Here is a 43,080-nt window from a genome sequence, read left to right as displayed (position 1 = left end):
ATGACAACAATAGGGAGTGTTTCACCAGTAATGGCTTTGCCTTCACCCCGTTTGGCGAGCACAAGTTTACCATCAACGGGCATCGTGCTTTTTTACTCTTTTAAATACTTTATTATAATATGTGATTGGTAAAATTAAAATACAGCTCTAAGACTAAGTGTTTTATATTTATCGAAGTGACTTTTGTTATATCTAACTGTTTGGATAACAAGTATGTACCAACAGACATGAAAGAATTAAGAAAAACAGGGGATAGATCAGGAAATAAACACTATTTTTCAGAACAGAAGCCCTATGTTTGTTGAAAGAATTTTAAAATCAAACTTCTAATCTGTGGCAAAATGAGACTGGTGTCACGTTTCTGATACTTTTAGATGGACTCTCCCAAGAGGCGTCATCAGAACGCAAAAAAAATATTAGAAACAGTCCGTAAAGTATGCCCTTTGTAGAGGCATGTGGGAAAATCTTATTCCCGAACCTTTATTTACGCATCTCGTACCTTGGAAGAATAGGATAACTCAATAATTTATTTATACTATAAAGTTGAATGGTGGGCGTGACAGGGATTGAACCTGTGACCCCTACGATGTCAACGTAGTGCTCTCCCGCTGAGCTACACGCCCATTCATTGATTTTGCATACACCATACAGAATGACAAACGTCAATGCCTAATTTTGTTTTTTCTTTACAACAGATGCAAATAACTTAAAAAAATATTTTTTTAAGCAGCGATAAGGATCTTTTCAACCTCATTGACGAGTTCACGTAAGTGAAATGGCTTAGAGAGAACCTTTGCATCGGGAGGGGTATCACTATTTGAATTGAGTGCTACCGCTGCAAAACCTGTAATGAACATTACTCGTAAATCAGGGTCAATCTCAGTAGCACGTCGCGCGAGTTCGATTCCGTCCATCTCTGGCATCACAATATCAGTTAGGAGAAGGGAAAATGGCTCTTCTTGTAAACGTTCATACGCGCTAATACCATTATCGAAATCGGCGACTTCGTAGCCTGCACGTTCTAAGGCTTTTACGAGAAAGCGACGCATATCGTTATCATCTTCTGCGAGCAGGATTCGTTTCATGATTATGTTCCAATGGCTCCATTTGTCAGAGTTTTGCCGCATCAATTATACAATATAGAGTATTTATAAAAAAGATGGTAAAATGCTCATAATTGAAATGAATGGCAAAATGGTTAATTTCTACATTCTTATTCAGAATACAGCATATTCGTTGTGAGTTGGTTAAATTCGAAATCTATGTGATTTTGCAAAAAGAAGGGGAGCTCTAAAATTTTTAAGATGATTCATTGCTATCTTTTTTTTAAATTTGCTGATTATTATCAGAATTCCATTAAAAAACTTATAAAAACGGTTATTGTAGGGACTACCTATATCAAGAAATTAGAAGAATATTATGTTAATTTATTGTTTTAAAAAAGTCCTTCTAAGAAATAGAAATTTTATAGTTATTGTTTTATAGAGATTTGTAATAAATATTATAAATGCGCTTTATTTTCAGTTTTTTCCTTAACTGGATGAAAACTATTATTATTTCTAAATATAATATTAAATTAGCACTTAATAATAGATCAAAAATAGCATTTTGATGTTTTATTTATAAATATGTATCATGCAATATTAAGATAGATATATTATCTTTATTTTTATTAATTATAAAAATATCTTTATTTATATAAATAGTTTTTTATTAAGTTATTTTTTATGATAAAAAATAAATTTTGTTTAATGTAATAATATACTTTGTATATTCGTTTTTTATTAGAATGCGTGGTGAATATTTAGGTCATGGCTTGTCTGTAGAGTCTAGAAAACGAATCATATGAACGGTTGGAAAGTAAAATCTATTATATTAAAAAGTGTTTGTAGATCCAACGCGTGTAGAAAAAATCTTTTTTGATGGGGCGGAGCGGAAATTAAGGTTTAGTGTGATTTTACAGATACATTATCAGGAATAAATGCATCAAATGCTGCCAAAAATTGCTTTTTATAATCTTCGTTAACCATAATTGTATCCAGTTCAGCGCCTGTAATAGTAATACTTTCTGTCAGACGTGTGTGTTGGCATAATTGCCGCACTTCAATGTTGTTTGCAATATTGTTTTGATTGGCAAGAATAAAGAGTGTTGGGATTCGTAAATCTCCGTGAAGTACATTTTTCTTCACAGAATCAATCGCATTAAATACCGATGCCATCCATTGGGATGTTGGGGGCTTAATTGAAGGGAACGGCACTTTATGCATGTGTCCCAATTGTATATTGTTTTGTTTTGTTTTGTTTAATTTTTTCCCATCTTTCGCTGGTATAAAGCCAAGACCTATATCAGAAAGAAATTGTGTTAGTTTATGTTGAAAACCATTCGTTTTATTGCCTAATGGCGCAAAAAGGGGAGAAACACAAAGCAATCTATTAAACTGATGATGAATGAGATCTAATCCGCTAAGTGCTATCAATCCACCTATGCCATAGGCGAGCATAGAGTAAGGAGGCGGACAATTAGGATAAACAATATTTTTAAGAAATTTATATAAGTCATTAATATCATTATTTATATCAAAATAATTATGTCGGCTTTTTTTTCTTATCTTGAAGGATGTTTTTTCTTGATCAAACCAGTCAAATATTGCGGTATGAAAACCGCGTTTAGAAATTTCATTTATTAATAAAAAATATTTTTCTAAAGCATTTGCGTAGCTTTTGAGAATAACAATTGTTCCCTTAGATTTTTCCACCTCAGGATATGTTATCGCAAAACGAATTTCGTGATCTATTGCTATTTTAAGAGTACCATGATGGATATTAGGAAGAGTGGAACCCCAGTCTATGGGATAAAGAGGTGTTTCCAATTGAAATCCTTTACAGTGTATTTGCTGCTTAGTGCTTTAACATTTATGTAATGAAGAAAAATGATTTAAAAAGGGGTATATTATTTTTTAGATAGTTTTTATCAATTTAGGTCCCAAAGAGTTGAAATAAAGAAAAACGATTACCAGATAATATAGTACCGGTTGCCATGATGGGACCGCAGATTCACAAGTAAGTTTGCCATTTGGGAACTTTGTGAATTAATTATAAATTATAGTCGCTCTAGAGGAGGGCAATATTATGCGTCAAGTAGATTTTTCACCATTTTATCGTTCCACAGTAGGTTTTGATCATCTTTTTAACTGGTTTGATTCTAGAACACAACCAGATGAAGTTTCTTCTTATCCCCCTTATAATATCGAGCGTTTATCTGAAGATTCTTATAGAATTTCTATGGCTGTTGCTGGTTTTTCTCAAGATGAAATTGATATTGAAACGCATTGTAACCAGCTGATCGTTAAGGGAGATAGAAAGTCTGAAAATGATGATGAAGAGCGAGAATTCCTTTATCGAGGTATTGCTTCGCGTGCTTTTGAACGGCGTTTTCATTTGGCTGATCATGTTAAGGTTATTGGAGCAGAACTTGGAGATGGGCTTCTTCATATTCAGCTTAAAAGGGAAATGCCAGCTGAATTAAAACCCAAAAAGATAACCGTACAGATATCACCATCCATTACAAAAAATGATAACAGCGACATTATCGTGTAAAGAAAATTTAGAAAATATGAGACCGAATAATTATAAATTTTTCTGAAGAATAAAAAACGCGAGGCAAAAGGTCTCGCGTTTCGTGTGTGTTCTCTTAAGAACGAAGCTTATTTTAATAAAACAGCTTATCTCGAATTTATGATAAAATATTATTGCACATTATTTTACGTTGAAGAAAAAATTTATGTATGTGCAATTGAAATGCATAATAATTCACTTTTTAAGTAAGCTTATTTTTTATTTTATAGTGTTTAAAAAATGGTCGGAGCGGCGGGATTTGAACCCACGACCCCTTGACCCCCAGTCAAGTGCGCTACCAAGCTGCGCTACGCTCCGAGTTCGTGTAGAATGATTAAATGACTGTTTCTTTAAAGGCAAGAGAAAAAATAAACAGAATAAAATCTAAAATGCTCTTGCACTGAGAGCTTTTAAAAGTAAAAATTTTGGACATCAATATTTTGTTGTTAATTCAAGATACGTAACGAATCTGTAAAATTCTTTGTGATCATTAAATTTTTAGCTCTATAGTTAATAGATGTATGCATTTAATTACTTTCGTAGATTGTGAAGGGGTATGAATTGGAGAAGGAGGGGAGCAAATGAGTGCGGGAGGTATATTTTTTCCTTATCTAATCGTTACTTTTCTAAAAAGATAAAGATTTTCAAAAGGAGAGGAGTGAATGTATGGTATTGAAACGTTTTCCTTTGTCTAGAGTTTTTATAGACGAGGTATTTTGCACTTATGTGGACAAAAAATTGTAAGTTCTGGATTATATAATCACAAATCTCATTTTATGGGTATGCGTTTTTATCCAGATAAACAAGGACAGAATGCTTTAATTTATGTTTTGTTGTATTTTTTCTAAAATACCAGATAGAATATTATAGAGGAAAAACTTTCAAAGTGTCTATTGAACTAAGAAAAGAGTAAACGATGAGCCGTTTTTCGGTAATAAATTTGACGGAAGCAGCAGTAAATCGTGTTAAAGCGATTATGGATGCAAAAGATGCACAGGGTATTCTTGTTGGTATCAAAAAAGGTGGTTGTGCAGGGATGGAATATACAATTACTCTTGTCAAAGAAGAGGGGATAGATGCGGATGTTGTTGAAGTGAATGGTGCCCGTGTTTTTGTAGCACATGATGCGGTATTATTTTTATTAGGGACGCAGATGGATTATGAAGTGACAACGCTTCGTGCTGGTTTTGTCTTTAAAAATCCTAATCAAGTTTCAGCATGTGGGTGTGGCGAATCGGTGGAACTTCGTCCTGCTACGCAGGATCAATATAAAACAAATTGAGCTGAGCTAAATTATAATTTAGTAATTTTAGGGGAGCTTGTTCTTTGAGGTAGAAGAAATCTAAAATTTTTTATCGTTCATTTTTAGCGTGCTGTCAAAGTGCTTCCATTTCATTCAAGGATGCGTCAGTGAGTTTTTTAGATTGAGTGGATAGCTTTTCTTCAATATAGGCGAAACGATTTCGAAATTTTATATTCGTTTTTTTAATGCTTTTTGTGAATCAATCGCTAAATGGCGTGCGAGATTAAGGAGAATAAAGTAGAGATCTCCAAACTCTTCTTCGATCTTTAATTTTTTTTATTTTTGATGGCTTCTTTGAGCTCTTCGAGTCCTTCTTCTATTTTTTCAAAAACTTTATCACTTTTTTGCCAATCAAAACCTATTTTAGCTGCTGATTCTTGTACAGAAAGTGCCTCTTGGTTTGCTGGCTGGATTTGTTTTACTTTTGCGAGTATGCTTGTGGAGGAATTGTTGTTTTTTATGCTAGATACAACCACTATCAGAATTTCGTAATGCAGTTATAATTGCTGTGAGATTTTTTATATCTTTGGAAGCTAACATTTGTACTTCCTTTGTAAGCAATAGAGCCTTATGTTAGATGTCCCAACGTCTATGTAACCACATCCATTGTCCAGGATATTCACGGACCCAAGATTCAACAATATCATTTAATTTTTGCGTAGAAGCAGCTATATCGATATCATTTTTTTCATCACGTGGAAGTTCTACATGTTCATATAACTCTAAACGATGACGTCCATTAGGCAAACGAATACAACGTGCTGGATAAATATCACAGTCATATTGTCGAGCAAGTTTTATAATTAAGGGATTTGTTTTAAGAGGTCTGTTAAAAAATGTTCCCATGATACCGCGGCGAAATTTTTGATCAACGAGCATACCAACATTTTCACCTTCTTCTAATTTGGCTGCTAATGCCCATGCTGCACCGGCCTTGGAGGGAACAAGATGTCCCATAGAAGTTTGCCGTGCTTTAAGGACTCGTTTGGCAACATAGGGATTATTGGGAGGTCTAAATAATACTGTAACATTAAGATCAAAACTTTGTGCACAAATAGGCAGAAGTTCAAAATTACCAGTATGCGCAGTGAAAAAAATATGTGGTTTTTTTTCATTTTTTAATCGCTCAAATATTTCAACGCCTTGAACCTCAATGAAACCTGGCTCGTCCGCATGAGGATCAAAATCAAAAATTTTATCAAGAAAAATATATTCGGCTAAGAAACGTCCTATATTTTCCCACATTTCTATTGCAATCGCATGGAGTTCTTGCTCTGTTTTTTCTGGATATGCACTCCTAAGATTTGCAAGTGTGATTTGATGACGATGTAAAAGAGGACCAATTTTTTTTGCCAACCAAGAAAAAAAAGAGATTCCCATTTTGGCAGGAAAGCATTTTAGAATAAATAAAGAACCAAAGAGCAGATAAGCCCATAACAAATAGGATATTTTTTTAGCTATAATTTTAATAAGATATATGAGATTTTTAAGAGAAAGCTTTATCATGATTTAATCGATTGTAAGGATAATTTTACCAAAAATATCACGGCTTTCCATTCGTTTTAAAGCTGTATCAATTTCATCAAGCCCAACAATTGTATCAATAACAGGGTGTACGTTTTTTTGTGCCATTTTTTGCATGGCATTTTTCATATTTTCCATACGGCAGCCAAATGAACCGAATATCTTAAGTTGTTGTTGGAATAATTGCATGAGATTTATTGGTGCTGAAACACCAGAGGTTGAACCGCAAGTCACTAAGCGTGCTCCTTTTTTCATACATAACAGAGAACCGTTCCATGTATTTACACCAACATGCTCAAAAACAACGTCAACACCTTTTTTTTGGGTTAATTTACGCACCACACCTTCAAAACGATCTTTACGATAATTAATCACATGATCTGCTCCAAGAGAGTGTGCTTTTGCAATTTTTTCATCTGAACCTACAGTTGTGATAACTGTACAGCCCATGTGTTTTGCAAGTTGAATGGCTGCAGAGCCAATACCTGAACCACCAGCCTGTATCAGGATTGTTTCTCCTGCTTGTAATTTTGCGTTATCGAAAAGCATATGTTCTACGGTACCAAAAGTAATTGGAGCAACTGCTGCCTGCAATTCATCACATTGGGGAGGTGATGGAACTAATAAACGTGCTGGCAAATTGACAAGCTCACACGCAAATCCATCAAGGTGAAAACCATAGACTCCCTTTACATGACTGCAAAGATTATCCCGTCCTTCATGACAAGCTTGGCATACTCCGCAGGTTTGTGCACCATAAATTGAGACAATTTGTCCAAGTTGGAGATGTTCAACGCCATCTCCTATTTGTATAACCTCACCAGAGGCTTCTGCACCAATGATGAGTGGCATTTTTCTTTTCGCAAAAGCCATGCCACGCCATCCCCATACATCAATATGATTAAGAGCAACGGCTTTTATTCGCACAGTTACTTCACCTAGACTAGGTGAAGATGGCGGGGAAATATTGGTGATTTCAAGCCGACGATCATCGAAGAGTTGCAGTGCACGCATTACCATCCCCTTAAATATGTTATTAGGTTAGCTTTATAAAATTTTATTATTAAAGGATTATCCTTTATATGCAGTGATGACAAGACTCATATTTTGACCACCAAATCCAAATGAGTTGGATAAAACCGCATTGACACAGGCTTTACGGCTATGATGAGGAACAACATCTAAAGGGATAGCAGGGTCAGGATTATCATAATTTATTGTAGGTGGAAGTATCCCCGATTGAATGGTTAAAAGCGAAAAAACCGCTTCTATTGCACCAGCAGCAGTTAATGTATGCCCAATCATTGATTTATTAGAAGAGACTGGAATATGCTCTAAAAGATCACCGAATACTGTTGATAATGCAAGATATTCCATTTTCTCATTTTCAGGTGTTGAAGTTCCATGTGCATTAATATAATCAATTTCATTGATGGTTATTTGTGCATCGTCTAAAGCTTTGCGAACGGATTCAATTGCTGGTGATGCATCGGGTTTTGAACGTGTACGGTGAAAATCATCGGCTGTTTCTCCACAGCCAGCTAAAATTCCTAAAACTGTAGCATTACGGTTTAATGCGCTTTGAAGAGATTCAAGAACAAAAGCACCTGAGCCTTCTGCCATAACAAATCCATCCCGATCACGGCTAAAGGGTTTTGCTGCTTTTTCAGCAGGATCATTTTGGGTTGAAAGAGCAGATAGTAACGAAAAACGGATGAGAGATTCTGCTGAAACTGATCCATCTGTCGCAATTATGAGAGCTCGATTTGTCTCTCCCCGTCTAATAGACTCAACTCCTAATTGAATTGCTGTTGCACCAGATGCACAAGCAGTGGAAAGTGTAACAGGAAGTCCTTTTGTGCCAAATGTTTTTTGAAGTTTTTCTGCAATTGCACCAAATTGTGTGGCTTCAAAAAGCGTTTCATGGAGTTTATCCTTACAGACTTTAAGAAGATGTGCATAAGAAGGTTCATTATTGAATTCTTCCTCTTGATCAAGACTAAAACGTGCGGTCCATTCAAGTTCAACAGGAGGAGCAGCTAGAAAGAGTGGTCCATTAAATTTTTTTTTATCAACAGCAGCTTGTTCCAAAGCTTCTTCAGCAGAAAGATGTGCAAGCTTCTCAGAGAGAGCTGAAGCACCAAGTGTACTTTCTTTTAGAAAATCAATTGTTCCAGCAATATATGTATTTAATCCCTCAACGGGAAAACGCGTTATTTTGTGGATACCGCTTACACCGCTTGTTAATTTTTGCCAATTTTCATGTTTCCCTTGTCCCAGTGATGTGACAATACCTGCCCCAGTTATTGCTACAAGTGGACGCCCAAAATGATCATGATATTTCATTATAGAAATTCCCCTTCAAACAGCTGTAAGACGTACGACACCTTCAGCTCTTTTTATACCAATAGTTGTAACAAATATTTCACGTACTTCTTTAGCAAAAGGTTTTTCATGAGAACTTAATGCTGGAAAACTGTGTTTTTTTTCAATTGAAAGTGCTGCAAGAGCTAGAGCTAGAGGAAATTGTGCTTCCCGCATATACCCAAATAATGTTGTAATGCCACGGTAAGATAGATCAGCATTATCAAGAGCATTTTGTTCTGCTTTTGTTGCTTCGTGAGCTCCTGAGGCTGCTGAAATGGCTAAGGTAGATTTAGCGCCTGCAGTTTTTAACATTATTGCGATTGACTCTCTAAGTGGAATTTTGGTTCTATCTGTTTGGTCTGTAATAATTTGGCTAATTTCAGCATAAACACGGGCGTTGCGTTTTTTTGCATGTTCTTCACTTTCAAGAACTAGGAAGATACCACCAGAACCGGCTATGATACCGCCGCCAGGGTGGATTTCACGATCCCACACTGGGCTCCATCCACTATGGGTTAAAAGACCACCAAGCTCATGCGCCAATAACATATCATAACTTTGTGCATTATAGGAACTTCCTACAAGAGCATGGGTACTTTGACCTGATTTAATACGAGCTACAGCAATTTGAAGTGCAGAAAGCCCACTGCCTTCTTCTCCCATAAATGTACGAGATGATCCAGTGACTTTATGAACAATTGAAATGTTTCCTGCCAAAAGGTTTGAAAGTTGTGCCAAAAATAATGTTGGACGAAGTTCGGTTGAAAGAGCAACATTTAACATAGAGGCATGATCGGCAACTGTGCGCGCTTTAGAAAGAATCTGTGTATCAACAGTAATATCACGCTCTCCTCCACTTGCTGCTACGATCATATCCATTGTTGAAGTGAATTGTTCATTATTTTTCATGCCGGCATCATCAAGAGCAAGACCAGCTGCATAGGTACCAAGACGCTGCCATGTTCCCATTTGCCGTTGATCACTTTTTTTAGGAATTTGTAAACTCCAATCAATTTCAGGCAATTTATGAACCGTGTAGGGTGAAAAAGTTGTACAATCTAGGTTTGGTGTATGGATTGGATCATTTAAGAGATTCCAATGCTGATCAGTTCCTTCCCCCAGAGAGCTTATGAGTCCTATACCAGTGATGAATACAGATTGATTATGCATGATGAAAATTAATCTGCCTGTTTTAAGGCAACGAGATCATCAATTTTTGCACAAAGGTTTTTAAGCACAAAGTATTCTTCTGTTGCAACGGCACCTTCGTTGACTTCTTGTGTCCATTGTTCTAGAGGGACTTTTATTCCGAAAGCTTTATCAATAGCGAAAACAATATCAAGAAAATCAAGACTGTCGATTCCTAGATCGTCAATTGTATGACTTTCAGGTGTAATTGTATTGCGATCAATTTCACTGATTTCTGCAATGATATCAGCAACTTTATCAAATGTGGAAGGCAATGTACGGGTTCCTTATTATAGAGTTAGTAAATTCAAAATACATTTAATATCATTCTTCTAGCCTTTTTTTTCTTAAAAAAAAAGGCTTAATCCAGAATATAGCTGTCTTTCCTATAGAGAAAAGAGGTTTACAGTACATGAAATACTATATCTTAATATTTAAAAAACTTCGAAATTTTATTGCGCATTTATTTTACGAGTATATTTTTTCTATTGGCCGCAAGGACAGCAAGGGCTGTTATATTAACAACTCCCCGTGAAGTTACTGAAGGTGTTAAGATATGGGCGGGACGTGCTGCCCCGATTAAAATAGGACCCACATGGAGTGCATTTGTGAGGCTTTTAACAGTGTTGAGTGTGATATTGGCTGAATCAAGTGTTGGAAAGACAAGCAAATTAGCTTCACTTTTAAGACGAGAATCAGGAAAAACACGATCACGAAAAACTTTGGAAAGAGCAGCATCACCATGCATTTCACCATCCGCTTCTAAATTAGGGTGTAATTTGGCAAGAATTTCTGTTGCACGTCGCATTTTACGTGCACTTTCTGTGTTTTTAGAACCAAAGTTTGAGTGTGATAATAAAGCTGCTTTTGGTGTTATTCCAAATGCTTCAACTTCTTGAGCTGCCAATACAGTCATTTCAGCGATTTCTTCTGCAGAAGGATTTTCATTGACGTAAGTATCTGTGAGGAAAAGAGTACGTTGTTGAGAGATAAGCAAACTCATAGCAGAAAAACGGTGAACATTAGGATCAAGACCGATAATTTGTTCAATCAATTCAAGTTGACGTTCAAAACGTCCTTCTAAGCCGCAAATCATTGCATCTGCTTCTTCACGCATGACGGCAAGGGCAGCAATAGCCGTTGTTGAGGTTCTCACGACTGTTTTTGCCATTTCAGGCGTAACACCACGCCTTCCTGTATAATGAAAAAATAAATTAACATAATCACGAAAACGTGGATCATCTTCAGGGTTTGTTAATTCAAAATCTATGCCAGGACGAATTCTTAAACCAAAGCGTTTTAATCTTGCTTCTACGACATGTGGACGGCCGATAAGGATGGGCGTTGCTGTTTGTTCTTCAATGACAACTTGTGCTGCACGAAGGACGCGTTCATCTTCACCATTGGCGTAGATGACACGTTTACGTTTTGCTGTTTTTGCTGCAGCAAAAACAGGTTTCATTGTTAAACCAGAAAGAAAGACAAATCGATTGAGGATATCATAGTAGGCTTCCATATCTTTAATGGGACGAATGGCGACACCAGTTGCCATTGCTGCTTTAGCAACAGCGGGAGCAATACGCAGTATTAAACGCGGATCAAAAGGAGAGGGGATCAGATAGTCTGGTCCAAAATTGGGTGGTTCTTTTGAGTATGCACGTGCTGCAACATCTGAAGTTTCTTCACGTGCAAGGGCAGCAATCGCATGAACAGCGGCCATTTTCATTTCTTCATTAATTGCGCTAGCACCTACATCTAATGCACCACGGAAGATATAGGGAAAACAAAGGACATTATTAACTTGATTAGGATAATCAGAGCGTCCTGTGCAGATCATTGCATCTGGTCGTATAGAGCGTGCTTCTTCAGGCATAATTTCTGGTACTGGATTAGCCAGCGCTAAAATGAGTGGATTTTGAGCCATTCTTTTAAGATATTCAGGCTTTAAAACACCACCTGCCGATAGACCTAGAAAAATATCCGCATCATCAATAATATCAGATAAAGTTCGTGCGTCCGTTTTTTGTGCGTAATTGATTTTCCAACGATCCATAAGGGTCTTGCGACCTTCATAAACAACCCCCTCTAAGTCACTAAGCCAAATATTTTCAACTTTCGCTCCAAGACGAACTAAAAGATTAAGACAAGCTAAGGCAGCAGCACCTGCACCTGAGGTAACTATTTTTGCATTTTCAATTTTTTTTCCTGAAAGATTTAAGGCATTTAATACAGCCGCAGAAACAATAATGGCAGTTCCATGTTGGTCATCATGAAAAACTGGAATATTCATTTTAGCACGAAGTTTTTCTTCGATGTCAAAACATTCAGGGGCCTTAATGTCTTCAAGATTAATACCACCAAATGTAGGTTCTAAGGTCGATATTGTTTGTACCATTTGTTCTATATCGGATGCATCAATTTCAATATCAAAAACATCAATATTCGCAAATTTTTTGAATAAAACGGCTTTGCCTTCCATAACTGGCTTTGAAGCGAGTGGACCAATGTTTCCTAAACCAAGAACAGCAGTTCCATTGGATATAACAGCGACTAAGTTAGCACGGGAGGTATATTGAGCAGCAAGATTGGGATCTTCATGAATCGCAAGACATGGTGCTGCAACGCCTGGAGAATAAGCAAGAGCTAAATCACGTTGATTATCAAGAGGTTTTGTTGCTTGTATTTCCAATTTTCCAGGTTTTGGGTGTTGGTGATAAAAAAGTGCGGCACTGTCAAGTTCAGCTTTTGGTGAACTGAAATCACTATTTCGTTCTCTAGACATTTTTATGATATCCAAGTTAGCTTATGTGTATATGAGATGTTTCATCTACGATAAGGTTTTGTCCACTAATAGATCCTCATTTCTCTGAATATCAAAATGCATGAGTATGAGCAAATTCTTCTGGATCGTAAAACCAGTTTGATGATTCTTTTTTGTTTGTATGCATGAATAATTTCATTGATAGCAGCACATTTGTTTTTCTCTCCTTAATAAAACTCGTAAAAATTGATCAGTTTACAAAAAAATAAAATATTTTCTAACGATTACATTATCAAGCCACTATTTTTACAATGTTTACAAAACAAGGAAAGAACAGAAGAGCGTTTTCGATTAATTTCATCCGTTTTTTATAAAGTATATATTTTATTTAAAGTTTTATACGGAGGTAGAAGAAATTTTAAATAACAATTTGTAATTTATAAATTGTTTATTCAGCTATTTTAAAGGAGACTGGAAGTTGTGTTGTTTATCATTCTTAGAATGATATGTTGTTTGATAAGTCATTACGCTTCTTTAGGTTATTGCTTAGGATATCAAAGAAAACCGCATGCCAATTATCCCAGCCTTTGAAGTATAAAGCTATAGTTGAAAGAAAAGTACTCTATGATGAGCCATTAAAACAACTGGTGAGAGAAAAAGTGGAAAAAGATATTTTTTCCACTTTTCTTATTTTTTTATTGGATTCGACTGCTTGCATGAGCAAGCATAGTATAAACTTTTCCGGTATCTGATATCAGATATTTGCGAACTGAGTTGGAAGAACCAGAATTGCGCGATATATCACGTAAGAGCTTTTCGAAATCTGTAACATATTGATTCACTGAACGTTTAAACTCAAAATCGCTTATATATTTTCTCTTAATCATTTCAAATATTTTTTTCCCATTTAAGGTATAAAGGCGTTCTGTTACGATGTTTTTCTGTCCACGTTGATAATGATCCCATAGCTCAACAATGGCATTGTGATTAATAGCTTGCACTATACCAGAAGCTAATGAGTTAAGAGAGCTGTCTGCAGGAGATGGTTTTGTTTGCACTGATATTAAAACATCATCACTAGGGGGAGCATCATAAAATGTTTCTTCACGTGAAGCTCTTTCTAAGAGATTAGATACCCATTTATTTGGTCTTTTTTTGCTTTGATCTTGTTGCAAAATAGGCTTAGGTGGTACGATCTTTTTAACGGACTCAGTGGAATTGTCACCTCTTTGATTAAACATTGATGATGTAGGAAATGCCGATATCAGCTGTTCTTTTGCTCCCTTTTGCTCATTTTGTATAACACTGACTAGATCTTGTAACGCTGTAATCTGTTCATTCAAAGCTGTGCGAATTGTTTGTGTTGTTTCTTTTGTCTTTTCTGGAAGTTTCTTAACATTTTCATTTATATCATTATTAATCTTTGAAAGCTCTAAACGAACTTCATCAGCGGAGCGACGTATGTTTTCCGCTGCTTCTGAAAAACGCGTCGATGCTTCACTAACAAGCCTATTAAGTGATTGCTGGAATGAATTTGTGGAGTTACGCGCATTCTTATCAGAGCGTTCAAGTGCTAAGTTGAAGATTTTTTCATAATGCCCAATCATTTGATTAATTTCATGAGACTTTGAGACAAGAGCATCGCTTAATACAGAAAGCGTATTATGTTTTTCTTCAAGTGTTGCACTAAGTGAATTTTCAGACTGTTCAAGAACATGAATAGTTTGGGAAAGTGTTTTTGCATGTTCACCAAAACTGCTCGTTATATGATTAATTTGTTCAAAGGTACTCTTTGAAAGTCCTTGCAGAATTTCAACATTATTATTGAGCGCTTGATTTGAGGCTGACAAATGCTCTACTACTTGGTCCGTGTTGCGGAAAAAATTATTCGTACTCTCATTAAACTGACCATCAATATTTTGAACAGCCGATAATAAAACATTACTATTTTCATGAAAATTGTAAATTGATTGATTCAACTGTGTTAAGATGGATGAGACATTATTAACAAGGTCTTCCTTCATAACCGTTATTGTTTGAAGTGTTTCAGAGTTAGCTTTGGTTAAGCTATTCACTAAAAATTCATTATGTGCATAAATTCTTTGTTCAGCTTCTTGTGTGGAGAGAGAGAGTTGTTTACCGATATGCTGTGTTAAAGAATCTATTGATTCTGTCGTATTTTGCGCTGCTTGATTTAAGTGATTTGTCAGCTCTGTTATTTTTCCAACATGTTTTGAAATTTGTGTTGCTGTTTGATTTTCTGCATCTTCCAGACGGCTCGTTACATCAGAGAGCTGATATCCTAAATTATTTTTTAAATTTTGCATAGAGTGATGAAGAACATTACAGCGTTCATTAAGAACTTGCTCTATTGCTGTTGTTGATGTGTGAATAGTTTCATTCAATAATGCTTGTGCATTATGACTGGCTGTTGCGAAAGCTTCGACAGTATGCGCTGTTTGTTCAGACAGAACGGACAGAACTTTTTCACTGGTATCATAAACAGTTTTTTTGACATTTGATACAATACGATTGCCTGATTCTGAGAGAATATTTTCTGCTTGTGCAGTGACATTTGTAACAGATGAAAGAATTTGTTCACTCGTAGAAGAAAGAATATCAGAAGCTTTTATAATCTTATTATGCAGGTTATCTGTAACTGTATTAACAGAGTCTTCTAAGGTTACACGCATATTGTCAACACTGCTTTCCAGCGCTTGTTGAATTATCTGACTTTGCTCATTATTAATCATGAGAGACGTTTTTAACGTGTCAGAACGTTTCTCAATAACAGATGTTTGCATATCAATGGCTTCACAGATTTGGCTAAATTTTTCAGATAATGTTTCCTCTAGCGCTGTTGTCCGTTCAAAAATTTTGTGTGCACGATCTTCTAGATCTGTATCGAATGATTCCATACGCGTTTCAAGGGTTTCAAAGAAAACACCACTCGATTGAGAGAGAGTATTCTTTAAAATTTCGGCATGGCTTTCAAGGTTTTTGATATGATCTTGAACCGTTTCAGTAATGTTCTTATTATTGGCGACAATTGCACTCTCAACTAAATCTATTTGTTGTTTCAATGCAACATCGACACGTATATCACTTTTTGCAATGAGGTTATGGATTGTTTCCATCCGTTGCTCAAGTGTGCGTGCTTGATCGGCAAGAACTTCATTGAGAGAAAAACTATTAATCGCTAAAGAGTCACGCAGAGCATCGGCACGGATATCAATATTTCTCGCTTGTGCTTCTAAAGCATCTTGGGTTGTATTGCAGCTTTGTACAATGACATTTTGTAGTTTTTCAGTGCATTGAATGATGTTTGTAATATGATTCTCAGCTTGTTTATCAACGACTTGAACATTGTTAGCCAAAACTTTTTCAATGTGAGAAGTATTTTGGAACAAGACATCAATTTGATTTTTTAATGTATCCGCAATTTTATTCTTCTCGTTATCGAGCATATCTGCCATAAGAGCTCGTTGATCAGAAAGTTGTACTTTAAAATCTTGTGAACGTTCTTGTATGATATTAACAATGGCATTGTCGACATATTGAATTTCTTCTTTCAGACTTTCTTTACTTTTATCAATTGCAGAAAGAATAGCTTCACGTCCATTTGTAAATGCATGGGTAATGTCTGCTGTTTTTTCTTGGAGGTTTTCATTTATTTTCAAGACATGAGATTCCAAGAAGTTACCAAGTTTTTCAGCATTATCCTCTAAAGCCTGACTGCGTTCTATAAAGGAATCAATGATGGAGTCACTATGTTCTTTAAGAGAAAGATCAACAGTTGCTAAACGTTGTTCAAAGGCTCCAATTGCTTGCGAGGTTACGTTATCAAATTTAGAAGAGAGTTTATGTGCTTGGTCGTCGAGCTTTAAGATTTTCTCATCAAAATTCTGTAGAGATTGATTATTACGATCAATAAGAGCTTTATCCAAAGCTTTAAACTTTTCATCGACAGCGTGCAAAGTTTGGTCTGTTACTGCTTGTATATGTGTTGCAATTTTAGCAACATGTACTTCCGCTTTTTCAGCTGTTTCATTAAAGGTTTTTTCTATTTGTTTTTCATTATGATCAAATCGTTTTGCAAAACCATCGAAGTTTTTTCCTAACTCATGAAAAAATTCTGTGTTTTTTTGCTGAATTTGTGTTGTTGTTTCATTAAATTTTTCAACAAGCTGATTTGTTACGCCATCACCGGCATAGGAAAGTTTTTCAACAAGGTCTTCACCTTGTTTTTGTAAAGTTTGAGAAAGGGTTTGTGCAAGCTTTTCAACATTGGTTACAATTTTAGAGGTAACCAAACCAAATTCATCACTCAGTTGTTCTTGGGTTCCTTTAATTGTTGATTGTACGCGATCTGCGTGATTCAAAATGGCTATGCGTTCATTACTCAATTCTTTGATTAATGTGTGAATGCGTAATTCATTTTCAGCATAGGCTTGTTCTAGGTTGTGAACTTCACCTTGTATGATTGCTTCAAGTTCGACAGCACGTCCGAGGGTACGTTCAATACCTTCGTTCATTGCCGCTACTTCTTCACGAATGGTTTGCCCTATAGCAATAGCTTGTTTTTCAGATAAATGTTGTGGCTCACTAAGGCGTTGTGCAGCATTTGTCATAAGAAGAGCAATATTATGCAAGTCGTTTGAACGTTTCGTTAATTGAGCAACGCCCCAAGATATAAGGATAGGAATTGCTGTTCCTGCTGCTACAGCGAGTCCTGTTGGGGATGTAACAAAAGTGCTGATATTGGATAAGGAGCTGAGTCCGGTAGGTGCGAGCTTATGCGCAATAAAAGCCCCTCCCGTTGCCCATAAAGCACTAAGCGCTGTTGTATACCAGTAGACTCGAGAGGAAGAACGCTGCTTTAATAGTTCAAAATTTACAGGGGTTGTTATATCATCATTTGCAGGAAGAAGTTTTGTAGATAACAATGTATTATGAACGGTTCCACCTGAAATATCAGGTGAAGGTTTTGGAGCAAAAAGCTGTTCAACAACGGATTTATCAATAACAGCTTCATCATGAATATTAGAAACAAAAGTTGAAGTACCGTTTTCAGCAAAAAATTCTTCTTCTGCCTTTGCAATTTTTTGAATCAGATCATCGACATTAACAATATTTTCAGAATTATTGGATGATATCGTTTCAAATCCTGTGTCATCGAAATCAAAGTTCATAGCTTTTGTGAGGGCTTCTTCAACTTCAACTTCAAATGTTTGCAATTTGGTTCTGCGTGCCATACTCGCCTCGTACTCTTACAGACGGAAAAGGGATACGTCCTTTTCCACATAACTTCTACATACTAGCTGTTAATTATTTAGAAAGGAATATGCTTAGGGAAAAATTTTAAAAACTTATCAAGATAAAGTTAACGCAGTTTCTTATACCCTGTTTAAAAATGTTATAAAATATAGTAAAAACAATTTATTATTTGAATCTAACAAAAACAAAAATACTGTTTACAACTTGTGTTTATAAAAACTTTATAAGCTGGTAGTCTTTGAAATAAGGATAATTTAATAGCGGTTATATATACAGTAAGGTGCGAATGCCTCTCTTTAATAGCGATGATCGTTAATAAATATTGTTGTCCGCTTACTTTTATTGATTCTAAACGAAGCAGATTCATCATCACGTATAGTCTGTAGTAGCTTAGAATGTATAAAAGTATGTCTGTGAATTATAAGCTCATAAAAAAGTAAACGTGGAAAAATTTTTAATTTAATATCGCTTTTCGTAAATTGCGCTTGATTCTTGCCTTAAAGAGCCGTTTTTTCTCTAATTTCAGTTGTTTGTTGCTAAATTTTGAAGCTTCTACGTTGACAATTGGATATTTTTCAGTCGATATGCATGCACGAATATTTTATGCAATTGAGATGAAGGTGTAAGAATAATGGTAGAGCGATCACAACACCTGCAAGATGTGTTTTTAAATACGGTGCGTAAGCAAAAAATTTCCCTTACAATTTTTCTTGTCAATGGCGTTAAACTCACGGGTATTGTAACTTCATTTGATAACTTTTGCGTTCTTTTGCGCCGAGATGGACACGCGCAATTGGTTTATAAGCATGCTATTTCTACGATTATGCCTGGGCAGCCTGTACAGATGTTTGAGGGTGAAAGTCCTGAGTAAACATATCATTTTAAGATAGACCTCTTATCCCATTTTAAAAGTACTTAAATTGCTATGATAAATGAAAATGAGAGATTAGGAGGGGTGTTTTCTCAGAATAAAGGACAGGTGCGCGCACTTGTTTTGATACCGATTTTTCAAGAAAATAGAAGTGAAAGCTCTTTGAGAGAGTGTTCTATATCTTCTCGTGTTAAAGAGTCATTGGGGTTAGCGCATGCTATAAGGTTAGAAGTTGTTAATTATGAAACGATTAATATTGCAACGCCTCGCTCTGCGACCCTCTTTGGAAAAGGTAAAGTAGATGCGTTAACCTGTTATATAGATGAATATTCTATTGAGCTTGCGATTGTAGATCACTTTTTAACGCCAGTACAGCAGCGTAATTTAGAAAAATTATGGAATTGCAAAGTTATCGATAAAACGGCTTTGATTCTTGAAATTTTTGGGGATCGTGCACGAACAAAAGAAGGAGTTTTACAAGTAGAGTTAGCGCATTTGTCCTATCAAAAAGGACGACTTGTGCGTAGTTGGACGCACTTGGAAAGACAACGGGGGGGGCGTGGCTTCCTAGGTGGACCTGGTGAAACGCAAATTGAAGCAGACAGGCGTCTTTTACAAGAGAAAATTATTCGTATTCGTCGCGAATTGGAAACGGTTATTAAAACACGTGCACTTCATAGAGCAAAAAGGAAAAAAACATCTTATCCTGTTGTTGCTTTGGTAGGATATACGAATACAGGAAAATCAACTCTCTTTAACCGTTTAAGCGGTGCAGATGTTTTAGCAAAGAATATGTTATTTGCAACGCTTGACCCGACTTTGCGTAAAGTTGTTCTTCCCCATGGAAAAACTATTCTTTTGTCTGATACTGTGGGGTTTATTTCTAACTTGCCAACAAATTTGATTGCAGCTTTTAGAGCAACCCTTGAAGAAGTGGTTGAAGCGGATCTCATTCTTCATGTAAGAGATATGTCAGATCTTGATCATCGTGCACATGCCCAAGATGTTTTAGAAGTGCTTTCAAGTCTTGATATCGATATTGATGATATGGAGCATATCATGGAAGTTTGGAATAAGATTGATATGTTGGATGAGCAGGCATTGAATGTTTTACAAACAAGCGCAAAAACACGATTAAATCCTGCTCTCATGGTATCAGCACTTAAGGGGGATGGACTTGATCAATTATTAAGAGCCATTGAAAAGCGAATTTTTGGAGAGGTGCAAAGCATTGAATATCTTTTACAACCTCATGAGATGTCGCTTATCGATTGGTTTTATGAAAACTCTGCGGAAATAGTGCAAGAAGGACATGATGATGGGTCTGTTACCATTAGAGCCGTTATTACTTCTGAAGCAAAAAAACAATTAGAGAACATCAAAAAAATATGAATCAAGTTTTTTAAAGCTACTGCTGAACATTTGTGCTTAAATTTTATGTTTTTCTTATCTCAAAATAATATGACAGTAAGTTAAGAGGATAGTTACTACTTTCTCTTAATAAAACAATATGAAAAAGTATTTTGCTGGTTAAGATAAAGATGAGTCTTAAGTGTAATAAAAGACTATTCGTACGTACCGTATGGCGAAGCATTTTGATTGTTTTGCTATTACAAATGCTATGTGTATCTTTGATTTGGTTGTATTATTTTGTCCAGCCCCGTGGTTACCAAGCAACTTTAATATTTTCATTATCTGATTCTGTAGGAAAACCGTTACCAATTAAAAAGCAAGACAATGTTATCGCCTTTTTGTTTTCACAGCCTATGTTCTTCAATGATTCGCATTTTTCTTTAAGTGCTTTTTATAAGAAAAAAAATCATGAAAATATCCGTTTATCGCGTCATGGTGATTTTATCGATCTTACTTTTGAAGCTGAGACACTTGAAGCAGCTCAACGTGGGTTAGAAACTTGGTTTTCCGCATTTTCACAAGCAATCATAAAACAGAAACAATTCTTGTTAAATGATAAATTAGAAGACAAACAATATGATAATACTGCAATCGTTAATATCGTACAGGGATTTCGTACATCTGTTGATTCTTTTATTCAACATGGTGTAAAACAAGCAGAGCTTCATGATCTTTCTATGCAATTAACGGAAGCAACTTTAAAGCGTCTTCATTTAACAAGTTTAAATTCAACGATTAACATGATGCGTGAAAAGGGACAGTCTTTATTGTCTTTATCGTTTATTGCAGGTAATTCAGCAATTGTTGCTCTGGAATCTAAACGTGATCTTTTGGAAACGCAAAGAGCACATATGGCGGCGCAATTGGGGTGGACACATCCTCAAATTAAAGCAATGACTGCAGAATTAGAGACAGTTTCTGATCAATTAAAAAATAAAATTTTACAAATCGTTTATCAAGTTCATTCAGATGAGGCTATTGCAACGGAATTAGAAAAACAACTCAAAAAAAGAATAAACTTTTTTGTAAAAGATCAATCCCAATCTTTGAATGAAATATTTAATGAGTTTGAAAATAAAATAAAAGCAGCAGTCGATGCACAGAATAAAGCGATGAGCAAGTCTGCTCAACGAAGAGAAAAAATTATTGGTTCATATCCGAGATTGAGTGATGATCCTCTTCTCTTACAAAATACAAATATCCACGTGGTTATGCCAACAACGTTAGCACCAATTTCTTTTATGGCACTTTATGGGAAAAATATTTTTGTGAGTGCATTGGCCAGCTTCCTTACTCTTTTGCTAGGAATATTGTTATTTTATCCGTGCTTTAAAAGCAAAAAAGACCAACTCTCAGAAGAGGATTTGAGATCAAAAGAAAATGCTCTTAAGAAGAACGAGAGTATTTTAGTCTCTCAAGAAATGAAAAATCTTGAAGCTTTTATTACGATAGAGGGATTATCTGATATTTTGAAATGGCGTGCTTCAACCATTATTTCAATCATTGGACCAGAGGCTGCACGGACAGCGGCAAAGCTTTCACTTCATCTCACAAAAGAGAACAAAACAATTTTGTTAGTCGATATTTCTGGTCAACAAATAGAGAAAGTCATTGGTCTACATCGCGGACTGAGTGATATTTTAACGGGCAATGCCCAGTTGCATGATGTTATTTACCGTGATTATGATACGGGAGTCGATATTCTCCCTCAGGGGTTAACAAGTGCTATTTCTGCACAAGATTTTTCAAATGACATTTCTTATATATTACAAGAATTTAAAAAAGAATATGACTTTATCATCCTAGAGATGACAAGCGAACCAAAATATGGATTTGAGCAATTTGCAGAGCTAACAGACTATTATATTTGTAATACTGTTCTTAATGAACAAGAATGGATGATGCGGATGGTCAGCGCCTTTCCAAAGACTGTTTATCGCGTTGTTGCATCATAAACTTCGTAAAAAAGAAATATGTATCGCATGTTATAGTGGTACGTTTGTTTTTTGTTAAAGTTATAGTACATACAAAATACACAAAGATTTAATGTTTAAATTTTAAAATACATTGTAGTTGGAGAGAAGCGTGGGGCAATCAGAGATGGCAGTAAAGAGATTAAACAATAGCATTTTAACGCCTGTGCAAAAGAAAAATAGAAAACAAATACAGATGTGGCTTTATTCTATTTTATTGCTTTGTTTAGCAATTGTCTTAGTGGGTGGCGCTACTCGTTTGACGGGATCAGGATTATCTATAACCGAATGGAAGCCAATACACGGCGTTATTCCACCGATTGGTGTGGATCAATGGCAAGAGGAATTTTTAAAATATCAACAGATCGCACAATATAGGCTGCTTAATTCTGATATGACCTTAAGTGCTTTTAAGGTCATTTTTTGGTGGGAATGGGCGCATCGTGTTCTTGGGCGTCTTGTTGGTCTTGTCGCTTTATTGGGGCTCATTTGGTTTTGGGCGACTAAGCGTGTTGAAAAAAATATCTTACTCCCGCTTATTGTCGTGCCTATTCTTATCGCCTTTCAAGGTTTTATTGGTTGGTGGATGGTTTCTTCAGGGATTGGGCAAAGTGATTTAACAAGTGTGAGCCAATATCGTTTGGCATTTCATCTTATAACGGCATGTTTTGTTATTGTTTTTGTTACTTATTTATCTCGAGGACTTGCAGAATACTCAGAAAAACCAGCAAATCAAAAGGTGCAATATTTTGCGGCTTGGCTTGTTATTTTCGTCTTGATAGAGATTTATTTCGGAGCTTTGGTTGCAGGGCTTCATGCTGGAAAAGTTTATAATACATGGCCTCTTATGGATGGGCAGATTATTCCTGATGGATTGTTGCAGCATCGTCCTGTTTGGCTCAATTTATTCGAAAATTCCTTAATGGTTCAATTTATTCATCGGTTTTTTGCTTATTTTTTATTTATTATTGCAGTTATGCATGCTTTCTATGTACAAAAAAATGTTCCACATTCAACCCATTCTCGTCGTGCATTTTTTATCTGTGTTATGATTATTATTCAAGCACTCTTGGGTATCTTAACACTGTTACACGAGGTTCCGATAAGTTTAGGGCTCATTCATCAAAGTATGGCACTAGCAGTGTTATGTTTTGCGGTTGCGCACTGGCGAGCAACGAAAGGGGCATATCGCGTTGTTGAATAAAAGTATGTGTTTAGGGAGGTTTAGTCGCTTGAAAGCATTAAATCGAGGTTTTGGATAGCCGCAGCTGATGCGCCTTTTCCTAAATTATCAAATATGGCGCTGAGATTAAAAATACCTTCACGATCATTTCCAAATACGAACAGTTTCATATCATCTTTATTGCCTAAACACTCTGGATTAAGTCTTTGAAGTGAAGCAGTTTCTTCTTGTGATGCAACTAAAATGGTATTTTGTCCATCGTAATGGTTTGCGAGAATTTCGCGCAAATCAGAACAGTTTGCTGATTTTGTGAATAAATGGCGATGCAGAGGAAGATTCACAATCATTCCCTGGGGGAAACGACCAACACTTGGTATAAAAAGTGGGGTTTGATTGATTTGTCCATAGATTTTTATTTCTGGCACATGTTTGTGTTCAAGATTAAGACCATAGATAAAATAATTTTCCTGAATATTTTGTTGAGATTGATTTTCCATTTGTAAAATCAACTGTTTTCCACCACCGGTATAGCCGGAGATTGCATTAATCGAGATGGGATAATAGGCGTCTATCAGTCCTGCTTCACGGAGTGGTCGAATCAAACTAATAGCACCGGTAGGGTAGCATCCGGGATTGGTTACATAATGTGCTGCTTGGATGCGCTTTCTTTGTCCTGCTGTCATTTCAGGAAAACCGTAAACCCAGTTTGGTGCAACACGGTGGGCTGTCGAGCTATCAATAATCCTAATGTTTTTATTTTTTTTAAGCCAATGAACTGTTTCGCGTGCAGCATCATCTGGAAGACACAAAATAGCAATATCGGCTTGATTAAGATAGTCTTGTCGCAGATGAACATTATGGCGATCTTTATGAGCAAGAGAGAGTAGTTTTAAATCTGTACGTCTCTCTAAGCGTTTTTGTATTTGTAGTCCGGTTGTGCCATGTTCACCATCAATAAAAACTTTGGTTAGCATTCTTATTTGCCTTGTATTAACTTTGCCTATTATATTCAGCTTTTCACATTATAAATTATTTTTAATCATTAAATTATTGAATTTCTTTAAATTATAGATATTTTTTGTAAAAGGTGTAAACAAATAAGAGTGTAAAAGAAGAAATGTAATCTCATTTTTACTATTCTTGAGAGGGAAGTTTTTAGCTGTTTTATAACAAAGAATAAGATAAATATTTGCATCATTATTTTTGAGTGTAAGTGGTTTAAAATGTTTGGTTTGCATGGTTTGCTGTGTTATCGTTCAGTGACTTTATTTTTTTATGTTAGGAACGTGTTTTATGACTCAGCAAGAAAATGACGCACAAAAGCGCTTTTTTAATGATAATTTACAAACTGTTGATGGTGCAATCTTTGATGCAATTAGAGGGGAGTTTGAGCGTCAACAACATGAAATTGAGCTGATTGCTTCAGAGAATATTGTTTCAAGAGCGGTTCTTGAAGCGCAGGGTTCTGTTTTAACTAATAAGTATGCAGAAGGTTATCCAAGAAAGCGCTACTATGGCGGGTGTCAATTTGTTGATGTCGTTGAAGATTTAGCCATTGAAAGGGCAAAACAGCTTTTTGGTGCTGCTTTTGCAAATGTACAGCCTAATTCTGGTAGCCAAATGAATCAAGCTGTCTTTTTAGCTTTGCTTCAGCCTGGTGACACATTTATGGGATTAGATTTAAATGCTGGTGGTCACCTTACGCATGGTTCATCTGTTAATATGTCAGGAAAATGGTTTGATGTTGTTTCCTATGGTGTGCGTCAAGAAGATCAGATTATTGATATGGATGAGGTGGAGCAGCTTGCAAAAGAACGTAAGCCCAAACTTATTATAGCGGGTGGCTCATCTTATCCACGGCTATGGGATTGGAAACGATTTCGTGAAATTGCAGATGAGATTGGTGCTCATCTACTCGTGGATATGTCTCATATTGCTGGTCTTGTTGCTGGTGGCATGCATCCTTCACCTGTTCCGCATGCGCATATTGTAACAACAACAACACATAAGTCGCTTCGAGGTCCTCGTGGTGGTTTAATATTGACAAATGATGAGGCTTTATCCAGAAAAATTAATTCTGCAATTTTTCCTGGTCTTCAAGGTGGTCCTTTAATGCATGTGATTGCCGCAAAGGCTGTTGCGTTTGAGGAGGCTTTGCGTCCTTCTTTTAAGAGTTACAGTGCCAATGTTGTCGCTAATGCGAAAACTTTAGCAAAAATATTACAGAGTAATGGTTTTAATATTGTTTCTGGTGGTACAGATAATCATTTGTTGTTGGTTGATTTACGTTCCAAAAATCTCACAGGTAAACGTGCTGAATTGGCTTTGGGACGCGCTCATATTACCTGCAATAAAAATGGTATTCCTTTTGATTCTGAAACGCCATCTATAACATCGGGAATTCGCTTGGGATCACCTGCTGCCACAACGCGTGGTTTTTTAGAAAAAGAGTTTATTCAAGTTGGTCATTTGATTTCAGAAGTTCTTGATGGTCTTCGGAGCGCAAAAAGTGATGAAGATAATTATGCCGTTGAAATGGCTGTTGAGAAAAAGGTAAAAGATATAACGAATCGATTTCCTCTTTACTCTTATCTTAGCATTCGTTAAGGACACAAAAGATGCGCTGTCCTTACTGCCAATATGAGGATACACAGGTTAAAGACTCACGTCCAGCAGAAGAGGGGGCAGTGATTCGCCGCCGCCGTGTGTGTTCCGTTTGTGGTGGTCGTTTTACAACTTTTGAACGTGTTCAGTTGCGTGAGCTCTTAGTTGCTAAAAAAAGTGGACGATGTGAACCATTCGATCGTGATAAGTTAATGCGATCAGTTGATGTGGCTGTACGTAAGCGCAATATTGATCCTGATCATATTGAACGAGCAATTTCTGGTATTGTGCGCCAGCTTGAAAGTTTGGGAGAACCAGAGATTGCTTCAGAAAAAATTGGACATCTTGTGATGGAAGCATTGAAAAGAATTGATGATATTGCTTATATTCGTTTTGCTTCTGTGTATCGAGATTTTCGTAATGCAAGCGATTTTCACGATGTTATAGATGAATTGTCAAAGAGTATCGCGGATACAGAATCTCGTTTTGATGAATAAAAAAGTGCAAGATGAACGGTTTATGGCTGCTGCTATTCGTTTAGCGGAACGTCATGTCGGTCTTACAGGTGAGAATCCTTCCGTTGGTACGTTAATTGTGCGAAACGATAATAGTGCGGGGGCATTTATTGTTGGCTATGGCGTAACAGCTATTCATGGGAGTCCTCATGCGGAAGTGCAAGCTTTACACATGGCTGGTTCTTTGGCTCAAGGAGCGACTGCTTATGTTACTTTAGAACCTTGTGCGCATTATGGAAAAACTTCTCCGTGTGTGAATGCACTTATTGATTCAGGTATTTCTCGAGTTGTTGTTGCACTGACTGATTGTGACAAGCGTGTTGATGGTTATGGTATTGCTCTTTTGCGAGCGGCGGGTATTGAAGTGGTTGAGGGCATTTTAGCTGAAGAGGCATTTGAATCCTTATGGACGCATTGGTGCATAAGGAAGATACAACGCTGTGCGGTCACTTTTAAAATGGCAATTTCCGCCGATAATGGTGTTGGAAAAAGAGAGAAGGGCAGCGTAAAAATTAGTGGAAAAATTTCTCATGCCCATACGCATATTCTACGTGCTCAAAATAATGCTATCCTTGTTGGTATTGGTACTATATTAGCAGATGATCCACAACTCAATTGCCGCTTGCCAGGGATGGAGATGCGCTCACCAATTCGTATTATTTTGGATGCAGATTTATCTATCCCCCTTGATGCAAAAGTTGTCCAAACAGCCATGAAAATTCCTACATGGGTTATTTGTGGTGTGGATCTTTCAAAGAAAAGCAAAAAAAATGCATTGGAGCAATATGGTGTGTCTGTTTATTCGGTAGAGATGAACAATGGTTATGTAGAACCCTTTGCTCTTTTACAGATGCTTTATAAACATGGGATTAATAGTGTTTTATTGGAAGGGGGTGTAAAGACAGGGGAAAAGTTTTTGAATGCTGGTTGTGTTGATCATTTGATATGTTTTTATACCCCCATTGTTTTAGGAAAAAATCGTATTGAAGCCCCTCATTTTGGAAATTATCTCTCGCAGTTTCATGAGATTGAGACAAGAATGTTTGGAAATGACCGTTTTTATAAATGGAGACGTAAGACATTATGTTCACAGGAATTATAACGGATATTGGTTGTGTTGAAGATGTTCAACCTTTAAAGCAGGGGATGCGTTTAAAGATTTCTACACGCTATGCTATAGAACGCTTAGCAATTGGCGCATCAATTGCTTGTTCAGGAATTTGTCTGACGATTGTAGAGCGAGGATTAAAACAAGAAGATTCCAATTGGTTTGTTGTCGAGGCGTGGGAAGAAACATTACGTTTAACGAATCTTGCACAATGGATAAAAGGAACTTTTGTTAATTTGGAACGTTCGCTTCGATTGGGTGATGAAATGGGAGGACATTTGGTTTCTGGTCATATTGATGGATTGGCTGAAATCATTGATCAAAAAAATGAAGGGGATGCAATTCGTTTTTATTTAAAAGTTTCAAGACAATTTATGCCTTTCATTGTCAATAAGGGATCTATTGCACTTAATGGGACATCTTTGACTGTTAATGGTGTTGAGGATTGTGTTTTTGATGTTCTTATTATTCGCCATACACTTGAAATAACAACGTGGAGACAAGCTAAAATTGGAGATCGGGTTAATTTGGAAATTGATCAACTTGCTCGTTATGCTGCAAAACTCCTTACTTTAAAAAAAGAAGATGAATAAGTCAAAACTCTATTGATCGTTTTCAGAATTTTATGCTTTATAACCTTGATTTTTTTGATTCGTTTTTTGTGGAATTCCATTATGATGAAAGAGATACGTAAAAAGCCTCACGTATTGATTGTTGAAGCACGTTTTTATGAGGAGATTTCTGATGCGCTTTTGAGAGGTGCAGTGGATACTTTGCAAAAAGCTGAAGCAAGTTATGATGTTGTAACGGTTCCTGGAGCATTAGAAATACCAAGTGCAATAGCTTTTGCTGAACAAAATAAGATATCTTATGATGGTTATGTTGCTCTTGGTTGTGTTATTCGGGGTGAAACCTATCACTTTGAAATTGTTGCTAATGATTCTTGTCGTGCATTGATGGATTTAACGGTTCATCAGCACTTGGCTATTGGAAATGGTATTTTGACTGTTGAAAACGAAGAACAAGCATGGGTGCGTGCAAAACTAGATGACAAAAATAAAGGTAGTTTTGCGGCTGAAGCTGCTTTATGTATGATCGCTCTAAAAAAGAGATTTGGAGATAGTCGTTAAATATGGCTGATATAAACAGCAGACATTTTCCGCGTTCAGCCAATAAACGTGGAGCAGCAAGACTCGCTGCAGTTCAAGCGCTTTATCAAATGGATATCGTTGGTTCGGGGGTGATGGAAACGGCAGCTGAGTATGAGGCTTATCGTTTGGGAAAAGATATTGATGGAGACCAGTATCTTGAAGCTGATTTTCAATGGTTTTTGGCTATTATAACGGGTGTTGTAAAAGATCAAAAGCAGCTTGATCCTCTGCTTCATCAACAGCTTTCTGCAGAGTGGTCTCTTTCACGTCTTGATTCTATATTGCGAGCAATTTTACGAGCAGGTTTATGGGAGTTGATTAACCGTAAAGATGTTCCTGTTGCGGTTGTCATGAATGAATATGTTGACATAGCAAAGGCGTTTTTTGAAGGCGATGAGCCAAAACTTGTTAATGCAGTTCTCGACAGTATGGCAAAAAAAGTCCGCCTCTAAGAATTACACCCCCCTATTATTAGGTCTGATAATATCAGACCTAATAATATTGAGACGGTATGCAGACTATATGATTTAATTATGGGGTGGCAAAGTCGCAGGGCCTTTTATAATTTGAATTAAGAAAGGATGTTCTTTTGTTACAGTTGGCGTTGTTTGTGTAATAAAATCAAATACCTGACCGTCTTGTAATCCGTAATTAGCAACTTTTGCAACCTGATTATTTTTATTGAAGTAAATAGCTAAAACTTTGCGATCAATAATCTTTGTTTTCATAAACTGCATCCCACGATAGCGTGTCTGTGAGATGTAATAAAAAACTTCATTATCATATTTTGTTTTTAATGAAGGGGTCCCTAAAGTTAAAAGAACTTGCTCTTGACTTGAGCCAATAGAAATAGAGCTTAGAGCATTTTTATCAAGAACATAGCCCTCTCTATAAATTTGGCTCGAACCTGAAGAATCAAGAAGACTACATCCAGTGAGCATTCCTATGCTTGCTGCTGATAGACCAATCAATAATTTACGTTTGATTAAGGCTATTATGTGAGGCATTTGAAACAATGATATCTCCTTTATACTGAGATGTAGGACAAGAAGGCAACCTCAAGTTTTTTCTAATGTTAGCTTAATCTACCGTAGCTTACACTGAGTTTCCCTGTTATAAAACAAATTATGCCATATAGAATTTCTTTAGAAAAGAAAAAAATGCATGAATACTTGAGATAAATAAAAACACAGTGCTTTATGCGTTTTTATGTTTGGGAGTTGTCAATGAATGTTCAAAATGTTTCTCAAATGACATTTGCTTTGGCTTATCCAATATCCGTACGTTCTCTACCTGCTAAAGGTATAAGGGTTCATCTTTGTGCAAACAAAAAAGAATGTACATATTTAGCTCAGAACCATGATTTAATTGAAGTAAAATCTTGTGAGGGAAATTTCCATATTTTCCCGTGGAAAAAACGCGGAGTGCGTATAAAAGGTCTGTTGCAAGCGCGTATACTACAGTTATGTGTTGTTACATTAGAACCATTAGAAAATATCCTTTGTGAAAATATTGAGGTTGTTTTTGTTCCTGAAGATTCTAATTTGATGAAGCCCAAAATATCAGAGGATACAGGAGAATTGTTTTTAGATATGGAGGGGCTTGATACTCCTGAAGTGTTTTATGATGATAAAATTGATATTGGTGCAATCATGGAAGAGTTTTTTGAGTTGTCTATTAATCATTATCCACGTAAAGAGGGGATAAAGATGAATATGGTTGAAAGTTTAGAAGAAGCAGAGCAAAAATTCTCGCCATTTTCTGTTTTGAAAAATTGGAAGTGATTGTAAAAACATAAAAAAAATATCTATTGTATGCTAAACGGTATTTTCTGCGGAGCGATTTTCGCAAGATGTGCTTTGTGAGTGTTCAAGAGCCGAAAATCATAATATGTGTTTAAAGATGTAAATGAAAAGATGTGGGATATGCAAGCGTGATTAGAATTTCTGTGGATGTCATGGGCGGTGATTACGGTCCAGAAGCAGCTATTGCAGGAGCAGCAATTGTACAAAAATATTTATCAAATATTTATTTTCTGTTTTATGGAATAGAGGAGGCTGTTCGTCCGGTTTTAAAAAAATATCCTTGTTTGGATTCTGTATCGCGCTTTTGTCCTACAGAAAGTTATACACGCATGGATGAAAAGCCAAGCCAAGCACTTCGTAATGGACGTGGTAAATCATCAATGTGGTACGCCATTGAAGCGGTAAAAAATGGTGAAGCTGATGCTTGCATTTCTGCTGGTAATACGGGCGCACTCATGGCTATGTCTTATTTTTGTTTGAAAATGCTAGCAGAGGCTGAACGTCCTGGTATTGCAGGTATCTGGCCAACACTTCGCAGTGAGAGTATCGTTTTAGATATTGGAGCAACAATTGGTGCCTCTGCTAGTCAGTTGGTTGATTTAGCGGTTATGGGAGCGGGGATGTTTCGCGCTTTATATCACACTGAAAGACCAAGTGTTGGGCTTTTAAATGTGGGAGTGGAAGAGGTTAAAGGACTTTATGAAATAAAAAAAGCAGGAATGATATTGCGTGAAGTGCAATTAGAAGGATTGGAATATAAAGGATTTGTTGAGGGCAATGACATTGGAAAAGGAACAGTCGATGTTGTTGTAACAGAGGGGTTTTCTGGTAATATTGCTTTAAAAACCGCAGAAGGAACTGCGCGACAGATAGGAGAGATTTTAAACTCTGCACTGCGCAGTTCTTTTTTAACATCTCTTGGTTATTTTTTATCGCGGGGTGCTTTTCGTAAGCTGAAACACAAAATGGATCCAGAGAGGGTGAATGGAGGAGTGCTTTTGGGTTTGAATGGTGTTGTGATCAAAAGCCATGGGAGTGCTAATGCTAACGGTTTTGCTTCTGCTATTCGCGTTGGTTATGAGATGGTTAATAATGGACTTTTGAAAAAAATAACTGCTGATTTGCGATGGTTTCATGAGAATAAAGAAACACTTTTTGACCAAGAAGATGAAGCGACGGTAAATGGAGAGTCCTTATGATAAGCTCTTATAATAGAAATGAAAAATTTGAAGAAAAGGTAAGAGCTGAATGATTCGGTCAATTATACGTGGTGTAGGAAGTGCTTTGCCGAAAAGAAGTTTATCAAATGATGAGATTGCAAAGTTTGTTGAAACGTCAGATTCATGGATTGTTCAGCGTACAGGAATACGCCAACGTTATATTGCCAGTGAAAATGAAACAACTGTTTCTTTAGGAGTTGAGGCTGCGCAAGCAGCACTTACAAATGCTGGTTTAACAATAAAAGACATTGATTGTATTATTTTAGCAACGTCCACCCCGAATCGTACTTTTCCTGCTTCTGCTGTTGAAATTCAGCGTGCTTTGGGAATGAGCCATGGATTTGCTTTTGATATTCAAGCTGTTTGCTCTGGTTTTATTTTTGCTTTAACAACAGGAGATTCTTATTTACGGTGTGGAGCGGCTAAAAGAATTTTAGTTATTGGATCCGATACATTTTCTCGAATTTTAGATTGGGAAGATCGTACGACATGTGTTTTGTTTGGTGATGGTGCGGGTGCTGCTATTTTGGAAGCACAAGAAATTGAGGGGGAGCTTGCTTTTGAGCGTGGTATATTGTCTGCAAAACTGCGCTCTAATGGTGCTTATATAGATAAGCTATATGTTGATGGTGGACCTTCAACAACACAAACGACAGGCTATTTGCGTATGGAAGGACGAGAAGTTTTTAAATATGCTGTTGGTATGATAACGGATGTGGTTGATGATTGTTTTGCCGCTATAGGTATGGATTCTTCACAACTAGATTGGTTTGTACCTCATCAGGCTAATAAGCGCATTATTGAAGCATCTGCTAAAAAGCTGGGAATTTCACTAGATAAAGTTGTGATTACCGTTGATCAACATGGTAATACGTCTGCGGCATCAGTTCCGTTGGCTTTAACAACAGCTGTTTGTGATGGAAAAATAAAAGAAGGAGATCTTATCATGTTAGAAGCCATGGGAGGTGGATTTACATGGGGAGCAACTCTTATTCGTTGGTAAATTATGGCTACTTGACCATATTTCAAGAAAACGTATAAGTCATTTTGTAATTTTTAATATTTTAATAGGTGGTTATAATGACAAGTAAGACAGTAACGCGTGCAGATTTAGCGAGCGTAGTTTGTAAAAGAGTGGGCTTGTCACATACTGAATCAGCAGCTTTAGTCGAATTGGTTTTGGATGAGATTTGCAACTCACTTGTAAGAGGTGAAGCGGTTAAATTATCTTCTTTTGCAACTTTTCAGGTTCGCAGTAAAAATGAACGTGTTGGACGCAATCCAAAAACAGGTGTTGAAGCACCTATTCCGCCGCGGCGTGTTGTGACGTTTAAGGCTGCCAATGTCCTGAAACAGAGAATTTTAGATTCGCATCGTGCAAGACAGAAAAAATGATATCTCATAAATAAATGCCATGGTATATTTGGTATTTGTAAAAAAAATGATAAAATAAAGGTCTTTGTTTTTTAGAAAAAGACTGTTGAGTAAGTCGCCAATGATGGTCTTATTTTTGACTAATCTTGTTGAGAAATTGAGACATAATGAGTCATTGTAAAGTAATTTATTTTGTTTTAAATAAGGTGTTGCAAAATGGATAAAAGCTCTGATGCTTTTCGCACAATTAGCGAAGTAGCCGAGTTGTTGGAGCTTCCGCAGCATGTTTTAAGATTCTGGGAAACACGTTTTAGGCAGATTAAACCAATGAAACGTGGAGGGGGAAGGCGCTATTATCGTCCGGTCGATGTTGATTTGCTCAATGGTATTAAGCAGTTATTATATGATCAGGGTTATACGATAAAAGGTGTGCAACGTTTTTTGAAAGAAAATGGTGTTGCTTTTGTGACTGCATTGGGTAATGGTGATCTTGATGCTATGAATGTGGTCATAGAGAAGAAACATGCAGGACAAACTTCTGAAAATACTAGCAATAAGTCTAAGAAATTTTCTTTTGGACTTTTGAGTTTCATGAGAAATGAGGAAGAAATATCTGTCGGTTCTGTGAATCTTTACAAAGATAAAACTGATAAAGCATTGTTGCAAGAAATCCTGTTTGAACTCATTGAATGTAAGCGTGTTCTTGATAGAGCGCGATAACAATAATATTTTTAATTTTATATGTGTTTCTTTTTTAGCAAAACATGGGTTTTGAAATTGTTTTACAAATCAATATCTAGCGTCTAGTGTGGCAATATGTTTCGTAGATATTTAGACGTTTTATGGGTGTGCCTAGAGTTTTATACGTTTAACGAGTAGTAATGTATCGTATGTGTATATTTAACGAGTCTTTTATAAGAGTTTTGAATTTGGTAAAATATGAAGAAGAGAAAGAATAAACGCTGAGTTTTGCCATTTTTCTTTGATTTGGTTTTATAAAAGTTAAGGTAATATCTCATCAGTGTAGATTGCTGGATGTAGAATGCCATTGATTTACCAATTCATGTGCTTGTTTTAAAGAGATGTTTCTTAAGGCTCCTTAAGCTTATTTTACCATGATGCCTCGTGAATGACATAAAGGTAAACCCGTTGAGTATCAGTATTTTTACACTTATGAAGGAGCAAATCAGCATCATTATTATAGTTTAGTTTGCCCTCAATGGTTGCAAAAATCCTTAGCACTTGAGTCGGTTCATTGTGGGCATTTTTTAAGTCCTTTCTCCATAATTTTTATCCACACACTTATTCCGCTTGTCTAGTGCAAGCAAATGGTTGTGATAGATTCAACATAAACATATTTAAAATGAGAGAATCCTATGATATTTGCATTTAAACAGCTCATAGCTTACATTTAACTTTTTCACTAATCCACCTTGTAGAGAGTGATCACGTCATTCTTTCTGGTGATAGGTAATTGTGCATGAAACAAAAACACACTACAATATCAAATCGTTTCATTTTGTACAAAAATTGAAGATTTATAGTAAAAAATTGACGTATTACCATCTTCTGTGATGTTATGCATTTACTACACGTTGCAAATCCGGAGGTGTTGCTTCATTTGAGAGTTGTTTAATCACATCTTCTACAGATAAAAGAGTTTTATTTGTACTTCCTAAGCGGCGCATATTTACGCTGTTTGTTTCAGCTTCACGTTTGCCACATACCAAAATTACGGGGACTTTTTGTAAAGAATGTTCTCGTATTTTATAGTTAATTTTTTCATTGCGTAGATCTATTTTTGCAGAAAGTCCAATAGCTTTAAGTTTTGCCGTTATTTTTTGAGCATATTCATTTGCTTCGGACGCAATTGTTGCAACAACAACTTGTTCAGGAGCAAGCCAAAGTGGCATATGTCCAGCAAAATTTTCGATTAATATACCAAGAAAACGCTCCATTGATCCAAAAATAGCACGGTGGATCATAACAGGTTGACGTTTTTCTGAATCTTTATCAATATAGAATGCACCAAAACGTTCAGGGAGATTAAAGTCTATTTGTGTTGTTCCACATTGCCATTCACGACCGATAGCATCCTTTAATGTATATTCAAATTTTGGACCATAAAATGCTCCTTCCCCTGGAAGGATGCTTGTTTTGATTTGTCCTGCAAATTTTGTTTCAATCGTTTTAAGGACAGATTCCATGATACTTTCTGCATGATCCCATAATGTATCAGATCCAACTCGTTTTTCTGGACGTGTTGAAAGCTTAAGACTAATTTCTTTAAAACCAAAATCAGCATAAGTTGATAAAATAAGATCATTAATACTAAGACATTCATCGGCTAATTGTTCATCAGTACAAAAAATATGCGCATCATCTTGCGTAAAACCACGCACACGCATAAGACCATGTAAAGAGCCTGAAGGCTCATAACGATGGACAAGTCCAAATTCAGCAAGTCTAATAGGCAAATCACGATAAGATTTTAAACCATGTTTAAAAATTTGCACATGACCAGGGCAATTCATTGGTTTGAGGGCATAAACATTCCCATGATTTGAATCTTCTGTTGCTGGAATTACTTTGAACATATTCTCCTTATACCAGCCCCAATGGCCAGATATTTCCCAGAGTGACCTATCGAGAACTTGTGGTGCATTAACTTCAGCATATTGATGATCATCAAGGCGTCTACGCATATAGTTGATCAAATTTTGGAACATTTTCCAACCTTTTTTGTGCCAAAAAATCATTCCTGGCCCTTCTTCTTGAAAATGAAATAAGTCCATTTCACGTCCCAAACGGCGATGATCACGTTTTTCAGCTTCTTCTAGCATATGGAGGTAGGCTTTTAAGTCATTTTCATTTGCAAATGCTGTTCCATAAATTCTCGTGAGCATTGGATTATTAGCATCGCCACGCCAATAAGCTCCTGCGACTTTCATTAATTTGAAAGCATTCCCAATTTGCCCCGTAGATTGCATGTGCGGTCCGCGGCAAAGATCAAACCATTTTCCTTGATAATAAATTTTTAAATCTTGATTTTCAGGAATGCTATCAATAAGTTCAACTTTGTAAAATTCCTTTTTCTCAGAAAAAACTTTTCTCGCTTTTTCACGAGACCAAATTTCTTTTCTAAAAGGTTTATTGCGTTGGATAATTTCACGCATTTTCTTTTCAATGACGGTGAGATCATCTAATGTAAAAGGTTGTTGGCGTGCAAAATCATAATAAAATCCATTCTCAATGACAGGACCTATTGTTACTTGCGTTTCAGGAAAGAGTTCTTGCACTGCTTCAGCAAGGACATGGGCGCAATCATGTCTTATGATCTCAAGAGCGCGTGAATCTTCTCGGGTAATAATCTCTACTTGACCAGATTGTCCCAATGGATCCGATAAGTCTCGCGTGATACCATCAAGACTATAAGCGACTGCTTTTTTTGCGAGTGATTTAGAAATGGATTCTGCTAATTCCAAGCCTGTTATTTCGGCGGGGTAATTACGTTTTGAACCATCAGGAAAAAAAACAGAAATAGAGCAAGACATAAAAACACCCTTTTAATCCAATTCCGCTAACGATTGCGGATGGTTTCGTGAAAATTGAGTAAAAAGCTTATAGACTGATTTTTCTATCAATAGATACGAAAAAAGAAAAGGATTATTTGTTGTGTTTGTCAGAAATTTTCCAGTAACGCCAAGGTTTATAAAAACAGCAGGAATCTCCAAGAGAAATAGGTACTGGGTCAAAGCCATTTGTTCCAAATGGACCACAACGCATGATACGAAAGAGTCCCATCCATGCACCAGCCCAAAGCCCATGGCGTGCAATCGCTTCATATGTATATTCTGAACAAGTCGGGACATGGCGACATTGATTGCCTATAAGACTCGAAAGTGTTATTTGATAGAAACGTATTAAGAAAATACCCAATAATCGTCCGGGTGTTTTTTGCCAAGTTCCTGTGTAATTTCGAGTCAATTTTTTTTGTCGAGATTGTAATTTAAACATTTATTTTTCTTCAATTTTTTGAATGCAGTCTATTGTTGCATCAAAGGGTAGTAGTGTTGCTGCATGGCGCACTTTATAGTCTTTAATGGACTGTAAGCAAGAAAAATCCTCAAATGGAGCTTGAGGAGAAGGACCATTTTGCGTTAGCATTTGATAGATAACTTCATACAATATTTTAAGATCTTGTGTTGTTTGTCCGAGGATATGAGATGCTAAAAGTGAAGCCGCAGCTTGCCCTAGCACACATGCGTGTATTTCATGGGCAAAATCCGTAATAATACCATTTTCCACTTTTAAATCTACAGTGATTGTCGAACCACAAAGATGTGCATGTTTTCTTGATGTTGCATCAGGATTATTAAGACGCCCAATTTTGCCTATATGTGCAGCATATTTAAGTATTTTATCATTATAAATATTATCAATCATGCGCTATTGCCTGAAATTTTGAGAGTCGTGATTGTTTAAACTTTTAATTCGCGTATATAGAGATTATACAAAATGAAATAGGTATGGAGCAAATGCTTTGTATAGAGTAAGCTTGGAGTTTTTGAATGCGTAATGTTGTTAGAGAAAACGCAAAGGATTCTTTTTTATCTGAAGAAAAGCGTCCGAGTATTGAAAAGGTGGAAGAAGCGATTCGTACATTACTCTTATGGATAGGGGAAAATCCAAATAGAGAAGGGCTTTTAGATACTCCAAGACGTATAGCCAAGGCATATCGCGAGCTTTTTAATGGTTATAGTCAATCGGTTAAAGAAACCTTAGGCACAGTTTTTGAAGAGGTTTCAGGATACAATGAAGCCGTAATCGTAAAAAATATACCTTTCTATTCACACTGTGAGCATCATATGATCCCAATTATTGGGAAAGCACATATAGCATATCTTCCTAATGAAAAAATTGTTGGTCTTTCAAAAATTGTACGTGTTGTAGATATTTTTTCTCGTCGTTTACAAACACAAGAAGCTATGACAGCGCAAGTGGCTCACGCGTTAAAAACGTATCTGAATCCTCATGGTGTAGCAGTATTGATTGAGGCTGAGCATATGTGTATGGCTATGAGAGGAATCCAAAAACAGGGCTCTACAACAATTACAAAAAACTTTCATGGTTATTATGAAAAAGATCAAGCTGCACAAGCACATTTTATGATGATGATTCAAAGATCATAGTAAAGCCCATATTTTTAGTAATCTCTATTAAGTTATAAAGCATCCGGATAAAAATAAATTATGAGAAAGAGAAAATTGGCTTGTACCTTTCTTTATGATTTGTTAAAGGCTAAAAACCAAAATGTTTTCCCACGTGCGGTCGTGGCGGAATTGGTAGACGCGCAGCGTTGAGGTCGCTGTGGGGCAACCCGTGGAAGTTCGAGTCTTCTCGACCGCACCAATTAGCAGTAAGTCTCTCTGTAATGAGATGAAGTTATGTAGAGAGAGGGGTGTGCGCATTATAGAAAAATCTTTTTTGTATGTTATTTGTTGATGTGTTGCTGATAATGTTTCATTTTTTATTACTTTATCTGTGAATTTGAAGTGTTATATTTTTATAGGGTGGGGTGAAGTTGCAGTGAGAAGTATAATAATTCTAAGATATTTAACACTTCTTATTTGTATTTCTTTATTGTCAGCATGTAGTGATTCACGTGCTGTGCTTTGGCATGGAGTGCATGCAACTCCTTCTATGACTGCAGTAGAAAGGGAAGTTGAAGGAAAACGGGTTTTTCCAAAAGCTATCGTTCCAGTGTATGTTGCAACAAGTCGTATGATGCAAAATAATTACGCTCAACCTTATGGTGCAGAGCGATCAAATAAAGTACATTATAATCGTGTTGACGTAGGAATTCCTCAGCAACATATAAAGGGAGTTGTTGAAATAAATGCGTATAAACCTACGCATGATAAGTATTTTGCAGCAGTAGCATTGCAAAAATACGATAATAAAGAACAGTTTAAACAGCAATTAAATGCTGCTTTAGAAAAAAAGCCAAAAGGAAAAAGAGAAATTTTTCTTTTTATCCATGGGTATAATAATAATTTTGCAGATGGTATATTTCGTACAGCACAGTTTACACACGATTATTCTTTAAATGTTGTTGCTGTGCATTATTCATGGCCTTCCGCCGGATCTGTTCCTCTTTATATTTATGATCGTGACAGTGCTAATTTTGCCCGTGACGGATTGATAGAGCTTTTAACACTTATTAGTGAAACCAATGCTGATCAGATTTCGGTTATTGCACATTCTATGGGCAATTTTGTTATAATGGAAGCATTTAGAACTTTAGCCTTACAGAAAAAATATAAGCCTATTCGTCGTATTACAAGTTTATTAATGGCTGCACCAGACATTGATGTTGATGTATTTGAGCGCCAACTTAATGATATAAAAAAACTCCCAAAGCCAACAGCTATTTTAGTATCCAGAGCGGATAAAGCTCTCGCGGTTTCAGGACGTCTTACGGGTGGACATCATCGTGTGGGCGATGGCTCGGATATTGAAGTGTTGCGTAAAAATGGAATAGCTGTTCTTGATTTCTCTTATGTGGATGGGGGAGCACACAATGTGTTTGCATCTTCGCCAACGTTGATGGCTCTTTCTCGAGAAGGTTCTTTGGCTTCCACAATTATGCAAGGTACAGAATTATCACCTAGTCAAGCCCTTCTTGCTGATGGTAGTAGTGTGTTGGAAAAAACAACACATCTTATCCTTTATACACCTGTACGTTTTCTTTCTACACGGGTTCCACGTTGATAGTGAAAAAAGAGAAGGGGTTCCATCGAATAATGCATTGGAGGTAATATTTTTTAGCACTTTCTTTAGAATGACTTTGTAAAATGAAAAATAAATAGCGGGATGAATGTAAAAAACAGTCATTAGGTGAGTTTGTGATGATTGCACGGAAACGCTATGTTAATACGCCTACAGTTGTTGACTATTTATCTCATTCCGCAATTCAGTTGTTAGACATTCATGCTATGCTTGTGAAGGTGAGAAAAGGTGTTATGGGGGAAAAACCAAATTTATTGCGTCAAATTGATTCTACAAAAAAACAGTTAGATGAGATAAGCCATGCTCTTATTTTAGAATATCGTAAACGCCAAGAAAATGAGCGTTTTTTAAAACAAATGCTGCTATCCATTTCCGATCAACTTTTTGCACTTAATAATGGTTTTAAGGAAACAGGACGTCTTTTTTTTCAAGAAGTTAGAATACTTCAATCTCAGATGCAATGTTTATATGAGGGAAAGGAGAGGCTGCATTTGTTGAATAGCCAAGAATCTTTTTGTTCTCCATCAAAGATTGATGAAGTCATTAAACAGTTACAAAAAGCACGAGAAAAGCTTATTCTTGAAAGCCCACATCTCTTTGAAAAAAGCAGAAAAGCTAAACAATAAAAGTTCTTTTAATTGAGCTGATAGATAATTTGAATTTTACAGCAAAAAACGCTGTTAGATAAAAGGCTATAATTTTTTTAAAGAAAAGAATTTGCTTTAAAAAATAAAACACATGTATTTTATAATCACACTCTTTATCGCATTAAAGCTTTAAAGACTTTAGTTATATCTTTGCTAAAGTTAAGGCTGACGACTTAGGTGGCTTTATTGAAGAAAATGTTTGTGGAAAGAATTTTACAAAAAACTTTCTGATTCTTTTAAGAATAGCTCGCCGGATAATTTTGCCAATGTTATGAAGTGGTTAATATACTCATCAGAAACTTAAACTTTAATATTTTCCTTGGTAGGAATTAGCTGGATTTAAAGCATTAAAAAAGAGGTTTGATAAAAATAACATGTTTTGTAAATTCACGTCCACCTCTACCTGCTCTTGAATTTAAAAACACTCGGAAAATGAATAAGCTACACGTAATAAAAAAAGCATATGGTGCCCCCAGAGAGCGAATCGGGCTTTAGCAACAAGATTCAAAGTATATAAAGATGTGTAAGGACGTATTGATGTCTATAGCTTTTTATGATTCAATAAAAAAAGTAAGAATTAAAGAAAAAATCTCAAATCAGAAATTAAAGGTGGTCTAAAAGGTGGACCAAAAAAGGTGGACGAGCAATGCTTGAAAAGGTGGACGAGAGGGGACGTTAAGTGAGGGCGATTCATCGGTTATCAGCATTACTTGTAAAGTCCTCTCCACAAGGAAAATATTGTGACGGGGCAGGGCTATGGTTAAATGTTCGAAAAGACAATACACGCTCTTGGTTTTTTCGCTATACGCACCACAATAAGCGCCGTGAAATGGGACTTGGTCCTGTTACAAAACTCTCTTTAAAAGAAGCGCGTGAGCTTGCAAGATATTATAGTGATATTCTTAAAGAAGGCAATGATCCTATTGTCTTTCGAGAACAGACTATTTTAAAACAGCAAAGCAATATTTTTCAAGAAATTGCAAAAGCGGCTTTTGAAAGCAAAAAAGCAGAGTTGAAAAATGAAGGTAAAAACGGACGCTGGTTTTCTCCACTAGAGTTACACGTTATTCCACACATAGGTAATTTACCTATAGAAAAATTAACAGCCAATATCATTCGCAATGTTCTTGCACCTCTTTGGCATGAAAAAGCAGATACAGCGCGAAAAGCACTGAACCGTATCAATATTTGCTTGAAATATGCAGCGGCTCTTGGTTTAGATGTTGATCTACAGGCTTGTATGAAGGCACGCGCGCTTTTAGGAAAACCACGTGCGACATCAACAAATATTCCTGCTATGCCATGGCAAGAAGTGCCGGTTTTTTATCAAAGCTTGGATGATAAGATCCTTTCAAATTTAGCACTGAAGTTATTGATTTTGACAGGCGCACGGTCATATCCATTGCGCTATTTGCGCCTTGAACAAATTGACAAAAATATATGGACGATACCAAAAGAAAACATGAAAGGTATTGTAGGAAAAGTTTCAGACTTTCGTGTGCCACTAAGTGATGAAGCTTTGAGAGTTATTGAAAAAACTCTCCCCTTTGAAAAGAATGGTTTTCTCTTTTCTGGTCTTAGAGGCAACCCCATTTCTGATGTCACCATGGCAAAATATATGACACTTTGCGGTTTGACTTATCGTCCCCATGGTTTTCGTTCAAGCTTACGGGATTGGATAGCAGAGACAACGTCAACACCGTTTGAGATTGCCGAAACTGTTCTTGCCCATTCAGTTGGGAGTTCAGTGACGAAAGCCTACATGCGAACGGATTTTTTAGAACAACGACATGCTCTCTTGGAACAGTGGGCTGCATTTATAACAGGATAGAATTTTTACAATTACCTCTGCAGTGTTTTTAGCTATTTTGAAGAGAAATTTGATATGTCCAATTCTGTGAAAATAACAGTTTTAAATGTGTAAAGCTATTATTGATAGCCTCCATGAGACGAGCAAAATTGATAATCCATTTTCTAAAGAATTTCGCGCGTCTCAGAGTATGTTTAGAGTCGGATATTTGGTTTTTGTGTAAAAATACTTACAAACGCATCCATAATACGTGAAAAATCAAGCGCTAATAAGAGTATAATGAGTACAATCCATTTCGTATAACGTGACATCACTTTTACACTTTTGTAGGTCATGATGATTTCTTGAAGTATTTCTTTTTCTGCTTCTGTAAGCTCTATATCGTCTTGTGTTTTTTTTCTAACCATGTTTCCACCCACACACACGTTCGCCCTGCTTGTTATGCTTTAAGATCTCTCTTGCTAAATTAGAACTGATGACGTTGACATCTTGCCTCTCTAAATAAATAGGCAACCAGCCAACACAAGAAGAAGCATATTTATTTGTCGCGCAACCAGTCAGAGAGAGCAGCACGCACAT

Annotated in this window: 37 protein-coding genes, 3 tRNA genes and 1 pseudogene; 22 read left to right on the top strand and 19 right to left on the bottom strand. The window is 36.4% G+C overall.

What is annotated here, in order from left to right; genetic code table 11:
• Nucleotides 1-548 precede the first annotated feature (548 nt).
• From ACFIJ0_RS07715 to ACFIJ0_RS07705, 3 genes are all read right to left on the bottom strand, one after another.
• Nucleotides 549-623: transfer RNA gene (locus tag ACFIJ0_RS07715), tRNA-Val, on the bottom strand.
• 99 nt (nt 624-722) lie between these two features.
• On the bottom strand, nt 723-1,085 hold the full coding sequence (cpdR, locus tag ACFIJ0_RS07710) for a cell cycle two-component system response regulator CpdR (RefSeq protein WP_375613077.1): 363 nt from the start codon (nt 1,083-1,085) through the stop codon (nt 723-725).
• 861 nt (nt 1,086-1,946) lie between these two features.
• Nucleotides 1,947-2,870 (bottom strand): serine aminopeptidase domain-containing protein, encoded by a 924-nt coding sequence (locus tag ACFIJ0_RS07705; RefSeq protein WP_375622646.1) that lies wholly within the window; start codon nt 2,868-2,870, stop codon nt 1,947-1,949.
• Between the two features lie 259 nt (nt 2,871-3,129).
• On the opposite strand from ACFIJ0_RS07705, the gene ACFIJ0_RS07700 reads away from it, so the two are divergent.
• Entirely contained in the window at nt 3,130-3,597 is a 468-nt protein-coding gene (locus ACFIJ0_RS07700) for an Hsp20 family protein (RefSeq protein WP_375622644.1), read from the top strand.
• Nucleotides 3,598-3,856: 259 nt separating this feature from the next.
• On the opposite strand, the gene ACFIJ0_RS07695 is transcribed toward ACFIJ0_RS07700, so the two are convergent.
• Nucleotides 3,857-3,933: transfer RNA gene (locus ACFIJ0_RS07695), tRNA-Pro, on the bottom strand.
• Between the two features lie 598 nt (nt 3,934-4,531).
• Between ACFIJ0_RS07695 and ACFIJ0_RS07690 the strand changes: the two genes are divergently transcribed.
• Nucleotides 4,532-4,897 carry an iron-sulfur cluster assembly accessory protein gene (locus ACFIJ0_RS07690; RefSeq protein WP_375622642.1) on the top strand — a complete coding sequence of 122 codons (366 nt, stop codon included), beginning with the start codon at nt 4,532-4,534 and terminating at the stop codon, nt 4,895-4,897.
• A gap of 94 nt (nt 4,898-4,991) precedes the next feature.
• On the opposite strand, the pseudogene ACFIJ0_RS07685 reads toward ACFIJ0_RS07690, so the two are convergent.
• The 8 genes and pseudogenes from ACFIJ0_RS07685 to ACFIJ0_RS07650 all read right to left on the bottom strand — a co-directional run.
• A pseudogene (locus ACFIJ0_RS07685) lies at nt 4,992-5,373 on the bottom strand (MazG nucleotide pyrophosphohydrolase domain-containing protein); the annotation flags it as partial.
• A 118-nt stretch (nt 5,374-5,491) separates the two neighbouring features.
• Nucleotides 5,492-6,424 (bottom strand): lipid A biosynthesis lauroyl acyltransferase, encoded by a 933-nt coding sequence (locus tag ACFIJ0_RS07680; RefSeq protein WP_375622640.1) that lies wholly within the window; start codon nt 6,422-6,424, stop codon nt 5,492-5,494.
• A 3-nt stretch (nt 6,425-6,427) separates the two neighbouring features.
• Entirely contained in the window at nt 6,428-7,456 is a 1,029-nt protein-coding gene (locus ACFIJ0_RS07675) for a zinc-binding dehydrogenase (RefSeq protein WP_375622638.1), read from the bottom strand.
• 57 nt (nt 7,457-7,513) lie between these two features.
• Complete coding sequence (locus ACFIJ0_RS07670; protein ID WP_375644312.1) at nt 7,514-8,788, bottom strand: beta-ketoacyl-ACP synthase; 1,275 nt, start codon at nt 8,786-8,788, stop codon at nt 7,514-7,516.
• 15 nt (nt 8,789-8,803) lie between these two features.
• Nucleotides 8,804-9,979 (bottom strand): beta-ketoacyl-ACP synthase, encoded by a 1,176-nt coding sequence (locus ACFIJ0_RS07665; RefSeq protein WP_375622634.1) that lies wholly within the window; start codon nt 9,977-9,979, stop codon nt 8,804-8,806.
• An 8-nt stretch (nt 9,980-9,987) separates the two neighbouring features.
• Complete coding sequence (locus ACFIJ0_RS07660) at nt 9,988-10,272, bottom strand: acyl carrier protein (protein ID WP_375622632.1); 285 nt, start codon at nt 10,270-10,272, stop codon at nt 9,988-9,990.
• A gap of 188 nt (nt 10,273-10,460) precedes the next feature.
• On the bottom strand, nt 10,461-12,779 hold the full coding sequence (locus ACFIJ0_RS07655; protein WP_375622630.1) for an NADP-dependent malic enzyme: 2,319 nt from the start codon (nt 12,777-12,779) through the stop codon (nt 10,461-10,463).
• A gap of 674 nt (nt 12,780-13,453) precedes the next feature.
• Nucleotides 13,454-18,013 carry a hypothetical protein gene (locus ACFIJ0_RS07650; protein ID WP_375622628.1) on the bottom strand — a complete coding sequence of 1,520 codons (4,560 nt, stop codon included), beginning with the start codon at nt 18,011-18,013 and terminating at the stop codon, nt 13,454-13,456.
• 653 nt (nt 18,014-18,666) lie between these two features.
• Here ACFIJ0_RS07650 and hfq point away from each other — a divergent pair.
• From hfq to ACFIJ0_RS07630, 4 genes are all read left to right on the top strand, one after another.
• Nucleotides 18,667-18,906, top strand: coding sequence for an RNA chaperone Hfq (hfq, locus tag ACFIJ0_RS07645; RefSeq protein WP_375622626.1), 240 nt, complete (start codon nt 18,667-18,669; stop codon nt 18,904-18,906).
• Between the two features lie 54 nt (nt 18,907-18,960).
• Entirely contained in the window at nt 18,961-20,298 is a 1,338-nt protein-coding gene (hflX, locus tag ACFIJ0_RS07640) for a GTPase HflX (protein ID WP_375622624.1), read from the top strand.
• Between the two features lie 149 nt (nt 20,299-20,447).
• Nucleotides 20,448-22,274 carry a hypothetical protein gene (locus tag ACFIJ0_RS07635; protein ID WP_375622622.1) on the top strand — a complete coding sequence of 609 codons (1,827 nt, stop codon included), beginning with the start codon at nt 20,448-20,450 and terminating at the stop codon, nt 22,272-22,274.
• A gap of 130 nt (nt 22,275-22,404) precedes the next feature.
• Complete coding sequence (locus ACFIJ0_RS07630; protein WP_375622620.1) at nt 22,405-23,496, top strand: COX15/CtaA family protein; 1,092 nt, start codon at nt 22,405-22,407, stop codon at nt 23,494-23,496.
• Between the two features lie 20 nt (nt 23,497-23,516).
• Here ACFIJ0_RS07630 and argC read toward each other — a convergent pair whose 3' ends face one another.
• Nucleotides 23,517-24,449, bottom strand: coding sequence for an N-acetyl-gamma-glutamyl-phosphate reductase (gene argC, locus ACFIJ0_RS07625; protein ID WP_375622618.1), 933 nt, complete (start codon nt 24,447-24,449; stop codon nt 23,517-23,519).
• 319 nt (nt 24,450-24,768) lie between these two features.
• Here argC and glyA point away from each other — a divergent pair, with 319 nt between their 5' ends.
• From glyA to nusB, 6 genes are all read left to right on the top strand, one after another.
• Complete coding sequence (gene glyA / locus ACFIJ0_RS07620; RefSeq protein ID WP_375622616.1) at nt 24,769-26,082, top strand: serine hydroxymethyltransferase; 1,314 nt, start codon at nt 24,769-24,771, stop codon at nt 26,080-26,082.
• 11 nt (nt 26,083-26,093) lie between these two features.
• Nucleotides 26,094-26,576, top strand: a complete 483-nt coding sequence (gene nrdR / locus ACFIJ0_RS07615) for a transcriptional regulator NrdR (RefSeq protein ID WP_375622614.1) — start codon at nt 26,094-26,096, stop codon at nt 26,574-26,576.
• Nucleotides 26,569-27,696 carry a bifunctional diaminohydroxyphosphoribosylaminopyrimidine deaminase/5-amino-6-(5-phosphoribosylamino)uracil reductase RibD gene (gene ribD, locus ACFIJ0_RS07610; RefSeq protein ID WP_375622612.1) on the top strand — a complete coding sequence of 376 codons (1,128 nt, stop codon included), beginning with the start codon at nt 26,569-26,571 and terminating at the stop codon, nt 27,694-27,696. The genes nrdR and ribD overlap by 8 nt, the downstream gene beginning before the upstream one ends.
• On the top strand, nt 27,678-28,295 hold the full coding sequence (locus tag ACFIJ0_RS07605; RefSeq protein WP_375622610.1) for a riboflavin synthase: 618 nt from the start codon (nt 27,678-27,680) through the stop codon (nt 28,293-28,295). The genes ribD and ACFIJ0_RS07605 overlap by 19 nt, the downstream gene beginning before the upstream one ends.
• Nucleotides 28,296-28,376: 81 nt before the next feature.
• The gene (locus ACFIJ0_RS07600; protein WP_375622608.1) at nt 28,377-28,832 is read left to right on the top strand and encodes a 6,7-dimethyl-8-ribityllumazine synthase; all 456 of its coding nucleotides are present in this window, start codon (nt 28,377-28,379) and stop codon (nt 28,830-28,832) included.
• A gap of 2 nt (nt 28,833-28,834) precedes the next feature.
• Nucleotides 28,835-29,305: a transcription antitermination factor NusB gene (gene nusB / locus ACFIJ0_RS07595; protein WP_375622607.1), complete on the top strand. Its 471-nt coding sequence runs from the start codon at nt 28,835-28,837 to the stop codon at nt 29,303-29,305.
• A 75-nt stretch (nt 29,306-29,380) separates the two neighbouring features.
• On the opposite strand, the gene ACFIJ0_RS07590 is transcribed toward nusB, so the two are convergent.
• On the bottom strand, nt 29,381-29,860 hold the full coding sequence (locus ACFIJ0_RS07590) for an outer membrane protein assembly factor BamE (protein ID WP_375622648.1): 480 nt from the start codon (nt 29,858-29,860) through the stop codon (nt 29,381-29,383).
• A 219-nt stretch (nt 29,861-30,079) separates the two neighbouring features.
• Here ACFIJ0_RS07590 and ACFIJ0_RS07585 point away from each other — a divergent pair, with 219 nt between their 5' ends.
• The 5 genes from ACFIJ0_RS07585 to ACFIJ0_RS07565 all read left to right on the top strand — a co-directional run bounded on the left by ACFIJ0_RS07585 (nt 30,080) and on the right by ACFIJ0_RS07565 (nt 33,972).
• Entirely contained in the window at nt 30,080-30,637 is a 558-nt protein-coding gene (locus tag ACFIJ0_RS07585) for a DUF177 domain-containing protein (protein WP_375622605.1), read from the top strand.
• A gap of 149 nt (nt 30,638-30,786) precedes the next feature.
• Nucleotides 30,787-31,857 carry a phosphate acyltransferase PlsX gene (gene plsX / locus ACFIJ0_RS07580; protein ID WP_375622603.1) on the top strand — a complete coding sequence of 357 codons (1,071 nt, stop codon included), beginning with the start codon at nt 30,787-30,789 and terminating at the stop codon, nt 31,855-31,857.
• A 49-nt stretch (nt 31,858-31,906) separates the two neighbouring features.
• On the top strand, nt 31,907-32,881 hold the full coding sequence (locus ACFIJ0_RS07575) for a beta-ketoacyl-ACP synthase III (RefSeq protein ID WP_375622601.1): 975 nt from the start codon (nt 31,907-31,909) through the stop codon (nt 32,879-32,881).
• A 77-nt stretch (nt 32,882-32,958) separates the two neighbouring features.
• Nucleotides 32,959-33,273 (top strand): integration host factor subunit alpha, encoded by a 315-nt coding sequence (locus tag ACFIJ0_RS07570; protein ID WP_015856447.1) that lies wholly within the window; start codon nt 32,959-32,961, stop codon nt 33,271-33,273.
• 195 nt (nt 33,274-33,468) lie between these two features.
• Complete coding sequence (locus ACFIJ0_RS07565; RefSeq protein ID WP_375622599.1) at nt 33,469-33,972, top strand: MerR family transcriptional regulator; 504 nt, start codon at nt 33,469-33,471, stop codon at nt 33,970-33,972.
• An 857-nt stretch (nt 33,973-34,829) separates the two neighbouring features.
• Here the strand turns inward: ACFIJ0_RS07565 and thrS are convergent.
• The 3 genes from thrS to ACFIJ0_RS07550 all read right to left on the bottom strand — a co-directional run bounded on the left by thrS (nt 34,830) and on the right by ACFIJ0_RS07550 (nt 37,698).
• Nucleotides 34,830-36,806 (bottom strand): threonine--tRNA ligase, encoded by a 1,977-nt coding sequence (thrS, locus tag ACFIJ0_RS07560; protein WP_375622597.1) that lies wholly within the window; start codon nt 36,804-36,806, stop codon nt 34,830-34,832.
• Between the two features lie 112 nt (nt 36,807-36,918).
• Nucleotides 36,919-37,269, bottom strand: a complete 351-nt coding sequence (yidD, locus tag ACFIJ0_RS07555) for a membrane protein insertion efficiency factor YidD (protein WP_375622595.1) — start codon at nt 37,267-37,269, stop codon at nt 36,919-36,921.
• Complete coding sequence (locus ACFIJ0_RS07550) at nt 37,270-37,698, bottom strand: iron-sulfur cluster assembly scaffold protein (RefSeq protein WP_375622593.1); 429 nt, start codon at nt 37,696-37,698, stop codon at nt 37,270-37,272.
• Between the two features lie 125 nt (nt 37,699-37,823).
• On the opposite strand from ACFIJ0_RS07550, the gene folE reads away from it, so the two are divergent.
• The 5 genes from folE to ACFIJ0_RS07525 all read left to right on the top strand — a co-directional run bounded on the left by folE (nt 37,824) and on the right by ACFIJ0_RS07525 (nt 42,522).
• Nucleotides 37,824-38,444, top strand: a complete 621-nt coding sequence (folE, locus tag ACFIJ0_RS07545; protein WP_375622592.1) for a GTP cyclohydrolase I FolE — start codon at nt 37,824-37,826, stop codon at nt 38,442-38,444.
• Between the two features lie 135 nt (nt 38,445-38,579).
• Nucleotides 38,580-38,664 (top strand) — tRNA-Leu (locus ACFIJ0_RS07540).
• Between the two features lie 177 nt (nt 38,665-38,841).
• On the top strand, nt 38,842-40,026 hold the full coding sequence (locus ACFIJ0_RS07535) for an alpha/beta hydrolase (RefSeq protein ID WP_375644311.1): 1,185 nt from the start codon (nt 38,842-38,844) through the stop codon (nt 40,024-40,026).
• Between the two features lie 137 nt (nt 40,027-40,163).
• Nucleotides 40,164-40,670: a hypothetical protein gene (locus tag ACFIJ0_RS07530; protein WP_375622588.1), complete on the top strand. Its 507-nt coding sequence runs from the start codon at nt 40,164-40,166 to the stop codon at nt 40,668-40,670.
• 700 nt (nt 40,671-41,370) lie between these two features.
• Nucleotides 41,371-42,522: a tyrosine-type recombinase/integrase gene (locus tag ACFIJ0_RS07525; RefSeq protein ID WP_375622586.1), complete on the top strand. Its 1,152-nt coding sequence runs from the start codon at nt 41,371-41,373 to the stop codon at nt 42,520-42,522.
• A 173-nt stretch (nt 42,523-42,695) separates the two neighbouring features.
• Here the strand turns inward: ACFIJ0_RS07525 and ACFIJ0_RS07520 are convergent, their stop codons facing one another.
• Together ACFIJ0_RS07520 and ACFIJ0_RS07515 are read right to left on the bottom strand one after the other, a co-directional pair.
• A complete protein-coding gene (locus tag ACFIJ0_RS07520; RefSeq protein WP_375644310.1) occupies nt 42,696-42,908 on the bottom strand; it encodes a hypothetical protein in 213 nt (70 codons plus the stop codon).
• Nucleotides 42,901-43,080: hypothetical protein (locus ACFIJ0_RS07515; protein WP_375644309.1), on the bottom strand; the 180-nt coding region annotated here is incomplete at its 5' end. The genes ACFIJ0_RS07515 and ACFIJ0_RS07520, both read right to left, overlap by 8 nt.

This window comes from Bartonella sp. OC68QHHN (genome assembly GCF_042193875.1).
Lineage (GTDB): Bacteria > Pseudomonadota > Alphaproteobacteria > Rhizobiales > Rhizobiaceae > Bartonella > Bartonella grahamii_A.
The sequence above is the reverse complement of the archived record's forward strand: the minus strand, read 5'-3'. Positions and strand labels throughout refer to the sequence as shown.

Coding starts and splice junctions, on each gene's coding strand:
- ACFIJ0_RS07635 (WP_375622622.1), top strand. CDS start 20,448: ATGAGTCTTAAGTGTAATAAAAGACTATTCGTACGTACCGTATGGCGA.
- folE (WP_375622592.1), top strand. CDS start 37,824: ATGCGTAATGTTGTTAGAGAAAACGCAAAGGATTCTTTTTTATCTGAA.
- ACFIJ0_RS07665 (WP_375622634.1), bottom strand. CDS start 9,979: ATGCATAATCAATCTGTATTCATCACTGGTATAGGACTCATAAGCTCT.
- hfq (WP_375622626.1), top strand. CDS start 18,667: ATGGTAGAGCGATCACAACACCTGCAAGATGTGTTTTTAAATACGGTG.
- ACFIJ0_RS07585 (WP_375622605.1), top strand. CDS start 30,080: ATGAATGTTCAAAATGTTTCTCAAATGACATTTGCTTTGGCTTATCCA.
- ACFIJ0_RS07690 (WP_375622642.1), top strand. CDS start 4,532: ATGAGCCGTTTTTCGGTAATAAATTTGACGGAAGCAGCAGTAAATCGT.
- ACFIJ0_RS07655 (WP_375622630.1), bottom strand. CDS start 12,779: ATGTCTAGAGAACGAAATAGTGATTTCAGTTCACCAAAAGCTGAACTT.
- ACFIJ0_RS07700 (WP_375622644.1), top strand. CDS start 3,130: ATGCGTCAAGTAGATTTTTCACCATTTTATCGTTCCACAGTAGGTTTT.
- cpdR (WP_375613077.1), bottom strand. CDS start 1,085: ATGAAACGAATCCTGCTCGCAGAAGATGATAACGATATGCGTCGCTTT.
- ACFIJ0_RS07530 (WP_375622588.1), top strand. CDS start 40,164: ATGATTGCACGGAAACGCTATGTTAATACGCCTACAGTTGTTGACTAT.
- ACFIJ0_RS07565 (WP_375622599.1), top strand. CDS start 33,469: ATGGATAAAAGCTCTGATGCTTTTCGCACAATTAGCGAAGTAGCCGAG.
- nusB (WP_375622607.1), top strand. CDS start 28,835: ATGGCTGATATAAACAGCAGACATTTTCCGCGTTCAGCCAATAAACGT.
- ACFIJ0_RS07675 (WP_375622638.1), bottom strand. CDS start 7,456: ATGCGTGCACTGCAACTCTTCGATGATCGTCGGCTTGAAATCACCAAT.
- ACFIJ0_RS07670 (WP_375644312.1), bottom strand. CDS start 8,788: ATGAAATATCATGATCATTTTGGGCGTCCACTTGTAGCAATAACTGGG.
- ACFIJ0_RS07570 (WP_015856447.1), top strand. CDS start 32,959: ATGACAAGTAAGACAGTAACGCGTGCAGATTTAGCGAGCGTAGTTTGT.
- ACFIJ0_RS07680 (WP_375622640.1), bottom strand. CDS start 6,424: ATGATAAAGCTTTCTCTTAAAAATCTCATATATCTTATTAAAATTATA.
- ACFIJ0_RS07590 (WP_375622648.1), bottom strand. CDS start 29,860: ATGCCTCACATAATAGCCTTAATCAAACGTAAATTATTGATTGGTCTA.
- ACFIJ0_RS07600 (WP_375622608.1), top strand. CDS start 28,377: ATGATGAAAGAGATACGTAAAAAGCCTCACGTATTGATTGTTGAAGCA.
- nrdR (WP_375622614.1), top strand. CDS start 26,094: ATGCGCTGTCCTTACTGCCAATATGAGGATACACAGGTTAAAGACTCA.
- thrS (WP_375622597.1), bottom strand. CDS start 36,806: ATGTCTTGCTCTATTTCTGTTTTTTTTCCTGATGGTTCAAAACGTAAT.
- ACFIJ0_RS07550 (WP_375622593.1), bottom strand. CDS start 37,698: ATGATTGATAATATTTATAATGATAAAATACTTAAATATGCTGCACAT.
- ACFIJ0_RS07605 (WP_375622610.1), top strand. CDS start 27,678: ATGTTCACAGGAATTATAACGGATATTGGTTGTGTTGAAGATGTTCAA.
- ACFIJ0_RS07520 (WP_375644310.1), bottom strand. CDS start 42,908: ATGGTTAGAAAAAAAACACAAGACGATATAGAGCTTACAGAAGCAGAA.
- glyA (WP_375622616.1), top strand. CDS start 24,769: ATGACTCAGCAAGAAAATGACGCACAAAAGCGCTTTTTTAATGATAAT.
- argC (WP_375622618.1), bottom strand. CDS start 24,449: ATGCTAACCAAAGTTTTTATTGATGGTGAACATGGCACAACCGGACTA.
- yidD (WP_375622595.1), bottom strand. CDS start 37,269: ATGTTTAAATTACAATCTCGACAAAAAAAATTGACTCGAAATTACACA.
- hflX (WP_375622624.1), top strand. CDS start 18,961: ATGATAAATGAAAATGAGAGATTAGGAGGGGTGTTTTCTCAGAATAAA.
- ACFIJ0_RS07575 (WP_375622601.1), top strand. CDS start 31,907: ATGATTCGGTCAATTATACGTGGTGTAGGAAGTGCTTTGCCGAAAAGA.
- ACFIJ0_RS07650 (WP_375622628.1), bottom strand. CDS start 18,013: ATGGCACGCAGAACCAAATTGCAAACATTTGAAGTTGAAGTTGAAGAA.
- ribD (WP_375622612.1), top strand. CDS start 26,569: ATGAATAAAAAAGTGCAAGATGAACGGTTTATGGCTGCTGCTATTCGT.